The sequence below is a fragment of the Enterobacter cloacae complex sp. 677-3DZ2D5B genome (assembly GCF_004136695.1).
GTDB classification, from domain to species: domain Bacteria; phylum Pseudomonadota; class Gammaproteobacteria; order Enterobacterales; family Enterobacteriaceae; genus Enterobacter; species Enterobacter hormaechei_C.
This window is the reverse complement of record NZ_QFLS01000012.1, coordinates 1-57,671: the sequence shown is the minus strand read 5'-3', so window position 1 is coordinate 57,671 and position 57,671 is coordinate 1. Positions and strand designations below refer to the sequence as shown.

Below are 57,671 nucleotides of genomic sequence, written 5' to 3'. Positions count from 1 at the left end.
GGCCCAGGTGAGCCTGGCTATCTCACCGGATACGCGAGTGGGCGACTTAGGTTTGGGCCAGCAGCAGCTGGTGGAGATCGCCAAGGCGCTGAACAAGCAGGTACGCCTGCTGATCCTCGACGAGCCAACCGCCTCGCTCACCGAACAGGAAACCGCCGTTCTGCTCAATATCATCCGCGACCTGCAAAACCACGGTATCGCCTGCATCTATATTTCGCACAAGCTCAATGAGGTGAAAGCTATTTCCGACACCATCTGCGTCATCCGCGACGGGCAGCACATTGGCACGCGTGAAGCAGAAGGCATGAGCGAAGATGACATCATCACCATGATGGTGGGTCGCGAACTCACCGCACTGTATCCCAACGAACCACACACCATAGGCGAAGAACTCCTGCGCGTGGAAAACCTGACGGCGTGGCATCCCGTTAACCGCCACATCAAGCGCGTGGATAACCTCTCCTTCTCACTGCACCGCGGCGAAATTCTCGGTATTGCGGGTTTAGTGGGTGCCGGAAGAACCGAGGCCGTGCAGTGTCTGTTTGGCGTCTGGCCGGGGCGCTGGGAAGGCAAAATTTATATCGACGGTCAGCCGGTAAAAATCGACAACTGCCAGCAGGCCATTGCCAAAGGCATTGCTATGGTGCCCGAAGACCGCAAAAAAGACGGCATCGTGCCGGTCATGGCGGTGGGAAAAAATATCACGCTGGCGGCGCTCAGCCAGTTTTCCGGCGCGCTGAGCAGCCTGGATGATGCCGCAGAACAGCAGTGTATTCTTCAGTCACTTGCCAGGCTCAAGGTGAAAACCTCCTCGCCGGAACTGGCGATAGGTCGCCTGAGCGGCGGCAACCAGCAGAAAGCGATTCTGGCGCGCTGCCTGTTGCTTAATCCGCGCATTTTAATTCTGGACGAACCCACGCGCGGGATCGATATCGGCGCGAAGTATGAAATCTACAAGCTGATCAACCAGCTTGTGCAGCAAGGGATTGCCGTCATTGTTATCTCGTCCGAATTGCCTGAAGTGCTGGGGCTGAGCGACCGCGTGCTGGTCATGCATGAAGGGAAACTCAAAGCCAACCTGAACAACCAGAACCTGACGCAAGAGCAGGTGATGGAAGCTGCCTTAAGGAGCGAACGCCATGTCGAAAAGCAACCCGTCTGATATCAAAGTCGCTGTTCCGACGCCCGGTGCGTTCGCAGGACTTAAATCGCTGAATCTGCAAGTTTTTGTAATGATTGCCGCCATTATCGTGATCATGTTGTTCTTTACCTGGATGACCGATGGCTCCTATTTGAGCGCACGTAACGTTTCTAACCTGCTGCGTCAGACCGCCATCACCGGGATCCTGGCGGTGGGGATGGTCTTTGTGATTATCTCAGCGGAAATTGACCTGTCAGTAGGGTCGATGATGGGTCTGCTCGGCGGCGTGGCGGCAATTTTTGACGTCTGGCTCGGCTGGCCGCTGCCGCTGACGATTGCGGTCACGCTGGTACTGGGTCTGCTGCTGGGGGCGTGGAATGGCTGGTGGGTGGCCTACCGTAAGGTCCCGTCGTTTATCGTCACCTTAGCGGGGATGCTGGCCTTCCGCGGCATTCTGATTGGGATCACCAACGGCACTACCGTCTCCCCGACCAGCGCCTCGATGTCCCAGATTGGCCAAAGCTACCTCTCTGATGGCGTCGGTTTTACGATCGGCGTGGTTGGGCTGATGGCGTTTGTCGCGTGGCAATGGCGAGGACGCATGCGTCGCCAGGCGCTGGGGCTGGCCTCGCCTGCTTCAACCTCGGTTGTCGGCCGTCAGGCGCTTACTGCGGTGATTGTACTGGGCGCCATCTGGCTGTTAAACGATTATCGCGGCGTCCCAACGCCCGTTTTGCTGCTGGCGCTGTTGCTGTTAGGTGGGATGTTTATGGCCACGCGTACCGCATTCGGTCGCCGTATTTATGCCATCGGTGGCAATCTCGAAGCCGCGCGTTTGTCCGGCATTAACGTAGAACGCACCAAACTCGCCGTCTTTGCCATCAACGGCCTGATGGTGGCCATAGCGGGGCTGATCCTCAGCTCACGTTTGGGGGCGGGCTCCCCCTCTGCCGGTAATATTGCCGAGCTGGACGCCATCGCCGCCTGCGTGATTGGCGGGACCAGCCTCGCCGGGGGCATTGGCAGCGTGGCGGGGGCGGTGATGGGCGCATTTATTATGGCTTCGCTGGATAACGGGATGAGTATGATGGACGTGCCGACGTTTTGGCAGTATATCGTCAAGGGTGCCATTCTTTTGCTGGCAGTCTGGATGGACTCTGCCACCAAGCGGCGCGCCTGATAACAGTATCGTGACTAATTTGGGAAATAAGCCATGTTTGAAAAGCGTCACCGCATTACGTTGTTATTCAATGCCAACAAAGCCTATGACCGGCAGGTGGTTGAAGGGGTTGGCGAATATTTGCAGGCGTCGCAATCCGAATGGGATATTTTCATCGAAGAAGATTTTCGTACCCGTCTGGAGAACATCAAAGACTGGCTGGGCGACGGGGTCATCGCTGACTTTGACGACCCCGTGATTGAACAGTTGCTGAGTGGCGTTGACGTGCCTATCGTGGGCGTTGGCGGCTCTTATCATACACCGGAACATTATCCTCCCGTTCACTACATCGCCACGGATAACCATGCTCTGGTCGAGACCGCCTTCCTCCATTTAAAGGAGAAAGGCGTCCATCGTTTTGCGTTTTACGGATTGCCTGCCACGAGCGGAAAGCGCTGGGCGATGGAGCGTGAGTATGCCTTCTGCCAGCTGGTTGCCCAGGAGAAGTATCGCGGCGTCGTTTATCAGGGGCTGGAAACCGCGCCAGAAAACTGGCAGCACGCACAAAATCGTCTGGCTGACTGGCTGCAAACGCTGCCGCCCCAGACAGGGATTATCGCCGTGACGGACGCCCGCGCCCGCCACGTATTACAGGTGTGCGAACATTTGCATATTCCGGTGCCTGAAAAGCTGTGCGTGATTGGTATTGATAACGAAGAGCTTACGCGCTATCTGTCGCGCGTGGCGCTCTCATCCGTGGCTCAGGGTACCCGTCAGATGGGCTATCAGGCCGCAAAGCTGCTGCACAGACTGTTAGACAACGAATCCCTGCCGCTCCAGCGTCTGCTGGTTCCTCCCGTTCGCGTGGTCGAACGTCGCTCAACTGACTACCGCTCATTAAACGATCCGGCCGTGATTCAGGCGATGCACTACATTCGCAATCATGCCTGCAAAGGGATTAAGGTCGATCAGGTGCTCGATTCGGTCGGCATATCACGTTCGAATCTGGAGAAGCGGTTTAAAGAGGAAGTGGGTGAGACGATCCACGCCGTGATCCATGCGGAAAAGCTGGAGAAAGCGCGCAGTCTGCTGATCTCCACCTCGCTGTCGATCAACGAGATTTCACAGATGTGTGGCTATCCGTCGCTTCAGTATTTCTATTCGGTGTTCAGGAAAGAGTATGACACCACGCCGAAGGAGTACCGGGAACGGTACAGTGAAGTCCTGCTCTAGAAAAAAGAACGCCTTCCAGTGGAAGGCGTTTTTCATTACATATGTGCGGCAATCAGACGCTGGTTATCCTGGTACATGGAGAACAGGTAATTGTTATAACGCTGTCCCTGAGTGGAATAACCTTTCAGCTTATGGATCATCGCCGTGGCCGTCACTTCCTGATCCGCCTTACGCAGCTGAGCGCGTGACTTACGGAACGAGGAATAGGCCGGGTGGGTGTTCAGGTTCACCACGTAGGCATTCACGGAATCTTTCACCGATTCAAACTGTGAATAGCCCTTCACCTTGCCGGGCGCGTTAGTACAACGACCTTTTACGCATTTCATGCCAAACAGATTGTTGTTGTTGCGCGCCAGCTTCGAGGTGCCCCAACCGCTTTCGGCGGCGGCCATTGTCGCGACCATACTGCCTGGAATGATGTCCACACGTTCTAACAGTGAGTTCCAAGGCACGCGACGAGTGTTCCCGCTCCACTTCACTTTATAGCGTTTGGCGATATCTTTCAGGCGAGTGCGCTCAGACGGCGACCAGCGGCTGTCGTACTGTTTGGAGATCAGCCAGTTACGATCCGCAGTAATCGCGGCATTTTGGCTTTTAATGTAAGGCATTACCGTCCGGAGAAACGCTTTTTTCCTTGGTGTCCCGGAAGGGTATTTTCGCAAATCAGGAAGTGAACTACTCTTTGCACTATTGCGAGAATACTCTTGTTTACTGCTAACCTTACTGCTTGTCGTCTTTATTACGTGGGCTTTCTTACTCGTTGTATCCGTGTGCGTCTTTGCAAGCACCTCACCTGAAAATGCCATGGTGAGTAACATGAGTATCGCGGCCCCATATCGTCGAATGGGAGTCGATATCATTAGGTCTCCTGGTCGGATATAAACATTCCAACACCTTATTTTCTTCAAAAATTTGAGAGCGGAATCTCAAATCGTACCAAAAATAGTCTTCAAGAGCACGTCTATAAATAGTCCAATTCCGAAACTATGTCATCCGGAACATGCTCATTAAAGCATCAACGCTGGAAAAATGTGCGCGATATCGCAGATAACTGCCTAATTTTGCGCGGGATCACTCATCCCTTCGCGTCCTCCTGGCAGAAAGCCGTAGAGGAGGAGTTTTTCCCCTGAGCCGAATGGCACACTGGTCAAAAATGCCGCGACAGGAAAATGGAATGAAACGCACTGCATTAGCTGTTCTGATGTTACCCGCATTCGCGCATGCCGACTGGTCATCGCCGGGATTTAACGCGTTTAGCGCTGAAGGTACCGGCGTCTTTACCAGCCAGGCAACGCTTGCGAAGGGTACCCGCCCGCTGACGTTGAGTCTTGACAACGCGTGCTGGCAGCCGACAGGTGCCATTAAGCTCAACGAGATGCTGTCGCTCAAACCGTGCGAAGGCACCCCACCGCAGTGGCGGTTATTCCGTGACGGCGTTTATCAGATGCGTATTGATACGCGCTCGGGAACGCCGACGCTGATGTTGACGGTGCAAAGTGCGACGCCACAGCCTGTCGCAAACGTCACCCGCCAGTGCCCGAAGTGGGACGGCAAACCGCTGACGATCGACGTCGTTAACACCTTCCCGGAAGGCACGGTGGTGCGTGATTTTTACAGTAAACAGACCGCGACCGTTCAAAATGGCAAAGTGACTCTTCAGCCAGCCGCCAACAGCAATGGCCTGCTGCTGCTTGAGCGCGCCGAGACGGACAAACCCGCGCCGTTCAGCTGGCAAAACGCCACCGTCTATTTCGTGCTGACCGATCGCTTCGTGAATGGCGACCCCACCAACGACAACAGCTATGGCCGTCATAAAGACGGTATGCAGGAGATTGGTACTTTCCACGGCGGCGATCTGAAAGGGCTTACCAGCAAACTGGATTACCTTCAGCAGCTGGGCGTGAATGCGCTCTGGATAAGCTCGCCGCTGGAGCAGATCCACGGCTGGGTGGGCGGCGGCACCAAAGGGGATTTCCCCCACTACGCCTATCACGGCTATTACACTCAGGACTGGACGAAACTCGACGCCAACATGGGCAGCGAAGAGGATTTACGCCAGCTTGTCGACGACGCGCACAGGCGCGGTATCCGCGTCCTGTTTGACATTGTCATGAACCACGCGGGTTATGCGACGCTTGCAGATATGCAGGAGTATCAGTTTGGCGCGCTCTATTTGCAGGGCGATGAGCTGAAAAAAACCCTCGGCGAGCGCTGGACTGACTGGAAGCCAGGAGCGGGGCAAAGCTGGCACAGCTTCAACGATTACATCAACTTCAGTGACAAAGCCGCATGGGAAAAATGGTGGGGTAAAAAATGGATCCGTACCGATATCGGTGATTACGACAACCCGGGCTTTGACGATCTGACCATGTCGCTGGCCTTCCTGCCTGATCTGAAAACGGAATCTAAGATCCCGTCAGGTTTGCCGAACTTTTATCAACACAAGCCCGACACCAACGCGAAAGTGATGACGAATTTCACGCCGCGAGATTACCTGACTCACTGGCTTAGCCAGTGGGTACGTGACTACGGCATCGACGGTTTCCGGGTCGATACCGCTAAGCACGTTGAGCCTGAAGCCTGGCTGCAACTGAAAAACCAGGCCAGCCAGGCGCTGGCCGCGTGGAAAGCCGCCAACCCGGACAAAAAACTCGACGATGCGCCATTCTGGATGACCGGTGAATCCTGGGGCCACGGCGTGATGCAGAGCGATTATTACCGCCACGGCTTCGATGCGATGATCAATTTTGACTATCAGGAGCAGGCGGCAAAAGCGGTGGACTGCCTGGCCGATATGGATTTGACCTGGCAGCAAATGGCAGAAAAGCTGCAAAGTTTTAATGTGCTGAGCTATCTCTCCTCCCATGATACGCGTCTGTTCCGTGAAGGAGGCCAGCGCGCCGCTGAGTTACTGCTGCTGGCACCGGGAAGCGTGCAGATCTATTACGGCGATGAATCAGAGCGTCCTTTCGGCCCGACGGGCTCCGATCCGCTACAGGGAACCCGTTCGGATATGAACTGGCAGGACGTCACGGGTAAACAGGCGTTAACTGTCGCCCACTGGCAGCTTCTGGGGCAGTTCCGCGCCCGTCATCCGGCGGTGGGTGAAGGCAAGCAAACAACGCTGTCGATGAAAGAAGGCTACGGCTTTGTGCGCGAGCACAAGGGCGATAAGGTGATGGTGGTGTGGGCGGGTAATCAATAGACCCCCTCACCCCAGGCCTCTCCCCAAAGGGGAGAGGCCTGGGGTGAGGGGCATTCACCAGAACAATTCACCACACAAATACAAACCCGCCACATAAAACAACAAATCCGACCACATCCGCCGATTTGCACCAACACGGTGCTGGCGTTATGGTTACTGCCTTTCATATTAAGCTCGACAGATCACCTGCTATGACGTTTTCACTTTTCGGCGACAAATTTACCCGCCATTCAGGCATTACCCGCCTGATGGAGGACCTCAACGACGGGCTGCGCACCCCAGGCGCTATCATGCTTGGCGGCGGAAACCCGGCTCAAATTCCGGAGATGAACACCTACTTCCAGACGCTGCTGGCAGAGATGCTGGAAAACGGTAAAGCAACCGATGCGCTATGTAATTACGACGGCCCTCAGGGTAAAACAGAACTACTGACGCTTCTGGCGGCAATGCTGCGGGAAGCGCTGGGTTGGGATATCGAACCACAGAATATTGCACTGACAAACGGCAGTCAGAGCGCGTTTTTCTACTTATTCAATCTGTTCGCCGGACGCCGCGCCGACGGCACCACGAAAAAAGTGCTGTTCCCGCTGGCACCGGAGTATATTGGCTATGCCGATGCCGGCCTCGAAGAAGACCTGTTTGTTTCCGCACGTCCGAATATCGAGTTGCTGCCAGAGGGCCAGTTCAAATATCACGTCGATTTTGAACATCTGCATATCGGTGAAGAGACGGGCATGATCTGCGTATCTCGTCCCACCAACCCGACGGGGAACGTGATCACCGACGACGAGCTGATGAAGCTGGATGCGCTGGCGAATCAGCACGGCATCCCGCTGGTGATCGATAACGCCTATGGCGTACCGTTCCCGGGGATCATCTTCAGCGAAGCGCGTCCGCTATGGAACCCGAATATCATCCTCTGCATGAGCCTCTCCAAGCTGGGCCTGCCGGGCAGCCGTTGCGGCATTATCATTGCTAACGAGAAAATCATCACCGCCATTACCAACATGAACGGCATTATCAGCCTTTCGCCTGGCGGCATCGGCCCGGCGATGATGTGCGAGATGATCAGGCGTAACGACCTGCTGCGCCTGTCGAATGAGGTGATTAAGCCGTTTTACTCTCAGCGCGTTCAGGAAACTATAGCCATCCTTCGCCGCTACTTACCGGAAGAACGCTGCCTGATCCATAAACCGGAAGGGGCAATTTTCCTGTGGCTGTGGTTTAAGGATCTGCCCATTACGACAGAGCTGCTTTATCAGCGTCTGAAAAAACGTGGCGTACTGATGGTGCCAGGGGATTACTTCTTCCCGGGGCTGGATAAGCCGTGGCCGCACACGCACCAGTGCATGCGTATGAACTACGTCCCGGACCCGGAAAAAATCGAAGCGGGTGTGAAAATTCTCGCCGAAGAGATTGAGAACGCCTGGCGCGAGGCCGGTTAATAAAACCTCAGGCCAGATTACGCAGCCGTTCCGCGCGTAATCTGGCGGGGTCTATGCAGCGCAGCGCGTGGGTGGGACAGGCTTCGACGCAGGCGGGACCGCTCTCGCGATGCGCGCACAAATCACATTTCAGCGCCTGAACGCGATCTTCCACGACCCGAACCTGCATTGCCCCGAACGGGCACGCCACCATACAGCTTTTGCAGCCGATACAGCGCGATTGCTTAACGAGCCAGGCTCCCGCAGCGTGGTGAATGGCCCCCGTCGGGCAGACATTCGCGCAGGGCGCATCTTCACACTGGTGGCAGCCCACCGCCGTAGTGAAGGTTCCCCCCTTAACCACGCGGATCCGTGACGTAAACGCTACTGGCGTGGCGCTGCTTTGATGCGACATCATGCACGCTACCTCACAGGTACGACACCCGATACATTTTTCAGGATCCGCCAGGATAAATTGGTTCATCAGTTACGCCTCGCGCACGTTAAACCCCAGTTCTTTCGAGATAGCTTCCGCCGTGTCACGCAGCGGTTTTAGCAAGTTTTTCTCACCCACCTGCTTCATGCGCGACGTCGACAGCGAAATGGAGATGGCATAGGGTACGCGCCCGTGAATATCAAAGACCGGCACGGCGATACATGACACACCCAGCTCGTTCTCTTCTTTATCCATCGCCATACTGTGATCGCGAATTTCCGCCAGCTCATCATACATCGCGCTCAGTTCGGTGATGGTGTTGCGGGTCAAAGGTTGGATCTGTTCCTGGTGGCTTTCCCAGTAGCTCGCCACGTAATCCTGATGACCAAACGCCATATAGATTTTGCCCATTGCAGAACAATAGAGCGGCATATGCTGGCCGATATATGCGCGCGTGCGCAGCATACCGGTTGTCGGCTCAAGCTTATAAATCAGGATCGCGTGATCATCTTCACGGCTGGAGAAGTTGACCGTTTCGCCGGTGGCAATGTTCAGCGCCTCGAGGTGCGGCGCCGCCACGTGAATAATATTGAGAGATGAAAGCGCCTTTTGCCCGACGGCGATAAATTTGGTGGTCAGACGATAGCTCCCTGCCGCCGGCGCTGGCGTCACGTACCCGCACGACTGCAACCCCTGCAATAACCGGTGCACGGTACTTTTATTCAGCCCCGCCAGTTCTGATAAATGCGCAAGCGGACACCCGTTCGGATAGTTACTGAGGATTTCAATCAGCATCAGGCCGCGAAACAAGCTCTGGCTACCTGCTGGCCTCTCTTTTTCTTGCGTCATTTCGCTCTCTTTTATGCTCATCAAATAGCTCCTGTTTATTGCGCCCTGATGGTAGCGCAAAGTGTGGTTTAGTTCACGATCTCAACAGAAAAAACACAACCATTTGATTTTAATCGATTTTGAAAAACGTGAATGTCGTTGATCTGACAAAATTTGATCGTTATATTTGAAATCAGATTTCGCATAGTGAAATTTAGTGATAAAAAAGCACTCGCACTTGCCCCTAAAAAAACAGGAGAACAGGGATGAAAGTGACCTTCCAAGAGTTGAAAGCGGCGTTCAATCGGGTTCTGCTCGATCGCGGTGTAAAAGCGGATACCGCTGACGCCTGCGCCGAGATGTTCGCCCGCACCACGGAGTCCGGCGTTTATTCACACGGCGTCAACCGCTTCCCGCGATTTATTCAGCAGCTTGACGCAGGCGACATCATCCCTGACGCCCAGCCGAAACGCGTAACGACATTAGGCGCCATCGAACAGTGGGATGCGCAGCGTTCCATCGGCAACCTGACGGCGAAGAAGATGATGGACCGTGCTACCGAGCTGGCGTCCGATCACGGGATCGGCCTGGTGGCGCTGCGTAACGCGAACCACTGGATGCGCGGCGGCAGCTACGGCTGGCAGGCGGCGGAGAAAGGCTATATCGGCATCTGCTGGACCAACTCTATTGCCGTGATGCCCGCGTGGGGATCAAAAGAATGCTGCATCGGCACAAACCCGCTGATCGTCGCTATCCCGTCGAATCCAATCACCATGGTCGATATGTCGATGTCGATGTTCTCCTACGGCATGCTGGAGGTGAATCGCCTGGCCGAACGCGAATTACCGGTCGACGGCGGCTTTGACGATGAAGGCAATCTGACCAGAGAGCCGGGCGTGATTGAGAAAAACCGTCGCATTCTGCCCATGGGCTACTGGAAAGGTTCTGGCTTATCGATTGTGCTCGACATGATCGCCACCCTGCTCTCTGACGGCGCGTCCGTTGCGGAAGTGACCCAGGACAATAGCGACGAATACGGCGTATCGCAGATCTTTATCGCCGTCGAAGTGGATCGCCTGATCGACGGTCCAACCCGCGATGCCAAACTACAGCGCATCATGGACTTCATCACCACCGCAGAACGCGCTGATGAAAATGTCGCCGTCCGTCTGCCTGGCCATGAATTTACTCGCCTGCTGGAAGAAAACCGCCGGGACGGCATCACCATCGACGACAGCGTGTGGGCGAAAATCCAGTCTCTGTAAGGAGTGGGTCATGATATTCGGACATATTGCACAGCCAAATCCATGTCGCCTGCCGCTGGCGATAGAAAAGGCGCTTAATTTTCTGCGTACCACGAATTTCACCACCCTGGCACCGGGCGTGATCGAAATTGAAGGCCGCAACATTTTTGCCCAGGTTCTCGACCTCACCACAAAGGAGCAGCACGAGAACCGCCCTGAAGTCCATCGCCGCTATCTGGATATCCAGTTTCTGGCCTGGGGTGAAGAAAAAATCGGTATTGCTATTGATACCGGGAATAACAAAATCAGCGAATCATTGCTGGAGCAACGGGATATTATTTTTTATCACGACAGTGAACACGAGTCGTTTATCGAAATGATACCTGGCAGTTACGCCATATTTTTCCCGCAGGATGTTCACCGTCCTGCCTGTATTAAAAACAAGGGATCCGCAATTCGTAAAATTGTGGTGAAAGTGGCCATCAGCGAATTAGATTAATTTTCTGATAAATACAGGAATGCGAAATGACCAACACCGGTTTTATTATTGGTGCGTACCCCTGCGCACCCTCGTTTCACCAGAAAGGGGAGCAGGAAGAATACACCTTCTGGCGGGAACTTTCCGACACGCCAAATATTCGCGGGCTGGAACAACCTTGCCTTGAAAATCTCCATCCGTTTGGTGATGAATGGCTGTTTCGTCATACGCCGGGCAACTGGCAGATCGTTGTCACAGCCGTTATGGAAACCATGCGCCGCCGCGGCAGCAACGGCGCGTTTGGCCTGGCGTCCGCGGACGAAGAACAGCGTAAAGCGTGCATTGAATATTACCGCCATCTGCATCAAAAGATTGATGCCGTTAACACCCGCTTTCCCGGGAAAGTGGTCGCTCTGGAAATGCAGGCCGCACCGCAGGCGGGTAATGAATCTGTCGAGCAAGCGACAGAAGCATTCTCCCGCTCGGTACGGGAAATCGCGAGCTGGGACTGGGGCTGCGATCTGGTGCTGGAACACTGTGATGCGATGAATGGCCCGGCGCCGCGTAAAGGGTTCTTGCCCTTAGAGCAGGTGCTGGAGGTAGTGAAAGAGACCGATATCAGCGTCTGTATCAACTGGGCACGTTCGGCTATTGAAGGTCGCAACACCGCCCTTCCGCTGGAACATGTTCAGGCGGCACTCGCTGCCGGGAAACTGGGGGCGCTGATGTTTTCGGGCACGACCCCTCACGGTGAGTATGGAGAATGGCAGGATCTGCACGCGCCGTTTTCTTCGTTCTGCGCCGACAGTCTCATGTCCATTGAACATGTAAAAGCGCTGTTTACTGCGGCGAGCGCCGCAACATTGAAATTCTCCGGTATTAAATTACTGGAAATAAATGCTAATGCTGACGTCAGCCATCGCATCGCTATTTTGCGCGACGGCATTAGCGCTATGAATAAAGCATCACAATAAAAATAAAGAATACATTTTCCGGTTACCTTCACTGAGATATTAACTATGAATATTTCTTCTAATGCTCTACACGCGGACATTCCGCGTCAACGCTGGCTAAGGATCATTCCCCCTATTCTTATCGCCTGCATTATTTCCTATATGGACCGCGTAAATATAGCTTTTGCGATGCCCGGCGGTATGGATGAAGAGCTGGGCATTTCCGCCACGATGGCGGGCCTGGCGGGGGGGATCTTTTTTATCGGCTATTTGTTCCTGCAAGTTCCCGGCGGCAAAATTGCCGTGCACGGCAGCGGTAAGAAGTTTATCGGCTGGTCGCTGGTTGCCTGGGCGGTGATCTCGGTTCTGACCGGGCTTGTGACCAACCAGTATCAGCTGCTGGTGCTGCGCTTCTTACTCGGTGTGGCGGAAGGCGGGATGCTGCCCGTTGTGCTCACGATGATCAGTAACTGGTTCCCGGATGCCGAGCGCGGCCGCGCCAACGCGATTGTGATCATGTTCGTGCCCATCGCCGGGATCATCACCGCCCCGCTGTCGGGCTGGATTATTACCGCTCTCGACTGGCGCTGGCTGTTCATTATTGAAGGTCTGATGTCCGTTGTTGTGCTGGTGCTGTGGGCGTTCACCGTCTACGACCGGCCGCAGGAAGCGCGCTGGATCTCTGAGGCCGAGAAAAACTACCTGGTACAAACGCTGGCGGCAGAGCAGCAGGCCATTGCGGGTAAAGAGGTGAAAAACGCCTCGCTCAGCGCGGTGCTGTCTGATAAAACCATGTGGCAGCTGATCGCCCTCAACTTCTTCTACCAGACCGGCATTTACGGTTACACCCTCTGGCTGCCCACCATTCTGAAAGAACTGACGCACACCAGCATCGGCCAGGTGGGAATGCTCGCCATTCTGCCTTACATCGGCGCCATTGCCGGCATGTTCCTGTTCTCTTCACTCTCTGACCGCACCGGCAAGCGCAAGCTGTTTGTCTCCCTGCCATTGATTGGCTTTGCGCTCTGCATGTTCCTCTCCGTGGCGCTGAAAGAGCACACCTGGCTGGCCTATACCGCGTTGGTGGGCTGTGGCTTCTTCCTGCAATCCGCAGCGGGCGTGTTCTGGACTATCCCGGCGCGTCTGTTCAGCGCTGAGATGGCGGGTGGCGCTCGCGGCGTGATCAATGCCCTGGGCAATCTCGGCGGGTTCTGCGGTCCTTATGCGGTAGGCGTACTGATCACCCTGTACAGCAAAGACGCAGGCGTTTACTGCCTGGCGGTTTCGCTGGCGCTGGCATCGCTGCTGGCCCTGCTGTTACCGGCGAAATGCGATGCCGGAGCAGAGCCTAATCCCACGGTGACTCCACATAAACGTGCGGCCTGATGCCCTCACCCTAGCCCTCTCCCACGGGGAGAGGGAGAAAACCGAACCGTAGGCCGGGTAAGCGAAGCACCCGGCAATTAAGCGAGAAGAAGATGAGTGAAAAAGAGCCCTTCTGGCTGGGTATCGATTGTGGCGGTACTTATCTGAAAGCCGGTTTATACAACAGTCAGGGCAAAGAAGTCTGTATTGAACGCCGCTCAGTGGCCACGCTCAGCCCACGCGCCGGCTACGCCGAGCGGGATATGCACCAGCTCTGGCAGCACTGCCACATAACGGTCGCCCTGCTGCTCAAAAATTCAGGCGCTGACGGCGGTCAGATCAAAGGCGTTGGCATTTCAGCCCAGGGGAAGGGGCTGTTTTTGCTCGATAAACAGGATCGCCCCCTGGGTAACGCCATACTCTCCTCCGATCGCCGTGCGCTGGAGATCGTGCAACGCTGGCAGCAGGACGGTATACCCGAAAAGCTCTATCCGCATACTCGCCAGACGCTGTGGACGGGGCATCCGGCCTCGCTCCTGCGCTGGGTTAAAGAGAACGAGCCGCAGCGGTATCAGCAAATTGGCAGCGTGATGATGGCGCACGATTACCTGCGCTGGTGTCTGACCGGGGTCAAAGGCTGCGAAGAGAGCAACATCTCGGAATCCAATCTCTACAACATGAATACCGGGCAGTACGATCCGCAGCTCACGCGCTGGCTCGGCATCAGCGACATTGACGGTGCCCTGCCGTCCATTATCGGTTCAGCAGAAATTTGCGGGGAAATCACCGCTCAGGCAGCCGCACTGACCGGTCTCACGGCGGGTACTCCCGTCGTTGGTGGACTGTTTGATGTGGTTTCCACCGCGATCTGCGCCGGGCTGCATGACGAACATACGCTGAATGCCGTAATGGGGACCTGGGCCGTGACCAGTGGGATTGCCCACGGCATCCGCGACAACGAGCCGTTCCCCTACGTCTATGGCCGCTACGTCCATCCGCAGCAGTTCATCGTTCATGAAGCCAGCCCCACGTCGTCCGGCAACCTGGAATGGCTGACGGCCCAATGGGGCGATATGTCATTTGATGAGATTAACCACGCCGTGGCCAGCCTGCCAAAAGCTGAAAGCGATGTGTTCTTCCTGCCTTTCCTCTACGGCAGCAACGCCGGGCTGGAGATGACCAGCGGCTTCTATGGCTTGCAGGCGCTGCATACCCGCGCGCACCTCCTCCAAGCGATTTATGAAGGGGTGGTATTCAGCCACATGACCCACCTCAACCGTATGCTCGAACGCTTTCCCCATGTGCAGGCCCTGCGCGTGACGGGCGGCCCCACCCATTCGGACGTGTGGATGCAGATGCTCGCGGACGTCAGCGGCCTGGCGATTGAACTCCCGCAGGTGGAAGAGACCGGCTGTTCCGGTGCGGCGCTGGCCGCGCTCGTCGGTACAGGTCTCTATCCTGATTTTTACGCCGCTCAGCGCGCCCTCAGGCATGACATCCGGATGATTGAACCTGACATGCGTGCCCATGCCGCCTACCAGCGCAAATATCACCGTTACCAGCTACTGATTTCAGCATTACAGGGCTATCACGCCCGCGTTAAGGAGTACGACCTATGAGCCGACCATTATTGCAGCTGGCGCTCGACCACACCTCGCTTCAGGCCGCGCAGCGCGATGTCGCGACGCTTTCCGAGCACGTCGACATCGTCGAAGCTGGCACCATTCTGTGCCTGACCGAAGGGCTAAACGCCGTTCGCGCCCTGCGTGCGCAGTGTCCGGATAAAATTATCGTGGCGGACTGGAAAGTCGCCGATGCCGGAGAAACGCTGGCTGAACAGGCGTTTGGCGCAGGCGCAAACTGGATGACCATCATCTGTGCCGCCCCGCTGGCCACCGTTGAACGTGGCCACGAGGTCGCACTGCGCGGCGGCGGCGAGATCCAGATGGAGCTGTTTGGCAACTGGACGCTGGACGACGCGCGCGCGTGGCACCGCATCGGGGTGAAGCAGGCGATATACCACCGCGGGCGCGACGCACAGGCCAGCGGCCAGCAGTGGGGCGAGGCGGATCTCAGCAAAATGAAGGCGCTGTCCGATATCGGGCTACAGCTTTCCATCACTGGCGGTATCACCCCCGCTGACCTGCCGCTGTTTAAGCAGATCAACGTCAAAGCCTTCATTGCCGGTCGCGCGCTGGCTGGCGCCGATAATCCGCCGCAGGTGGCACAGGCATTCCATTCGCAAATCCGCGACATCTGGGGAGAGTAACCATGCGTCAGCATCCGTTAGGCATTTACGAAAAAGCGCTGCCAAAAGATCTCTCCTGGCCGGAGCGCCTGGTTCTGGCAAAAAGCTGCGGCTTCGATTTTGTGGAGATGTCGGTGGATGAGACCGACGAGCGTTTATCGCGCCTTGAATGGAGTACCACGCAGCGCGCCTCTCTGGTGGAAGCGATGCTGGAGACCGGCGTGGCGATCCCGTCGATGTGCTTGTCTGCCCACCGTCGCTTCCCGTTTGGCAGCCGCGAAGAAATCGTGCGCGAACGTGCCCGCGAGATCATGACCAAAGCCATCCGGCTGGCCCGTGATTTGGGTATTCGCACCATCCAGCTTGCGGGTTATGACGTGTACTACGAGGAGCATGACGAGGGCACGCAACAGCGCTTTGCCGAAGGGCTGGCGTGGGCCGTGGAGCAGGCTGCCGCCGCACAGGTAATGCTGGCGGTAGAGATCATGGACACCGCGTTTATGAACTCCATCAGCAAGTGGAAAAAGTGGGACGACATGCTCGCCTCGCCGTGGTTCAGCGTTTACCCGGACGTCGGCAACCTGAGCGCGTGGGGCAACGACGTCACCGCCGAGCTGACGCTGGGCATTGACCGCATCGCCGCTATCCACCTGAAAGATACCCGGCCCGTAACCGAAAAAAGCCCCGGCCAGTTCCGCGACGTGCCGTTTGGCGAGGGCTGCGTCGATTTCGTTGGCGTGTTTAACACGCTGAATCAACTTAACTATCGCGGCGCATTTCTGATTGAAATGTGGACCGAGAAAGCCAAAGAGCCGGTACTGGAGATCATCCAGGCGCGCCGCTGGATTGAAGCCCGAATGCAGGAAGGAGGCATGACATGTTAGAACAACTCAAAGCCGAGGTGCTGGCGGCAAATCTCGCCCTGCCCGCCCACCAGCTGGTGACGTTCACCTGGGGCAACGTCAGCGCTGTTGACCGTGACAGCGGCATGATGGTGATCAAACCATCCGGCGTGGAGTACGACGTGATGACCGCAGAAGATATGGTGGTGGTAAATATCGCCACGGGTAAAGTGGTCGAGGGGAGTAAAAAACCCTCCTCCGACGCCCCGACCCATCTCTCGCTGTATCGTCGTTACCCGGAAATTGGCGGCATTGTGCATACCCATTCCCGCCACGCCACCATCTGGTCGCAGGCGGGGCAGGATTTACCAGCGTGGGGCACAACGCACGCGGACTATTTCTACGGTGCGATCCCCTGCACGCGGCTGATGACCCCGGCTGAAATCGCGGGTGAATATGAATACCAGACGGGGGAAGTCATTATCAAAACCTTCGAGGAGCGCGACATAAGCCCGATGCAGGTCCCGGCGGTGCTGGTTCATTCTCACGGCCCGTTTGCCTGGGGCAAAGACGCTGCCGATGCGGTACACAATGCCGTGGTGCTGGAAGAGTGCGCCTATATGGGGCTTTTCTCACGCCAGCTTGCACCACAGCTTCCGGTTATGCAGCAGGAATTGCTGGATAAGCATTACCTGCGCAAGCATGGCGCAAATGCCTATTACGGCCAGTGATCATCCAGAATTAATATGCTCTTTACAGTACCGCCGTTTCCAGACGGCGGGCGTTAACCCGGTATGTTTCGAGAATATTTGCCGGAAATAACCCACGTCATTAAAACCGCACCGGGCGGCCACTTCAGTTAATGAGGCCGCATCGTTCAGCAGCAGTTTTTCAGCGGCCCTGACGCGCTGGCGGTGAATTGCCTCCGTCAGGGTTAAATGAAACGTCCGGCGAAATACTCGCCCCAGATAATCGGCGTTGCAGTGCAGCTCTTTCGCCAGCTGTGAAGTGGACAGGGGCAAATGAAAGTGCGTGCGGATAAGCTGCTTGGCCTTCCACGCCATTGCTGCGCCCGCATCATCCGCTTTATCTTCATATCCCGGCGAGAGCGATATCTGCTGCAAAATTAACAGCAAAATTATCTCCAGCGCCTGGCTACGCTGTAATTTTTCCTGCTCGCTTAAAAACTGACGGAATAACGCAATAACATATTGCGGATCCCGCACGCTACAGTGTTGCTCAATCGACAGCGGCGTCGCGCCTGGCAACACCGGCAAGCGTTCATCCACCTCAAAATGCAGCCAGTAAAATTTGAGATCGTCCGGAAAATCTTCCACGCCGACATGCCGTCGCTTCGGCCAAAGTAATAAACTCTCGCCAGCGTTTACCTCAAACAGCGTATTTTCCTCCTGGATCGTTAATGTCCCTTTTTCGACAAAAATTATCTCCCACGAAGATAATTTTCGTGCGGGATGACGGCCCACGCCCCGGGAGATAAATAACCCGCCATTTTGAACCCTGATCGGAAGTGCTATGGATAATTCAAGCATGGATATTCATTTTTCCGCTTTTATGGTGGCTAATATTGTCTTTATCCCTTGATTATTAATAAATATCAGCAGAACGGCTCGATCAAACTCACAGTTTTATCATCAGGTCGGAATTGTCACCTTTTTATACTTTTCCCTTCCCTTGTTGGTCTGCCCGTTGAATGCAGAATAAATGGGGTACCTTGCACAAATACGATAAAAAAATCGTTTATCGAGGAGTTACCCCATGACTTCCACACCGATTACAGACGCAGAAGTTGCAAAACAGGCAGCCGATGAACGGCTGTCAGTCCGCGAGAAAATTGGCTACGGCCTGGGCGACGCGGGCGGCACGGTAATTACCTGCCTGATCATGAACTTCCTGACCTTTTTCTATACCGATGTATTTGGCCTGACGCCCGCGCTGGTGGGCACGCTGTTTATTGCCCTTCGGGTATTTGACGCGATTTCCGATCCGGTGATGGGCGTGATTGCCGACCGCACGCAGAGCCGCTGGGGGCGTTTTCGTCCGTGGCAGCTGTGGGTCGCGCTTCCTATCGGGATCGTCGGCGTGCTGACCTTCACCGTCCCGGACGCCAGCATGGGCGTGAAAATCGCCTGGGCGTTCGGCACCTATCTGTTGCTTTCAGTGGGCTATACCGCCATCAACGTGCCGTATTGCGCGCTGATCAACACCATGACCACCCGCCACAACGAGGTTATATCCTGCCAGTCCTGGCGCTTCGTACTGTGCGGCGTGGCGGGCTTTCTGGTCTCCGTTGGCCTGCCGTGGCTGGTGTCAGAGCTGGGACAGGGCAATACCGCCCGGGGTTATCAGTTGGGCGTTGGCGTGCTGTGCGCCATCGCTGTGGTGATGTTCCTGTGCTGCTTCTTCTGGGTGCGCGAGCGCGTCCCGCTTGCGCTGATGGGTAAATTCACCCTGCGCGAGCACCTGGCTGGCCTGCGGAAAAACGATCAGCTGCTGCTGATGCTGGTGATGTCGTTTCTGCTGATCAACGTCTTCAACATTCGCGGCGGCGGATACATGTATTTCATCACCTACGTGCTTCAGGGCAGCACGGCGTACACCTCGCTGTTTTTCACCATGGTGACCTTTGCTGCCATTCTGGGCGCGGTGATCGTCAGCCCGCTGTCGCGGCGGATTGATACCGTCAAACTCTACTACTACACCAACCTGGTACTTGCTGCGCTTGCGGTGGGAATGTGGTTCCTGCCGGGTGGCCCGGCGCACCAGACGCTCTGGCTGATCGTGATTTTAAGTAACGGCGTGATCCTGGGCTTCACCCTGCCGCTGCACTTCTCACTGATGGCCTTTGCCGATGATTACGGCGAATGGAAAACCGGCGTGCGCTCCTCGGGGATGAACTTCGCCTTCAATCTGTTTTTCATCAAGCTCGCGTGGGCATCCAGCGCCGGGATCATCAGCCTGGTGTTTATTGCCGTGGCCTATCAGCCAGGCGCGGGTAACCAGACGCCCGCCTCATTGCAGGGCATCACCGCCATGGAGACGCTGCTCCCTGCCCTTTTCCACCTGCTGCTGGCGGTCGCTATCCGCTGGTGCAGGCTTAACAATCCCGTGATGTCGCGCATTGCCACCGATTTGCGCCAGCGTCATGTACAGTCCTGAGGAGAACGATATGACCATAATGGAAGCCGACCTGCATCAGCTGAAAATCAACGACCCGTTTCTTGGTCAGTACCAACGGCTGGTCCGCGATGTGGTGATCCCCTACCAGTGGGATGCGCTTAACGATCGCGTGGCAGAGGCCGAACCCAGCCACGCCATCGCCAACTTCCGCATCGCGGCCGGTCTGGAACAGGGGGAGTTCTACGGGATGGTCTTTCAGGACAGCGACGTGGCGAAATGGCTCGAAGCCGTGGCGTGGTCGCTGTGCCAGAAGCCGGATGCTGAACTGGAAAAAACCGCCGACGAGGTGATCGAGCTGGTCGCAGCGGCGCAGTGTGAAGATGGCTATCTCAATACCTATTTCACGGTGAAAGCACCGGCCGAGCGCTGGACCAATCTGGCCGAATGCCACGAACTGTACTGCGCCGGGCATATGATTGAAGCGGGTGTGGCGTATTTCCAGGGAACCGGAAAGCGCCGCCTGCTGGACGTGGTGTGCAGGCTGGCGGATCATATCGACAGCGTGTTTGGCCCGGGCGAAAACCAGCTGCACGGCTATCCGGGCCACCCGGAAATCGAGCTGGCGCTGATGCGGCTGTACGACGTCACGCAGGAGCCACGCTATCTCAATCTGGTGAAATACTTTATTGAGGAACGCGGCGCGCAGCCTCACTTCTACGATATCGAATACGAGAAGCGCGGCAGAACGTCATACTGGAACATCTATGGCCCGGCGTGGATGGTCAAGGACAAAGCCTACAGCCAGGCGCATCTGCCCCTTGCCGCACAACAAACGGCCATCGGCCACGCCGTGCGTTTTGTCTATCTGATGGCGGGCATGGCGCATCTGGCGCGCCTGAGCAACGACGAGGGGAAACGTCAGGATTGCCTGCGGCTGTGGAACAACATGGCACAGCGCCAGCTGTACATCACCGGCGGGATTGGCTCCCAAAGCAGCGGCGAGGCGTTCAGCAGCGATTACGATCTGCCCAACGATACGGTCTACGCCGAAAGCTGCGCCTCCATCGGCCTGATGATGTTTGCCCGCCGGATGCTGGAGATGGAGGCGGACGGCCACTACGCCGACGTGATGGAGCGCGCGCTGTACAACACGGTGCTGGGCGGCATGGCGCTGGACGGTAAGCATTTCTTTTATGTGAATCCGCTGGAAGTGCACCCGAAAACCCTGGCCTTTAACCATATCTATGACCACGTCAAACCGGTGCGCCAGCGCTGGTTCGGCTGCGCCTGTTGCCCGCCGAATATTGCGCGCGTGCTGACCTCGCTGGGGCACTACATTTATACCGTTCGCCCGGACGCGCTGTTGATCAACCTGTACGTGGGGAACGACGTCGCCATTCCGGTTGGGGATAACATCCTCCAGCTGCGGATTAGCGGGAACTATCCGTGGCATGAGCAGGTGAAAATCGAGATTACCTCACCAGTTCCGGTGACTCACACGCTGGCCCTGAGGCTGCCGGACTGGTGTGCGGAACCGGCTGTTTCGCTCAATGGTCAGGCCATTACAGGCGAGGTCTCCCGTGGATACTTATACCTCAACCGCAGCTGGCAGGAAGGCGACACGCTGACGCTGACGTTACCGATGCCGGTCCGCCGCGTGTACGGCAACCCGCAGGTGCGCCAGCAGGCGGGGAAAGTCGCATTGCAGCGTGGGCCGCTAATTTACTGCCTGGAAGAAGCCGATAACGGCGCAAATCTGCATAACCTTTCTTTGCGCCAGGACAGCGCGTTTCGGGTATTTGAAGGCAAAGGCATTTTCGCGCACAAGATGCTGATACAGGCAGAAGGGATCGGGTGTCAGGCGAAGGACACTGATGCCCTGTGGCAGTACGACCACTCACCGGTAGAACGTCAGCCCCGGACGCTGACCTTTATTCCGTGGTTCAGCTGGGCAAACCGGGGAGAAGGGGAAATGCGGATATGGGTGGATGAAAGCTGAATAACTGCGGCCTGTTGCCCTCACCCCAGCCCTCTCCCACGGGAGAGGGAGTAAAAAGTAGGCCGGGTAAGGCGAAGCCGCCACCCGGCTTTAACCCGGCTCAGGCCACCCCACTCGGGACGGCCTGAGCCCGGAGATTAAAACAACCCCAGCGGTTTATCGGAGTAGCTGACCAACAGACATTTCGTTTGCTGGTAGTGCTCCAGCATCATCTTATGGGTTTCACGCCCGATGCCCGACTGCTTGTAGCCGCCAAACGCCGCATGAGCCGGATAGGCGTGATAGCAGTTTGTCCATACGCGTCCGGCCTGAATGCCCCGGCCCATTTTATAGGCCAGATTACCGTTACGGCTCCAGACGCCCGCCCCCAGGCCATACTGCGTGTCGTTGGCGAGCTCCAGCGCCTCGTCCATGGTTTTAAACGTGGTGACGGCCAGCACCGGTCCAAAAATTTCCTCCTGGAAAACGCGCATGTTGTTCTTACCGAACAGGATGGTCGGCTCAAGGTAGTAGCCCTCCTGCAAATCGCCGCCCAGCACCTTACGACGACCGCCGGTCAACACATCGGCCCCCTCTTTTTTACCGATATCAATATAGTTGAGGATGGTTTCCAGCTGGCCATGCGATACCTGCGCCCCCATCTGGGTAACGTTATCCAGCGGATTACCGCTGCGAATCGACTCCACGCGCCGGATCGCCCGCTCCATAAAGCGCTCATAAATGGATTCCTGCACCAGCGCGCGGCTCGGACAGGTGCAGACTTCGCCCTGGTTAAACGCGAACAGCGCAAACCCTTCCAGCGCTTTGTCGAAGAAGGCGTCCTCTTCGTCCATCACGTCGGCAAAGAAGATGTTCGGCGATTTGCCGCCCAGCTCGAGCGTGACCGGAATGATGTTCTGGGTCGCGTACTGCATGATCTGCTGGCCCACTTCCGTTGAGCCGGTGAACGCCACTTTGGCGATACGTTTTGAGGTAGCCAGATATTCGCCGATCTCTCCCCCGGCCCCGTTGACCACGTTAATGACCCCCGGCGGCAACAGGTCGCCAATCACCTCCATCAGCAGCAGTACCGAAAGCGGCGTTAAGCGAGCGGGTTTCAGCACAACGCAGTTACCCGCCGCCAGCGCGGGCGCCATTTTCCAGCTAGCCATCAGCAGCGGGAAGTTCCACGGAATAATTTGCCCCACCACGCCGAGCGGCTCGTGGAAGTGATACGCCACGGTATCTTTGTCAACTTCACTTATTCCCCCCTCCTGGGCACGAATGCAGGACGCAAAATAGCGGAAATGGTCAATCGCCAGCGGCACGTCCGCCGCCATGGTTTCCCGGATCGGCTTGCCGTTGTCCCACGTTTCTGCGGTCGCCAGCAGCTCCAGATTCTGCTCTATCCGATCGGCGATTTTGAACAAAATGGCCGCTCTGTCCTGAACGGACGTTTGTCCCCACTTATCTTTCGCCTTATGCGCCGCATCCAGCGCTAAATCTATATCCCGCTTGCCCGAACTGGCAATTTCACACAGCGGCTGGCCGGTAACGGGCGTCAGGTTGGAATAGTATTCACCGTCGACGGGCGCCACCCAGTCGCCGCCGATAAAGTTGTCATAGCGGGGCTTCAGCTTAAGGGGAAAACCATACTCGCCTGGCTGGATACGCGATGAGGGAGGATTGTTTGTCATGACCGTCTCCTTGCAGTAGGTGTACAACAAGGGTAGTTCCGGCTGGTGGTTTTCTCGCCAGTCGGTAACGGGTTTACGAGCCGTATCACGGATTACCGTACTTTACGTTTCGTTTCTGCCGCCAGAGCCATACTTAATAGCTCAGGGGCTCATGAGGAACGATGCAATGCAGCTATTTATCGGCTTTGACGTGGGCGGAACCCACATCAAACACGGCGTGATTAACGAAAACGGCGAAGAACTGACATCCGATGAATATGATACGCCTGACGATGAAAGCACCTTCAAACAGAAGTGGAAAGCGGTGGTGGATAAGTACCGCCAGGAGCATGAGATCGTCGGCATCGGCGTGAGTTTTCCGGGCCACATCAATCACCATACCGGCGAAGCGGCCAAGGCCGGGGCGCTGGATTACCTTGACGGTGAAAACCTGTGCGAGCTTTTCGCACAGCTGACCGATCTCCCCGTAACAACCGAAAATGACGCCAACTGCGCGGCGCTGGGCGAACGCTGGCAGGGCGCCGGCAAGGACTATGAGCATTTTGTCTGCATCACCATCGGCACCGGCATCGGCGGCGGTATCGTCATGGAGGGCGATCTCTACCGTGGGTCGCACTACCGGGCGGGTGAGTTTGGCGTGCTGCCCGTTGGCAACAACGGCGAGCCGATGCACGAAGTGGCGTCAGCCAGCGGCCTGATGAAAGCCTGCCGCCGCGCGCTGGCCGTGTCGGAAGATGAGATGCCTGACGGTGAGGAGCTGTTTAAACGCATGGACAGCGACGTGCATCTGCGTGAGGCCATAGAAGAGTGGGCGCATTTCCTCTCGCGCGGCATCTACAGCGTGATCTCCATGTTTGATCCGCAGGCGGTGCTGATTGGCGGCGGCATTAGCGAGCAGGAGAAAATCTATCTCCTGCTGGATAAATACCTACAGCGATTCGAGGAGTGGGAGGCGCTCCGGGTGCCCATCCTTCCCTGCGAGCTGGGTAACCAGGCGGGAAGGCTGGGCGCGGTCTGGCTGGCTAAGCAGAAGCAGGCGCGCAGCGCTTAACGCTTACAGAAATAACTGCGCGTCGCGTAGCACATGGTCATTGCCACGACGACGCGTAAACCCGATGCGGTTGAAATACTCCAGGATCTGAATCGCCAGTTTGCGTCCCACATTCAGCCGATCGCGGAAGTCTGCGGCGCAGGTTGATCCGCGCGCCTGATCCAGCTCCCGGATCAGGTTCGCAAACGCTACGATCCGATCGTTGCGGTAATAACGATCTTTCACGATCGCCACAATCATCCCCTGCTGTGCCGCATGGCGCAGTACCTGACGCATCAGCTGCTCATCGGTATTGGTTTCACGCGCCAGATCGCGCACCCACCACGGTTCATCGCCAAACAGCGCCGCCACTTTTTGCCAGACCGCGTCCTGCTCAGCGGTAAAACCGGCCTTGTGTTCCGGCAGGTGTAGCCAGCCGTGATGACTTGCAATAACGCCGCTTTCACGCATGTTTTCAATCAGCAACAGCACCAGCGCGTCGTCTTCCATGGGCAACGCCATGCGCCGCAGACGTTCACGGCCCGGGCCGGGCTCATCCTGATGCTGTTCATGGTAGGTCGCCAGCGTGCTCAGCACTTTGCGCTGCCAGCGCGCCGCCACCGGCGCGTTCAGCAGGCTGTTCCCGGCCTGAATAAAACCTGGCTCCTGCGTCAGAAGACGCAATCCTTCGCCGCTGAGCTGGCGCGCCCAGGCGAACGCCGCCAGATCCACCGCGCCACGCTCAAGGTGGATATCTAACGCAGACTTATCATCGCGGGTCTGGGCCAGCGCGGCCAGCCACTGTAAATACTCGGGCTTACGTTTGCCGCGACGGGGCGGATCCAGCATGACCACGCGCGCGCCCGCCAGCGTTTCCCGCGCCGAAATATCGCGCAGAACCAGGCGGTCGTTATCCGCCAGCCAGAGCGGGGAGTCGAACACCAGTTCGGCGAGATCGTTTTCCAGCAGCGACACGCGTCCGGTGATGTGGCTGGCCGCGTGGTGGATATGCAGCGGCTGCCACTGGGTCAGCGGCGTATGGGTCTGGAGAGAAACGATAATCCGTTCAGAGGGCTCCGGCGGCGCGTCGGCCAGCAACCAGTCGCCGCGGTTAAGCTGGTCTTTTTCGGCATCACCGGCAATATTCAGCGCGATACGCTGCCCGGCGTGGGCCTGTTCCACCGGCTGGTTTTGCGCATGAAGCCCGCGCACGCGCATCGGTTTGTTCACGCCCGTGAGCCACAGGGTATCGCCCACGTTCACTTCCCCGCTCAGCGCGGTACCGGTCACCACCAGCCCAGCCCCTTTCACGGTAAACGCCCTGTCGATCGCCAGACGGAAGCGGTGATGGCTGGCCTGTTCACGAGACGGGATCTGCTGCAAATGGTTGCGAAGAGCATCGATACCGCGGCCTTCTGTCGCTACGGTGACAAACAGTGCGGCATCCTTAAAACCGTATTCACTCAGCGCCGCCAGCACCTCTTGACGCACCTCGTCGATACGCGCCTCATCCACACGGTCCGCTTTGGTGAGGGCGACGGTCAACTGCGGGTTTCCCGTCAGCTGGAGGATCGCCAGATGCTCGCGCGTTTGCGCCATCACCCCGTCATCGCACGCGACCACCAGCAGAGCGTGATCGATCCCGCCCACGCCCGCGAGCATATTGGAAAGAAACTTCTCGTGGCCGGGCACGTCGATAAAGCCCAGCACGCGACCGTCGGGCTGCGGCCAGTAGGCGTAACCCAGGTCAATGGTCATGCCGCGCTTTTTCTCTTCCGGCAGGCGATCGGCATTCACGCCCGTAATGGCCTGCAATAACGTGGTTTTGCCGTGGTCAACGTGACCGGCGGTGGCAATAATCATTTCAACATCATCTCCAGAAACCGCACTTCATCTTCCAGACAGCGTAAATCCAGCCACATGCGCCCGTCACCGATCCGGCCAATCACCGGCGTCGGTAATGCGCGCCAGCGCGCCGACAGCGCCTCAAGCTGGCTTCCGCGTCCGTCGCGCGGGGTGAACGTCAGCGCTTCGCTCGGTAACCTGTCCACCGGCAGCGAGCCGCTGCCAATTTGCGACAGGCAAGGCTCGATACGAACTTCAAACTCAGGGTAATGAGGAGCAACCTGCGGCAGTAGCGCTTCCGCCTGCGCGCGAACAGAGGCCGCGTCACGGCTCAGCAAACGCAACGTGGGCAGGCGGTCAGCCAGTTTCTCCGGGTGGAGATAGAGCCGCAGCGTGGCTTCCAGCGCGGCCAGCGTCATTTTATCGGCACGCAGGGCGCGCTTCAGCGGATGCTGCTGTAGCTGCGCAATCAGCTCGCGCCTGCCGACGATAATACCCGCCTGCGGCCCGCCCAGCAGTTTATCGCCAGAGAAACTGACCAGGCTTACGCCCGCGGCAACCATTTCCTGCACCATTGGCTCTTTTGGCAGACCATACTGGCGCATATCCACCAGCGACCCACTGCCAAGATCGGCAATCACCGGCACGTTTAGCTCGCGCCCGATGGCGGCCAGTTCAGCCTCTTCCACCGTTTTGGTAAAACCCTCAATGTGGTAATTGCTGGTATGCACTTTCATCAGCAGGGCGGTGTTTTCATTCACCGCCGCGCGATAATCTTTTGCATGGGTACGGTTGGTTGTGCCCACTTCATGCAGCGTGCAGCCCGCCTGGCGCATGACATCCGGAATACGAAACGCCCCGCCGATCTCCACCAGCTCGCCGCGAGAGACGACAACCTCTTTTCCGCTTGCGGTGGCCGCCAGCATTAACAGCACCGCCGCCGCGTTGTTATTCACAATGCAGGCATCTTCCGCGCCGGTGATCTGGCAGAGAAGATCCGCCAGTGCGCGATCGCGATGTCCGCGCCCGGCGCCGTCCAGATCGTACTCCAGCGTCACCGGCGAGCGCATGGCCCGGGTGACGGCCTCTATTGCCTCTTCTGCCTGCTGTGCCCGGCCCAGATTGGTATGCAAAACCGTGCCTGTCAGGTTAATAACCGGGCGCAACGCGCTTTGCGCGTGCTTGCTCAACCTCCTTTCAACTTCCTGCGCCCATGCCTCGCACCAGCCGGGTAGCGCGTTCTCAGCCTGAATATGGCGACGCGCATCGTCCTGAAGCTGGCGTAGCATGTCGACCGTTGCAGTATGGCCAAACTGCTCCAGCACCGCAGTGATGCGCGGGTCACGAAGCAGACGATCGGTAGCGGGGATCTGGCTGTAGAGGGAATGATGAGTAGTCATGAATGCGCCTGGCGAGTAAATATCTTCCCCCCTCCCGACGGGAGAGGGAGTTAACATGTGGGGGGATTGTACCGCCTCCCGCCAGGAAGTGTTATAACCCGCATCAAGCCTTTGGTGGTTCAGTCCGGGCGAAACTTTCGCGCTGGAAGAGCGTCTCCGCCAGTTTGACCAGCAGCGGACGATCCACGCACCAGCCCGGCGAGACGCGGCGGAAATTGAGGTAGCCGATGGCGCAGGCGATGGCGATCGTCGCCAGATTCAGGCTATCGCTCTGAATTTTCCCGTCGCGGATCAGCTGTTCGCACATATCCAGGCTGCGGCTGATTTTTTCGCGCTGGCGCAGCAGCTCATTTTCTGACTGCTGGGCGGCGGGCCTTGCCTGCTCGCGTACGGACGTTAATGCCGCATCCATAATGCCATCCGCCAGGGCTTCAATTTGCTTCATCGCCAGCGCTGCTTTTGGATCCGCCGGCAGCATGGCTGGCGCAACGCCAAGCAGCTCGATGTACTCCGCAATGATCGGGGAATCAAACCAGTAGTCGCCCTCGTCCGTTACCAGCGCCGGGACTTTCCCCAGCGGGTTGTACTGCGCAACGCCGTTCTCTGCGTTGTAGGGTTGTTCATTTACGAATTCAAATTCAATCCCTTTCTCCAGCAGGAGAATCGAAATCTTACGCACGAAAGGACTTGTATAACTGCCGATGAGTTTCATTGCTTATCCTTAATGCCCACAAAGAGGTCAGTATGGATCAAGCCGTGGTAAAAGGCAGGTGTGCGTATCGCATTCCTGTCGTGAGGGGATACGGGAGAAATCTGCATAAAAATATTTTGTGAATCAAATCACAATCTGAAAACAAACAGCCAACTTAACATTGTGATATTAATCACAAAAACCCGCCCATTTTGGCGTAATTCTGAACGATGTATTTTTTTTACACACTCATTATGTGATCGCGATCACTTCATTAATGTCCTCACCCCCTACATTCATGTGATTCAGATCACACAAAATTTCGCTGTCTGGACAGTTGAACGATTCAGTGCCAGATTTCACAGCATCAGAACAGGGCCCGGCTACCTCTGCCGCCGCACATTAACGATAAACCTCGGGCCACAAGCCTAAGCGTAAACATAAGAAGGGGTGTTTTATGTCATCCGATTTCAAGATCAAAGTGCAAAGCTTTGGTCGTTTCCTCAGCAACATGGTGATGCCTAATATCGGCGCGTTTATCGCGTGGGGTATTATCACCGCATTATTTATTCCGACAGGGTGGTTGCCTAACGAAACGCTGGCGAAACTTGTTGGCCCAATGATTACGTACCTGCTGCCGCTGCTCATCGGTTATACCGGTGGTCGTCTGGTGGGCGGTGACCGTGGTGGCGTCGTGGGTGCCATCACAACCATGGGGGTGATCGTCGGTGCGGATATGCCGATGTTCCTCGGTGCGATGATTGCCGGTCCTCTGGGCGGCTGGGCGATTAAGAAATTTGACGTCTGGGTTGATGGCAAGATCAAATCCGGCTTCGAAATGCTGGTGAACAACTTCTCCGCGGGCATCATCGGGATGATCCTCGCGATTCTGGCGTTCCTCGGCATTGGCCCGGCGGTTGAAGTGCTCTCCAAGCTGCTGGCTGCGGGCGTTAACTTCATGGTGGCGCATGACATGCTGCCGCTGGCGTCAATCTTCGTTGAACCGGCGAAAATCCTGTTCCTGAACAACGCCATCAACCATGGTATCTTCTCACCGCTGGGGATTCAGCAGTCACACGATCTCGGCAAGTCCATCTTCTTCCTGATTGAAGCGAACCCGGGTCCGGGTATGGGCGTTCTGCTGGCATACATGTTCTTTGGTCGCGGCAGCGCGAAACAGTCTGCTGGCGGCGCGGCGATCATTCACTTCCTGGGCGGTATTCACGAAATTTACTTCCCGTATGTACTGATGAACCCACGCCTGATCCTGGCCGTTATCCTCGGCGGTATGACCGGCGTGTTCACCCTGAGCGTACTGGGCGGCGGTCTGGTCTCTCCGGCTTCTCCAGGCTCTATCCTGGCGGTGCTGGCGATGACCCCGAAAGGCGCCTACTTCGCGAACATCGCGGCGATCTGTGCGGCCATGGCGGTCTCCTTCGTGGCCTCCGCTATCCTGCTGAAAACCAGCAAGGTGAAAGAAGACGACGATATCGAAGCGGCAACCCGTCGTATGCATGACATGAAAGCCGAATCCAAAGGCGCAACGCCGCTGGCGGCAGGCGATGTCTCTAACGACCTGAGCCACGTTCGTAAAATCATCGTTGCCTGCGATGCCGGTATGGGCTCCAGCGCAATGGGTGCGGGCGTGCTGCGTAAGAAAGTGCAGGATGCGGGTCTGACCAACATCTCCGTCACCAACAGCGCGATTAACAGCCTGCCGCCGGACGTTGACCTGGTGATCACGCACCGCGATCTGACCGAACGCGCTATGCGTCAGGTACCGCAGGCGCAGCACATTTCCCTGACCAACTTCCTCGACAGCGGCCTGTACACGAGCCTGACCGAACGTCTGGTGGCGGCGCAGCGCCATGAAGATAACGAAGTGAAAGTACGTACCAGCCTGCAAGACAGCTTCGACGAGAGCAACGCGCATCTGTTCAAACTGGGCGCAGAAAACATCTTCCTTGGCCGCACGGCGACCAATAAAGAAGAGGCCATTCGCTTCGCCGGTGAGCAGCTGGTGAAAGGTGGCTACGTTCAGCCGGAATACGTTGAGGCGATGCTGGAGCGTGAAAAGCTGACCCCAACCTACCTGGGTGAATCCATCGCGGTTCCACACGGTACGGTGGAAGCCAAAGACCGCGTGCTGAAAACCGGCGTGGTGTTCTGTCAGTATCCTGATGGCGTGCGCTTCGGTGAAGAAGAGGACGACATCGCCCGTCTGGTGATTGGTATCGCCGCTCGCAACAACGAGCATATCCAGGTGATTACCAGCCTGACCAACGCGCTGGATGACGAAACGGTTATTGAGCGTCTGGCCAACACCACCAGCGTTGAAGAAGTTCTGGCCCTGCTTAACAAATAACGGTACTCCTCCCTCTCCCCCCGGGGAGAGGGCTAGGGTGAGGGGAAAACGTTCCTCACCCCAGCCCTCTCGGGTAAAAACATTGATGAAGGTTAACACTATGAAAGCATTACATTTTGGCGCAGGTAATATTGGTCGTGGCTTTATCGGTAAACTGCTGGCAGACGCGGGCATTACCCTGACATTCGCCGATGTGAATCAGGTGGTTCTGGATGCCCTGAATGCCCGTCATAGCTATCAGGTTCACGTGGTGGGTGAAAACGAACAGGTTGAAACGGTCTCTGGCGTCAACGCGGTAAGCAGCATTGGCGACGATGTTATCGATCTTATTGCCAGCGTTGATCTGGTCACCACAGCCGTGGGTCCGGTGGTGCTTGAGCGTATCGCCCCGGCGGTCGCGAAAGGCCTGGCGAAGCGTAAAGCACAGGGCGTTGAAACGCCGCTGAACATCATCGCCTGTGAAAACATGGTGCGCGGCACCACGCAGCTGAAAGGCCACGTTCTTGCGGCCGTCGCCGACGAAGATAAAGCCTGGGTTGAAGCGCACGTAGGTTTTGTTGATTCCGCCGTGGATCGCATCGTTCCGCCGTCAGCATCCGCCACCAACGACCCGCTGGAAGTGACCGTGGAAACCTTCAGCGAGTGGATCGTTGATAAAACCCAGTTTAAGGGCGCGCTGCCGACCATTCCGGGAATGGAATTAACCGATAACCTGATGGCATTTGTCGAACGTAAACTCTTCACGCTGAACACCGGGCATGCTATAACCGCGTACCTCGGAAAATTGGCCGGTCATCAGACCATTCGTGACGCGATCCTCGATGAGAACATCCGTGCGGTGGTCAAAGGGGCAATGGAAGAGAGCGGCGCGGTGCTGATCAAACGCTACGGTTTTGATGCTGATAAACACGCAGCATACATCCAGAAAATCCTCGGTCGTTTTGAAAACCCGTATCTGAAAGATGACGTTGAGCGCGTGGGTCGTCAGCCGCTGCGTAAACTGAGCGCGGGCGATCGCCTGATTAAACCGCTGCTGGGCACGCTGGAATACGGCCTGCCGCACGCTAACCTGGTGAAGGGAATCGCTGCCGCAATGCACTACCGCAGCGAGCAGGACCCGCAGGCAATTGAGCTGGCTCAGCTGATTGATGACAAAGGCGCGCAAGCTGCGCTGGCGCAGATCTCCGGTCTGGATGCCAACAGTGACGTAGTTGCGGAGGCGGTCAGCGCATACAACGCAACCAAATGATGCAGAGTCCGGCGCAGGTGAGCCTGCGCCCGAATAACAGATTGTCAGATATGCAGGCAATAATGGAACAAACCCAGGCCTTTGAAAATCTTGTGCTTGAGCGTCTGAATGCTGGCAAAACCGTACGAAGTTTCCTGATTACCGCCGTCGAGCTGTTAACCGAGGCGGTAAACATTCTGGTGCTTCAGGTGTTTCGCAAAGACGACTACGCGGTAAAGTACGCTGTAGAACCGTTACTGGACGGAGACGGACCGCTGGGCGATTTATCGGTACGGCTGAAGCTGATTTACGGTCTCGGCGTGCTGAACCGTCAGGAGTATGAAGACGCCGAGCTGTTAATGGCGCTGCGCGAAGAGCTCAATCATGACGGCAATGAGTACACCTTTACCGATGATGAGATACTGGGGCCCTTCGGCGAACTGCACTGCGTATCCGCGCTCCCTCCCGCACCTCAGTTTGATAACAGCGACCCAGAGCTGTACGCGATGCAAAAGCTGCGTTATCAACAGGTTGTCCGCTCCACCATGGTGCTTTCCCTGACTGAGCTGATTTCTAAAATCAGCTTAAAAAAAGCGTTTCAGAAGTAAGCCCGCACACATTGGTGTATCCTTCCCTGTAAATTCCCCGTTTTCAGAGTTATTTGTCATGAAAGAAGTCGAAAAGAACGAAATTAAACGCCTGAGCGACCGTCTGGATATGATCCGCCATCAGATGGCCGGCCTCTCCCTTGTTGATTCCGCCGAGAAATATGCCGAGCTGGAAAAAGAGTCCGTGAAGCTGGAGGCGGAAATTGAACGCCTGCGCGAAGTGAAAGGCCAGAAGCTGAGTAAAGAAGCGCAGAAGCTGATGAACATGCCGCATCGCCGCGCGATCACCAAAAAAGAGCAGGCCGACATGGGCAAGCTGAAGAAAAGCGTCCGTGGCCTGGTGGTGGTGCACCCGATGACTGAGCTTGGTCGCGAAATGGGCCTGAAAGAGATGACGGGTTTTTGTAAGACCGCGTTCTGATCGTCCTCCCCTGCCGCTGCGGCAGGGGAAACTCAGTTGTAAATCAGGTTAAACGTGGCCATCGCATCCGCTTTTCCCGCCGTCACGTTCGCTTCCGTCTGAATGTAATGCGCATCAAACCAGAAGGTTTGCGTCTGGTTATCCCCTACTTGCCCAAGCGCTGACACCTGCGGGGTGTTCCACGGTACCACCTGCCCCTGAACCGAACCGGTATTGTCACCGTAAAGCAGTTCGATCCCGACACCGCTGGCGCTATCCTCCTGCTTCGTCAACGCCAGCGCCCGATCGTTGCCCGGCGTGGTATCGCCAAAGAAACCCATCTTCACCGCCGTGTTATTTTCGCAAGTCACCGGAATGCTGAAGCGTCCGCCCCCGGCGCGGGAGCCGATGCCGTGAAATTCACGCTGGCTCACGCTCCCCATGGGAACAAGAATGCTGCGAGAGCCCACTGAACAGCTGGTACGCCTGACGGTGAAGCTGGCGAGATGAATCTGTACTGGTGTCGCCACGTTGGTGGCGCTGGCTTGATTTTCTCCCGCCTGCAATATCAGCGATCCGACATTTTGCTCCTGGGAGTTGGCGTTATCGTCAGGCATGGGGCTGGTCGTCGGGATTTTGTAAAACACCACCCAGAACTGCAATTTATACGTTGGGGCGCTGGCAAAGGCAGGATTCTGTGAGGCATCACAGATACGCCGGGACTCGTTGCCGTCTACCGGGCTGGTGCCGTCAATATAGCGTACCGCATCGGCGCCGCAGTACTGCTGTTCCCGGAACCCCAGCGCGTAGCCGATGCCGTCGATCTGAGTTTTATAGACGTGACGTGACGCGCCGTCTTCCCCCACCACGGTGCCGACGGGGTTATCCATGTCGACAAAGCCGATACTACGCCAGGCTTCATTCCCGCCATCACAGCTGTAGAAATCCGCCCCGGTAGACTGTATCGGCGCAGATATCGGCGTCCAGTCAGACGTGCCGGGCGCATACCCAATGGCATAAGGCACCTGAACGACCCACTGATCGCGCGTGGTGCGGCAGGTTGAAGTCTGGGCATGGGCATGAAAACTCAGCATGCCAAAAAGCGAAAGAAGGCTCAGATAGAAAAACCAGTGAATAAAACGACGCATGATATTCCTCTAATGGCACTCTACGGGCAGCGTGGCGATACCGGGGGCCATATGAGCTTTCCCCAGTCTGAAAGGTGTCTGGCATTGCTGCTGCTCCCCGTTTTCATACCAGGTGATGCGCAGGGTGCCGCGCTCGGGTACTCCGCTCAGGTAGGCCTGACCGCCGTCAGCGACCATGCTTCGGTTTGCAGAATGGCGGTTCTGCTCCACCACTTCAGCCTGCGCGCCAAACGGCAACGGTTCACCGTGGTAGCGCAGGGAAAAAAGAACGCGATAACCAATGTGGGTTTTGTAATTGGCCAGCACCACCGCGCCGCTGGTGGGAATGAGCGTCAGACCGCTCTGCTCAACGTCGACGTTCTCACCCAGCGTCGCCGTATCAAGGCTGACGGTATTTTTGCGATACGCCGAGAGCGTTGGCATGACCGCATAGCCGCGGCTGTCGGTATGGATCCCGTTGTAACCCTCCGGCTCAACGTTCGCCGCACCGGGCACGCGCAGCAGGGCGACGGTATCGCCCAGCGGCTCGCTAAGCGTGACGCCATACTGCGTGGCGATAACGCCTCCGGCGAGTCCGAGGCTCGCGTTGCTACCGCTTCGGCTGTGGTCATAACCGAGGCTGACGTTGCCGTAGCCACCGTTGTATTGCAGCGCCAGGCTGGTACTGTCGGCTTGTCCCTCGCTGGCCTTACTCTGCTGAACGCTGTAATTAAGGTTGCGATTCGCCAGCGCGCTGCCGTTGAGAGACATCTGCTGCGTGGTCATTCCACGATTGTTGTGGTTGATGAAGTAACTGACCGAGCTGTCCGGTAACCAGTGGCCAAGCGGAACATTGACGTTAAACGACACGGTGCGATCGGGATGCTGCTCACGCGCTGAGTCGGTGTAATCATATCCCGCGCCCCAGGAAATGCCCCGCCAGCTGGTGTACCAGCCAATGTGGATGGTTTTATCCTGCCCGGACGTATGCCAGTAATCCTGCATCCATGCCGAGACGCTGAGGCTGCCGAACTGACCCAGCGTCTGTGAAAAGGTGACCTGCGAGCGGCTACGGCGATTATTGAGTTGCAGCTGTTGGCTGTCAGACTGATTCAGTTCACTAAATTCATAGTAATTGCGCGAGGCATAGCGATAACTCGCCAGGTTGAAGGCGGTGCCGGTAGCGCTGAAATCTTTCTGATACTGAATGCGCCACGCCTGCCCTATCGCGTTTTTGCCGTCGGGTAAATGGCTTTTTGCCAGCGTATCGTCAATGCCCAGCGAGCCAAATGCGCCAAACCCTCTGCCTATGCCAATTGCACCGGCCTGGTAGTTGCTCGCCGTACGAAAGCCGCCATACACCGTCATCCTGGAGAGCAGACCGTAGAAAAAAGCGCCTTCAACAAACTCAGGCGAACGCGCATCGCTGGAGCCGGAATGAAACCGTCCTGCATTGAGACTGTATTTCAGGCTGCCCTGGCGTCGCATAAACGGCACCGCAGAATAGGGTTGGGTAAAGACGCGCGTTGAGCCGTCACTTTCCGTGACCGTAACCTGTAGATCGCCGCTTTGTGCGCCGGGGAACAGATCGTTAATGATAAATGGCCCGGCGGCCACCCAGGTTTCATAGATCACATAGCCATTTTGCGAAACGGAGACTTTAGCGAAGCTGTGTGCAACGCCGCGGATGGTTGGTGCGAAGCCGCGCTGGCTGTCGGGTAACATGCTCTCGCTGGACGAGAGCTGAACCCCGCGAAACGCCACGCTATCGAAGACGTCGCCTGCGGTCCAGGCATCGCCGATCCGTAGCTGGCTGTTAAGACGGCGAATATCCCGGCTCAGCCAGCTACTTTGCGACTGAAAATGGTTGCCGCCCGCGTCGCTGTGGCTCCAGGCCGAAGTGTTGCGCAACCGCCACGCCCCCAGATTGATGCCGTTACGCAGGCTCAGATAGCTGGATGTCGTGACCCCGCTCTGATGACGGGCCTGACCGCCCGACAGACTGTAATCAGTAAATGCCGCCGGGATACCATCGTCCCACTGCGACTGCGGCACGTAGCCACGGCTGCGGTGTTTCATCGCCGCCTGCGGCAGGTTGAGAAAAAGGCGCTGTTGGTTGAAATCATAGGAGGTTCGCGCTGCCGGAATAAAATCCTCGAGGTGCGTGAACGTTTCTCCCTCCTGCAACCGGGAGAATGCAGGAATGGCCCCTACATTTACGCCAAGCGCTTCCAGCAGCGATACGCTAAAAACGGGTTGCAGGCTGCCTTTCTCATTGACGAAGGTGATCTCCTGATGCCGCTCCTCGCGTCCGTTAATCTCCAGCGTCACGAGCCAGGTGCCTGGCATCTGCCCGCCCTTTTCAGAGAAATAGTGCAGATCCGCCGTTTTCTGTTCAGTAGAGGAAAGCTCCAGCGCGGCGGGATCAAAGTAATCCTCGGCCATCCCCGCACGGCTGAAGCTAAGCAGCAACACTGAAAGCGGCGCGTAACGAAACAGGCGAAAAGGCATGATCTTAAAGAGGCTGGGTGTGGGTGGCGGTGATGGCACCAAAATCATTAATAGCCGACCAGCTTACGCCCCCGGAGGCGGACACAGACCATTCACGGGTTTCCCCTGGACCGATCATGCCCGGCTGCTCAATTTTATGCCCGCCAACGGTCAGCCGATAAAAAGAGACGTAGTATGGCGTCGGGTTAGCGGCCTTAAGCCCTTTTCCCGTCCGCGAAAACGTTATTTTCTGCCAGGCAGTTGCAGCGTCCCCTTTCAGATTGTCCGGGCGGTGGAAAATTTTAAATTTCGATTTAACGTTAACTTGTAATTCGTTGCTGCTCTCTTTTGGCTTTGGCGCAATCGCTTTAATATCGAGCCAGAATACAGATTCACGATCTGTGGGCAGCGGAGCGCCGGTATATTGAATACGCAGCGTGTTGGTCTGCTCCGGATCAAGTCTGAACAGAGGTGGCGTGACAATAAATGGCGCAGCGTTATTTTTACCCTGCCCATCCCCTTCAACCCACGACTGAATAAGATAGGGAACCGCACTTTCCATATTAGAAACAGAAAATGCCACCTCCTTGCTATGTTGTGGGTATACGATCCGTGTTCCCCCCATTACAACGCCAGCGGAAACTGACGCAGAACTAACCATTAATGCAATGAGCATAATATACGATAAACGTTTCATCATTATTATCTCTGGAGGTGGCTGACAGTGAAATCAGTTATAAACCATCAGGAAGTTAGAAACGGCGTTAACATCGCCGGCGTTGATTTCTGTGCCATCTTTGTCAAGTGCGGCATAGAAAGTTAATTCAGCATTGCCTTCATCATCCGGTGAGGTTGTTTCAGATACCGTACCCGGTTTAATCGCCGTGCTGCGATCGCTGTTATAAAGCTTCACGCCGACACCCGTCGCCATACCTTCACCTGGCGTAACCTGAAGCAGTGTGTCATTCACCGTATCTTTGGTTCCGTCAAACAGTACCGCAACCGATTCAACCGTCTCCGGGCAGTTTTCCACGTTGATTTTGAACTCGCGCGGCGTCGTTTCGTTGTGATCGTCAAAGTAGCTTTTTGCCCACGCCCCAAGGTCTACCGTTTTGTTTTTAGAGGCCGGAGTAATATCACAGGAAATAAGGGTAATCTTCCCGGTAAAATTGATCACCCCGCCCGTACTTTGCGAACCCGCACCGGTATCCAGAGAAGCATTAACGCCAGAATCACTGCTTGCCAGTATCGATTGAGAAGATAACAGCAGCCCCGCCGCGGCAATCGCCAGCGCCACATTTTTGATTTTCATTTGGAACACTTTCCCCTCTGTAAATTAAACAGATATAGACTTGTTGTACCAGGTACAATAACCGCTATAAGGATTTAAAAACGCCACCGAAAGGGTTTTAGCAGAATGGGTGACGCGACCTTATAGAATAAAGCAGGGTCCATCCCATGGTGATAATCCGTATATTTTCAGAAGGCCATACACAGATATCCTTCAACTGAGGAATGACTTCTGGCCGAAAATAACACTGAATACGTTGTGGTTAGTAATAAATTTAAAATCTTCTGTTACGTTGCTTCTGAATAAATAGTAAATCAAATGCCTTTTAACGTCTACGTATTGAAAAGTAATACGCCGCGCTTGTAAACATTCTGAAATTAACACTCAGCTAACAAATTTAACCCCTTTCCATTGCCCTAATAATTATTAATCTGCTTTTAATACCGCAACTAAATAACAAGAGAGTTAACTGATCATTGTTTGATCAATTTATTTCAGAATATTATTAGCCAAAAAATGTCACTTCAGCAAAAAATTCTTTCACTTTATCCTGAAAAATCACGGTTAAACAGGATATTTCCTTATCGATCAGCAATTGATCGTTTGTAATACACTGTTAAAATCTATATGTGAAATTTACCTTAATTAAAATTTTTTGCTACAGCTTCGATTTCGCATTTTTAACCAAAAAAATTTTTTATTTATAGGAAATATATCACTCTGATCACACATATACAGATTTTCAAAAACATAAACAAAACAAACAAACCTCATTTGATTCACGCAATATTATCACATACCCATTTTATTCAACCTCTTTTACGCGCCGTATCTGCTCAAAAGGCGAATGTAATGCCCTCCACCTGACTACCGCTCCCAACGCACGCGGTGAGTTGAACTTGCGGTTTTGGTCCTACCAATCATGCGCAAAGCTATCCATCGTTCACAGTTTCGATGCTCCACTTCACAAAAGCATTGCTGAATAGCAACACTTGGTTAACCATTTATTGCCATTAACCCTACATCACAATATTGGAAGGACCACTTTTACACTAAGTGTGACGCTGAGATGAGCAGAGACTCACCCGACGAACACCTGTGTGGTCCTCAGGAGACCTGCATGAGCCTCTGGCAACAAAACTACGATCCGGCCGGGAATATCTGGCTGTCGAGCCTGATCGCATCGCTACCGATCCTGTTCTTCTTCTTTGCGCTGATAAAGCTCAAGCTGAAGGGCTACCTTGCCGCAACGTACACCGTTGCCATCGCCCTGCTGGTGGCGCTGTTCTTCTATAAAATGCCGGTCGATCGCGCGCTGGCCTCCGTGGTGTATGGTTTCTTCTACGGCCTGTGGCCGATTGCGTGGATCATCATCGCCGCCGTCTTTGTCTACAAAATCTCGGTGAAAACCGGGCAGTTCGACATTATTCGCTCGTCGATTCTCTCTATTACACCGGACCAGCGTTTACAGATGCTGATTGTCGGTTTCTCCTTCGGGGCGTTCCTTGAAGGGGCGGCAGGATTCGGCGCGCCGGTGGCGATCACCGCCGCTCTGCTGGTCGGGCTGGGCTTTAATCCGCTGTATGCCGCTGGCCTGTGCCTGATTGTGAACACCGCCCCGGTGGCGTTTGGCGCGATGGGCATTCCGATTCTGGTGGCGGGCCAGGTGACCGGGCTGGACAGCTTCGAGATCGGCCAGATGGTGGGCCGCCAGCTGCCGTTCCTGACCATTATCGTGCTGTTCTGGATCATGGCGATTATGGACGGCTGGCGCGGCGTGAAGGAGACCTGGCCTGCGGTGATGGTAGCGGGCGGTTCGTTCGCCATTGCCCAGTATCTCAGCTCCAACTTCCTCGGCCCGGAACTGCCGGACATCATCTCTTCCCTGGTGTCGCTGGTCTGCCTGACGCTGTTCCTGAAACGCTGGCAGCCGGTACGTATCTTCCGCTTTGCTGACATGGGCGCATCGCACGTGGATCAGACGCTGGCGCGCACCGGCTATACCGCCGGACAGATTGTGCGCGCGTGGTCACCGTTCCTGTTCCTGACCGCCACCGTGACGCTGTGGAGCATTCCGCCGTTTAAAGCCCTGTTCGCCCCGGGCGGCGCGCTGTACGACATGGTGATTAATATCTCCGTGCCGTTCCTCGACAAAATGGTCGCCCGTATGCCGCCGGTGGTGCACGACGCCACGCCGTATGCGGCAGTGTTTAAGTTCGACTGGTTCTCAGCCACCGGTACGGCCATCCTGTTTGCCGCTATCCTTTCCGTTGTGTGGCTGCGCATGAAGCCTGCCGCCGCGGTACAGACCTTTGCGGCGACGATTAAAGAGCTGATGCTGCCGATTTACTCCATCGGCATGGTGCTGGCGTTCGCGTTTATTTCGAATTACTCCGGCCTGTCGTCGACGCTGGCGTTAGCGCTGGCGCATACCGGCCACGCGTTTACCTTCTTCTCGCCGTTCCTCGGCTGGCTGGGGGTGTTCCTGACCGGTTCAGATACGTCATCTAACGCCCTGTTTGCTGCCCTACAGGCCACGGCCGCGCAGCAGATTGGCGTCTCGGACGTGCTGCTGGTCGCCGCGAACACCACCGGCGGCGTGACCGGGAAGATGATCTCACCGCAGTCCATCGCCATTGCCTGTGCTGCGGTGGGGCTGGTAGGCAAAGAGTCGGATCTGTTCCGCTTTACCGTTAAACACAGCCTGATATTTACCTGCATGGTGGGCGTGATCACCACATTGCAGGCCTATGTCTTAACCTGGATGATTCCATGATAGTGATGCCCAGACGCCTGTCCGACGAGATTGCCACTCGCGTACGGGCGCTGATAGAAGAACAACAGCTGGAAGCGGGCATGAGATTGCCCGCCGAGCGTCAGCTTGCCGCTCAGCTTGGCGTGTCGCGCAACTCACTGCGCGAGGCGCTGGCGACGCTGGTCAGCGAAGGGGTGCTGCTGAGCCGTCGCGGTGGCGGCACCTTCGTGCGCTGGCAGCATGACGACTGGTCCGAACAAAACATCGTGCAGCCGCTGAAGACGCTGATGGAAAACGACCCGGACTACAGCTTCGACATCCTCGAAGCGCGTCACGCCATCGAAACCAGCACCGCGTGGCACGCGGCGATGCGGGCAACCGACGCCGACAAAGAGAAGCTCAAAGCCTGTTTTGAAGCCACGCAAAGCAGCGACCCGGACATCGCCTCCCAGGCGGACGTGCGGTTCCATCTGGCGATTGCCGAGGCCTCGCACAACGTGGTGCTGCTGCAAACCATGCGCGGGTTCTTCGACCTGCTGCAATCCTCCGTGAAGCAGAGTCGCCAGCGCATGTATCTGGTCCCGCCGGTATTTGCCCAGCTGACCGAACAGCACGAGGCGGTGCTCAACGCCATTCTGGCCGGTGATGCCGAGGCCGCGCGCAAGGCGATGATGGCGCATCTCGGCTTCGTGCATACCACCATTAAACGATTCGATGAAGATCAGGCCCGACAGGCGCGTATTACCCGTCTGCCTGGCGAGAGTGATATTTCCAGGGAGAACAAAGCATGATTATTTCCGCAGCCAGTGACTATCGCGCCGCGGCACAGCGCATTTTGCCGCCATTCCTGTTCCACTACATTGACGGCGGGGCGTACGCCGAATATACCCTGCGCCGCAACGTGGAGGACCTGTCGGAAGTGGCCCTGCGCCAGCGCGTGCTGAAAAATATGTCTGACCTGAGCCTTGAGACGAAGCTGTTTAACGAGACGCTCTCCATGCCGGTAGCGCTTGCGCCCGTCGGTTTATGTGGCATGTATGCCCGTCGCGGTGAAGTGCAGGCCGCCGCCGCCGCAGATGCCAAAGGCATTCCGTTTACCCTTTCCACCGTGTCCGTCTGCCCGATTGAAGAAGTCGCCCCGACCATCAAGCGCCCGATGTGGTTCCAGCTGTACGTCCTGCGCGATCGCGGTTTTATGCGCAACGCGCTGGAGCGCGCCAAAGCGGCGGGCTGCTCAACCCTGGTCTTTACCGTCGACATGCCGACCCCCGGCGCGCGCTACCGCGACGCCCACTCCGGCATGAGCGGCCCTAACGCGGCCCTGCGCCGTTACTGGCAGGCGGTGACGCACCCGCAGTGGGCGTGGGATGTCGGGTTGAACGGCCGTCCGCACGATCTGGGCAATATTTCGGCCTACCTGGGTAAACCGACCGGGCTGGAGGACTACATTGGCTGGCTGGCGAACAATTTCGATCCGTCGATCTCCTGGAAAGACCTGGAGTGGATCCGCGAATTCTGGGACGGCCCGATGGTGATCAAAGGGATCCTCGACCCGGAAGATGCCCGCGACGCGGTGCGTTTTGGCGCCGATGGGATCGTGGTCTCTAACCATGGTGGCCGCCAGCTTGATGGGGTGCTCTCCTCCGCCCGCGCCCTGCCGGCCATTGCCGATGCGGTGAAAGGCGATATTGCGATCCTGGCCGATAGCGGCATCCGTAACGGGCTGGACGTGGTGCGCATGATTGCGCTCGGCGCCGACAGCGTGCTGCTGGGCCGTGCTTACCTGTACGCGCTGGCCACCAGCGGCCAGGCGGGCGTGGCGAATCTGCTGAACCTGATCGAGAAAGAGATGAAAGTAGCGATGACCCTGACCGGGGCGAAGTCGATTAGCGAAATCAGCAAAGACTCTCTGGTGCAGGAGCTCAGTAAGCTGCCTGCGGCGCTGGCCCCTCTTTCCCAAGGAAACGCGGCCTGATCTTCCCCGGTTAGCCTCCCCTTCTTCCGCGCCCGACTTTCCCCTCGGGCGCTTTTTTTGTCGAAAATAACACCTGAGTAACATTCTTGATAAGAAAATTTGACACACCCCGCCCCTCCGCAATTGTATAGACAAGCAAATACAAGAACACAAAAACAACATCACATCGGAGGGGAACGTATGACGTATTCAGGTCGGGTGGATATTCAGCAGGTGATCGATGAAAGTCCTTTTTCAGGGTTTCACTGGCTTCTTATTGTGCTGGGCTTTCTGGTGCTGGCGATCGATGGGTTTGATACCGCAGCGATGGGTTACATTGCGCCTACGCTGTCGACGGAGTGGGGAATACATAAACAGGATCTGGGGCCGGTGCTGAGTGCGGCGCTGCTGGGGCTGTCGCTGGGAGCCCTGATTGCAGGTCCGGTATCGGACCGGATGGGACGCAAGCGCGTGCTGGTCTTTTCGTGTCTCTTCTTCGGCCTGGCGAGCCTGGGCACGGCCTGGGCGCAAAGTCTGAATACCCTGACGCTATGGCGATTTCTGACCGGTCTCGGGCTGGGCGCCGCGATGCCTAACGCCATCACGCTGATCTCAGAGTTTGCCCCCCAGCGCTGCCGCGCCATGGCAATTAACACCATGTACTGCGGCTTTCCGCTGGGTGCGGCGGGCGGCGGGGCGATCTCGTCCTGGCTTATCCCTCACCATGGCTGGCGAAGCGTGCTGCTGACCGGCGCGATTGCGCCGCTGATTTTAACGGTGCTGCTGGCGCTGCTGTTGCCGGAGTCGGTGAAGTTTCTGGTGCAGCGCGGGAAAGACGTCGCCCAGGTTCGCCGCATCGCCAGCCGGTTCGCCCGCAGCACGCTGGATAGCGTCACGGGCTTTTTCCTGACAGAGGAGAAAGTCGCGTCGAAAAAAGGCAGCGTGTCGCAGCTGTTTTCCATGCCCTGGCTGCCCGGCACCCTGATGCTGTGGGTCACCTACTTTATGGGACTGGTGATTTATTACGTCCTGCTGAGCTGGATGCCGACGCTGATGCAGGGGATGGGGTATGCGCTGGCGGAATCCGCCTGGCTCACCTCGCTGTTCACCTTCGGCGGCACCGCTGGCATTTTGCTCGCGGGCTGGATGATGGATCGCTGGGAAGCGCACAAGGTGGTCGCGTGTGGTTTCGTGCTGACGATGGGCCTGATTCTTTTACTCGGCATTGAGCATAACCATATCGCCCTGTTTGGCGGGTTAATTTTCCTGATGGGGATCGCGATGAACGGCGCGCAGTCGGGCATGCAGACCCTGGCCGCCACCTTTTACCCTACCGAGTGCCGCGCGACGGGTATCGCCTGGATGCAGGGGATCGGCCGCTTCGGCGGCGTGGCGGGCACCATGACCAGCGCCCAGCTTCTTTCCATGCAGTGGCAGGCAGACAGTATTTTAATGATCCTCAGCGTGCCTGCTCTCGTGGCCGCGGCGGCAACCGTCTACAAAATGCTGTATAGCCGCGCGCAGGAGCCGGGCGTCGCCTAGTCCCTCTCTTTTCTGCTATTCTGCCCCCGCAATTAAGGGGGCAGCATGCTTAACATCGTCTTATTCGAACCAGAAATTCCGCCGAACACCGGCAATATTATCCGCCTGTGCGCCAACACCGGTTTTCGTCTGCACATCATTGAGCCGATGGGCTTTACGTGGGACGACAAACGTCTGCGCCGCGCGGGGCTGGACTACCATGAGTTTACCGCCGTCGTTCGTCATCACGATTACGCCGCGTTTCTGGGATCCGAAAAACCACAGCGCATGTTCGCCCTGACCACCAAAGGCACGCCAGCGCACAGCGCCGTAAGCTATCAGGACGGGGATTATCTGATGTTTGGTCCGGAAACCCGCGGCCTGCCGGCCACCATTCTGGATGCCCTGCCAGCCGAGCAGAAAATTCGTATTCCGATGATGCCGGACAGCCGCAGCATGAACCTGTCGAATGCGGTGTCGGTGGTGGTGTATGAGGCGTGGCGCCAGCTGGGTTATCCCGGCGCGATACTGCGTAGCTAAAACAGTTCGGGTGGCTTGCGCCACCCGATTCATCGTGTTTAGCCTGCTACCGCGATACGTTTCATATCGGTCATGTAGCCACGCAGTTTCTGGCCCACTTTCTCGATTTCGTGGCTGCGAATCGCTTCGTTAACGTCACGCAGCTGCGCGTTATCAACCGCACCTTCCGCAATCGCCTGGCCCAGATCGCCCGCTTGCAGGGTGGTCATGAACTCTTTCAGCAGCGGTACGCAGGCGTAAGAGAACAGGTAGTTACCGTACTCGGCGGTATCGGAGATCACCACGTTCATCTCATACAGACGCTTACGGGCGATGGTGTTTGCGATCAGCGGCAGCTCGTGCAGCGATTCGTAGTACGCAGACTCTTCAATGATGCCGGAATCCACCATAGTTTCGAACGCCAGCTCAACGCCTGCTTTCACCATCGCAATCATCAGGACGCCTTTATCGAAGTACTCCTGCTCGGTGATCTTGCCGTCGTACTGTGGTGCGGTTTCGAACGCGGTTTTACCGGTCTCTTCACGCCAGGTCAGCAGTTTCTTATCGTCGTTCGCCCAGTCTGCCATCATGCCGGAGGAGAACTCGCCGGAGATGATGTCGTCCATATGTTTCTGGAACAGTGGCGCCATGATGGTTTTCAGCTGTTCAGAGAGTGCGAACGCGCGCAGTTTTGCCGGGTTGGACAGACGGTCCATCATCAGCGTAATGCCGCCCTGCTTCAGCGCTTCGGTGATGGTTTCCCAGCCGAACTGAATCAGTTTTTCCGCGTATGCCGGGTCGGTGCCTTCTTCCACCAGCTTGTCGAAGCACAGCAGAGAGCCAGCCTGGAGCATGCCGCACAGGATAGTCTGCTCGCCCATCAGGTCAGATTTCACTTCCGCAACGAAGGAAGATTCCAGTACGCCCGCACGATGGCCGCCGGTGGCCGCTGCCCAGGCTTTGGCAATCGCCATGCCTTCGCCTTTCGGATCGTTTTCCGGGTGAACGGCGATCAGCGTCGGTACGCCGAAGCCACGTTTGTACTCTTCACGCACTTCGGTGCCCGGGCACTTCGGTGCCACCATCACCACGGTGATGTCTTTACGGATCTGCTCGCCCACTTCAACGATGTTGAAGCCGTGGGAGTAACCCAGCGCGGCGCCGTCTTTCATCAGCGGCTGTACGGAACGCACAACGTCAGAGTGCTGCTTGTCCGGCGTCAGGTTCACCACCAGATCCGCCTGCGGGATCAGCTCTTCGTAGGTGCCCACTTTGAAGCCGTTTTCGGTCGCTTTACGCCATGAAGCGCGCTTCTCGGCAATCGCTTCTTTGCGCAGGGCGTAGGAGATATCCAGCCCGGAGTCACGCATGTTCAGGCCCTGGTTCAGACCCTGTGCGCCACAGCCGACAATGACCACTTTTTTACCCTGAAGGTAGCTCGCGCCATCAGCAAATTCATCGCGCGCCATGAAGCGGCATTTGCCCAGCTGCGCCAGCTGCTGGCGCAAGTTCAGTGTATTAAAGTAGTTAGCCATGGGTGATACCTCGTGATGTTGTGTTGTTTATTACTCTATGGATTTCACGTTTTAGGAAGGCGTCAAGTCTGCGAACCCCCAGGAGCTTACTCTAGTAAGTGACTGGGGTGAGTTGACGCAGACAACGCACCTACAACGTGAAAGACGACGAGTAATTTATTGTTCGGTTCGCCTTTCAGCGACAATGTACCCACATTACAACAGGAAATTTATTGCGGAAATTGATATATTCACAACGTCACATTGCAATTTATGCAATGTAAAAAGAGGGAGTGGAATCGGTGGATTTACGCGATCTGAAAATGTTCCTGCACCTGGCGGAAAGCCGTCACTTTGGCCGCAGCGCCCGGGCGATGCACGTCAGCCCCTCCACGCTGTCGCGCCAGATCCAGCGCCTTGAGGAAGACCTCGGCCAGCCGCTGTTCGTGCGCGATAACCGCACCGTCACCCTCACGGAAGCCGGCGAAGAGCTGCGCATCTTTGCCCAGCAAACCTTGTTGCAGTATCAGCAGCTGCGGCACACCATCGACCAGCAGGGGCCGTCGCTTTCCGGCGAGCTGCATATTTTCTGTTCCGTGACCGCTGCCTACAGCCATCTTCCCCCCATTCTTGACCGCTTCCGCGCGGAACATCCGTCGGTTGAAATTAAGCTCACCACCGGCGATGCCGCCGACGCGATGGAAAAAGTGGTAACGGGCGAAGCGGATCTGGCGATTGCCGGAAAACCTGAAACGCTGCCGGGGGCGGTGGCGTTCTCGATGCTGGAGAATCTGGCGGTAGTGCTGATTGCCCCGGCGCTGCCCTGCCCGGTGCGCAACCAGGTTTCGGTGGAGAAACCGGACTGGTCCACGGTGCCGTTTATCATGGCCGATCAGGGGCCGGTGCGCCGCCGCATTGAGCTGTGGTTCCGCCGCCAGAAGATCAGTAACCCGTCGATTTACGCCACGGTCGGCGGCCATGAGGCGATGGTGTCGATGGTGGCGCTTGGCTGCGGCGTGGCGCTGCTGCCGGAAGTGGTGCTGGAAAACAGCCCGGAACCGGTGCGCAACCGCGTGTTGATTCTGGAGCGCAGCGACGAGAAGACGCCGTTTGAGCTGGGCGTGTGCGCACAAAAAAAGCGGCTGCATGAGCCGCTTATTGATGCGTTCTGGACGATATTGCCGAACCACTAGCCAGCCAGAAAGAACCTGAAAGCCGGGTTATGGGTTTCGTCATGACATTCATAGCCCAGCTCGTTCAGGCGCGTTTCGAAATCCGGCTCGTGCTCGCCCAGTTCGAACGCCGCCAGCACGCGGCCATAGTCGGTGCCGTGGCTGCGGTAGTGGAACAGAGAGATGTTCCAGTGCGTGCCGAGCGTGTGCAGGAACTTGAGCAACGCGCCCGGTGATTCCGGGAACTCGAAGCTGAACAGGCGTTCCTGGAGCGGCTTGGAAGGACGGCCGCCGACCATGTAACGCACGTGCAGCTTCGCCATCTCATCGTCAGAGAGATCGACCACGCTGTAGCCGCCGTCGTGCAGCAGGCTGAGGATCTCTTTGCGCTCCTCCACGCCACGGCTCAGACGCACGCCGACAAAAATGCAGGCATCTTTGGCGTCGGCAAAGCGGTAGTTGAACTCCGTTACCGAACGGCCGCCCAGCAGCTGGCAGAACTTCAGGAAGCTGCCCTTCTCTTCCGGAATGGTCACCGCCAGCAGGGCTTCACGCTGCTCGCCCAGCTCACAGCGTTCGGACACGTAGCGCAGGCCGTGGAAGTTCACATTAGCGCCGGAAAGCACGTGCGCCAGACGTTCGCCGCGAATGTTGTGCTGGGCGATGTATTTCTTCATCCCCGCCAGCGCCAGCGCGCCGGACGGTTCCGCCACCGCACGCACATCCTCGAAGAGATCTTTCATCGCCGCGCAGATAGCGTCGCTATCAACCGTGACGATATCGTCGAGATACTCCTGGCACAGACGGAACGTTTCGTCGCCAATGCGCTTCACCGCCACGCCCTCGGCGAACAGCCCGACGCGCGGCAGATCCACAGGATGTCCGGCGTCCAGCGCCGCCTTCAGGCAGGCAGAGTCTTCCGCTTCAACCGCAATCACTTTGATCTGCGGCATCAGCTGTTTGATCAGCACCGCCACACCTGCGGCTAAGCCACCGCCGCCCACCGGGACGAAAACGCGGTCGAGATGGGCGTCCTGCTGCAACAGCTCCAGCGCCAGCGTACCCTGCCCGGCAATCACCATCGGGTGGTCGAACGGCGGCACCCAGGTGAAGCCCTGCTGCTGCGCCAGCTCAATCGCTTTGGCTTTGGCTTCGTCAAAGTTAGCGCCGTGAAGCAGCACTTCTCCGCCGAATCCGCGCACCGCGTCGACCTTGATATCGGCGGTAGCAACCGGCATCACGATCAGCGCCTTAAGCCCCAGACGGGCAGACGAGAACGCGACGCCCTGGGCGTGGTTGCCCGCCGACGCGGTAATCACGCCGCGCGCTTTTTGCTCGTCGGTCAGCCCGGCCATCATCGCGTAGGCTCCGCGCAGCTTGAAGCTGTGCACCGGCTGCCTGTCTTCACGCTTCACCAGAATGACGTTGTCGAGGCGCGAAGAGAGTTTTTCCATTTTTTGCAGGGGCGTGACCTGCACGGCTTCATAGACCGGCGCGCGTAGCACCGCTCTCAGGTATTCCGCCCCCTCAGGGGCGGCGGATAAGGGTTGTGACTCGGCCATCGTTAGCCCCCCAGTTTAGATTTATCGCGCACCGCGCCTTTATCTGCACTGGTTGCAAGGCTCGCGTAGGCGCGCAGGGCGAAGGAGACTTCGCGCTGGCGATCTTTCGGCGTCCAGGCTTTGTCGCCGCGGGCTTCCTGCGCTTCACGACGGGCCGCAATCTCCTGGTCGCTCAACTTCAGCTGAATGCCGCGGTTTGGAATGTCGATTTCAATCAGATCGCCATCTTCGATGATCGCGATATTGCCGCCGCTTGCCGCTTCCGGGGAGACGTGGCCGATGGAGAGACCAGACGTGCCGCCGGAGAAACGACCATCGGTGATCAGCGCGCAGGCTTTGCCGAGGCCCATCGATTTCAGGAAGGTGGTCGGGTAGAGCATCTCCTGCATGCCGGGACCGCCTTTCGGTCCTTCGTAGCGAATGACCACCACGTCGCCTTCTACCACTTTGCCACCGAGGATGGCGTCTACCGCTTCGTCCTGGCTTTCATACACTTTTGCCGGACCGGTGAATTTCAGGATGCTGTCGTCCACGCCAGCGGTTTTCACGATACAGCCATTTTCCGCAAAGTTACCGTACAGCACGGCCAGGCCGCCGTCTTTGCTATAGGCATGTTCCAGCGAGCGAATGCATCCTTCGGCGCGATCGTCATCAAGCGTGTCCCAACGGCAATCCTGCGAGAACGCCTGGGTGGTACGGATGCCCGCCGGACCGGCGCGATACATGTTTTTCACCGCGTCGTCTTTGGTCAGCATCACGTCGTACTGCTCCAGCGACTCCGGCAGCGTCAGGCCGAGCACGTTTTTCACGTCGCGGTTAAGCAGCCCGGCGCGATCCAGCTCGCCGAGAATACCAATCACGCCACCCGCACGGTGGACATCTTCCATGTGGTACTTCTGGGTACTCGGCGCGACTTTACACAGCTGCGGCACTTTGCGGGAGAGCTTGTCGATGTCGCTCATGGTGAAGTCGATTTCAGCTTCCTGCGCGGCGGCCAGCAGGTGCAGAACGGTGTTGGTGGAACCGCCCATGGCGATATCCAGCGTCATGGCATTTTCGAACGCCGCTTTACTGGCGATGTTGCGCGGCAGCGCGCTGGCATCGTCCTGCTCGTAGTAGCGTTTGGTCAGCTCAACGATGCGCTTGCCCGCGTTAAGGAACAGCTGCTTACGGTCGGCGTGGGTCGCCAGCAGCGAGCCGTTGCCCGGCTGAGACAGGCCCAGCGCTTCGGTCAGGCAGTTCATGGAGTTGGCGGTGAACATCCCGGAACAGGAGCCGCAGGTCGGGCACGCGGAGCGTTCCACCTGGTCGCTCTGCTCGTCAGAGACTTTCGGGTCCGCGCCCTGGATCATCGCATCGACCAGGTCGAGCTTGATGATTTTGTCGGAAAGCTTGGTTTTCCCCGCTTCCATCGGGCCGCCGGAAACGAAGATCACCGGAATGTTCAGACGCAGGGAGGCCATCAGCATCCCCGGGGTGATTTTGTCGCAGTTGGAGATACAGACCATCGCATCGGCGCAGTGGGCGTTAACCATATACTCCACCGAGTCGGCGATCAGCTCGCGCGACGGCAGCGAATAGAGCATCCCCCCGTGGCCCATTGCGATACCGTCATCCACCGCAATGGTGTTGAACTCTTTCGCCACGCCGCCGGAGGCTTCGATTTGCTCGGCAACCAGCTTACCGAGATCGCGCAGGTGCACGTGGCCCGGCACAAACTGGGTGAAGGAGTTCACCACGGCGATAATTGGCTTGCCGAAATCGGCGTCGGTCATTCCGGTGGCGCGCCACAGCGCGCGGGCACCGGCCATGTTACGGCCGTGGGTGGTGGTGGCTGAACGATACTTAGGCATGCTTTATTTACTCCCGTCTGACTATTTAATGGGACGGTGCGTGCCGTCCCAAATTTATATTTAGTGATTAACCTGATCCAACCAGCCGTATTTATCTTCTGTCTCGCCGGTGAAGAGGCCAAAGAACGCTTGCTGAATGCGTTTGGTCACCGGGCCACAGCGGCCTTCGCCCACCTGAATGCCATCGACGCTACGCACCGGCGTAATTTCAGCCGCGGTACCGGACATAAACACTTCGTCAGCCAGGTACAGGGATTCGCGGGACAGCACCTGCTCGCGCACTTCGATACCCAGATCTTTTGCCAGCTTGATGATGGCGTCACGGGTGATGCCTGGCAGCGCGGACGAGGTAAACGGCGGGGTGAACAGAATGCCGTCTTTTACTTCAAACAGGTTTTCGCCCGCACCTTCGGAGATGTAGCCATTCACATCCAGCGCGATACCTTCCTGGTAACCGTGACGGCGCGCTTCGCTGCCGACCAGCAGTGAGGACAGGTAGTTACCGCCCGCTTTAGCCGCAGTCGGGATAGTGTTTGGCGCCACGCGGTTCCAGGAAGAAACCATTGCGTCGATCCCCTGATCCAGTGCTTCCGCGCCCAGGTAGGCGCCCCACGGGAACGCAGCAATAATCACATCGGTGTTATAGCCAGCGGGCGGGTTGACGCCCATGCCGACATCACCCACGAAGACCAGCGGACGAATATAGGCGCTGGTCAGTTTGTTCTGGCGAATCACCTCGCGGCAGGCTTCCATCAACTCATCAACGCTTTGGGAGACCGGGAAACGATAAATTTTGGCTGAGTCATGCAGACGCTGCATGTGTTCACGGTGGCGGAACACCACTGGTCCTTTGTGAGAGTCGTAGCAACGGATCCCTTCAAACACGGAGGTGCCGTAGTGCAGCGCGTGGGACATCACGTGAACTTTCGCGTCTTCCCAGCGAACCATCTCACCATTGAACCAAATGTAATCAGCTTTTTTTGTCGTCATTTTTTCGTCCTGTCACGCTTAAGCGCGGATTTGTTGTGATGTGGTTGTGCTCTGGCAGATGGCAACATGGGCAACGTCTACCAGTTTTGATAACTGACTAAACAGTAAGTCGACCGGCCGCGGGCTGGCAACGGTTAATTCGATACTGATGTTCTGTGCGTCGGTAGCCGTTTCCATATTCATAGAGCAAATCTGAAAGCCACGGTGGCGAACCACGCGCAAAACGCGTTCTAATGTTTCCGGGTTGAAGCGAGCCTGCACGGCGACCTGATGTTGCATCATGATAATTTCTCCAGCATTTGTGAGTTACTGGCACCGGGCGGTACCAACGGCCAGACGTTCTCAAGCTCATCGATTGAGACATGAAGCAGGTATGGCCCTTCGCTTGACAGCATGGTGTCGAGTGCCGCTTCAACCTGGTCTTTACGGGTGATGTGCTGGCCAGGAATGCCGAAGGCGCTGGCCAGGGTGAGGAAATCGGGGTTATCGGTCAGGGTGGTTTCACTGTAACGTTCCTGGAAGAACAGCTGTTGCCACTGGCGAACCATCCCTAAACGCTGGTTATCGAGCAACACGATCTTCAACGGTAACTGCTTGCGCTTCACGGTGCCGAGCTCCTGAACGTTCATCATGAAGGAGCCGTCACCGGAGATACAGATAACGGTATCGTTCGGGCGGGCAACCTGTGCACCAACGGCGGCTGGCAGACCGAAGCCCATCGTCCCTAACCCGCTGGACGTGATGAAGTTTTCCGGACGGGTGTAGGTCATGTGCTGGGCAGACCACATCTGATGCTGGCCGACATCGGTCGTCACCACGCTGTCGGCGGGCTTACGGTCGGACAACTGCTTCAACAGCAGCGGCGCGTAGATGGCCTCGCCGGGGTGGTCGTAACGCCAGGCGTGTTCAGCGCGCATATCGGCGGTGTGCTGACGCCATGGGTTAATATCCAGCGGCTGCTCCAGGGCCGGTAACAGCGCGTTAAGATCGCCCTGCAACGCGACATGCGCCTGACGCAGTTTGTTCATCTCCGCCGGGTCGATGTCCATATGGATCACTTTGGCGTTTGGCGCGAAGGTGTTCAGCTTGCCGGTGACGCGGTCGTCAAAACGCGCGCCGACGGCGATGAGCAGGTCACACTCCTGCACCGCCAGGTTTGCCGCTTTGGTACCATGCATCCCCAGCATGCCCAGATAGTAGGGGTAATCAGCATCTACCGCACCCAACCCTTTCAGCGTGCAGGTGGCAGGCATTTGCGTTGCCGCGATAAATTCGCGCAGGGCAGGAACCGCCTGCGCCATACCTACGCCACCACCAACGTACAGCATCGGTTGTTTGGCCTGCACCATCATCTGACGCGCCTCTTCCACCTCTGCATGCGGGAATGCATCATCGCTTTTCACGGTAGAGAAATGCGGTTCCAGATCGCCGAGTGCAACCTGGATATCTTTCGGGATATCAACCAGAACCGGGCCAGGACGGCCAGAGCTGGCAACCTCGAACGCTTCGGCCATCACCCGCGGCAGCTCTTCAAGAGACTGAACGAGGAAGCTGTGTTTGGTGCAGGCCAGCGATAAACCGAGCACATCCACTTCCTGGAAGGCATCGGTGCCGATGAACGGAGAGGCAACCTGTCCGGTGATGGCAACAACGGGAACAGAATCCAGCAGTGCATCAGCAAGACCGGTGATCAGGTTCGTTGCGCCCGGACCTGAGGTCGCCATACAGACACCGGTTTTACCGGTGGCACGGGCATAACCGATGGCGGCCATCGCTGCGCCCTGCTCGTGTCGGCACAACAGGTGCTCCACGCCGCCGTCATACAGTGCATCGTAAATCGGCATAATTGCGCCACCCGGATAACCGAATACTGTCTCGACTCCCTGCGCGCGCAACGCATGTACTACCCACTGTGCCCCATTCATAGTTAGTTCCCCGTCATAAATCGGGAGAAACAGAATTTTGTGCTACTTGTCATTCTCTGCTCCTCATTTACGTTTTTTAGTCATAAAAAAACCCCCGGACCTTTCGGTGCGGGGGTCTTAGTTCGTTAAGGCTTGATTTCTAAGCCTTTCCTCGTCCAAGTGCAGCCCCGCACGGTGGGATAATAATCACCACCACGCTAATCACGACCAGGCTAATCACTCGTAGAAGGGCTGTCATTTTCAGTTCTTTTTGCATCTAGTTCGAAGGAATACCTAAAGAGTTACCACAGATATTTCATCTGACACAAGATTTTTTTATGACCTATTTCTGTAGCAGGCGAACTATTTCTTTCAAAATCGTTGTTTTATATAGGGAAAAAATAGAAATGAAGATTTTTCATTTTTTTTGTCCTGTTTCATCAGGCAAGGCGCGCATGATTCCTTTTCTGCGAGGCCGATTCCACCGACATGTAATGATTACATTTAGGCGCTAAAAGGCTGGAACGAGCACCGTAATTCAGTGAATTAGCGCTAAACAGGAAAAAATGATGCTGGCATAGTCACCGCCAAGGAGGGCTTATGTCACTGTCAGTTGTTTATACACGCGCGGCCATCGGCGTGAAGGCACCGCTTATTTCTGTAGAGGTTCATTTAAGTAATGGACTGCCCGGACTGACGCTGGTCGGCTTACCAGAAACGACCGTTAAAGAGGCGAGGGATCGCGTGCGCAGCGCAATTATTAATAGCGGTTATGCTTTTCCGGCGAAGAAGATCACCATCAACCTTGCGCCCGCCGATTTGCCAAAGGAGGGAGGGCGATATGATTTACCTATTGCTATAGCGCTTCTCGCGGCTTCTGAACAGCTCAATACGCCAGGGCTAAGCTCGTGCGAGTTCGTGGGTGAATTAGCGCTTACAGGCGCGTTAAGAGGCGTTCCCGGAGCAATCTCGGGTGCGCTTGAAGCCATACGCGCGGGAAGACAAATCATTGTGGCCAATGAAAATGCCTCTGAAGTAAGCCTTATCGCCGAAAAGGGATGTCTTGTCGCGGGACATTTGCAGGAGGTTTGCGCCTGGCTGGAAGGCCGACACGAGCTTGCCGAGCCGCAGGAGAATGACGAGGTGGCGCCAGATTCGCCCGAGGATCTCAGCGATATTATGGGTCAGGAACAGGGTAAACGAGCGTTAGAGATAACGGCCGCGGGTGGGCATAACCTGTTACTGATAGGTCCGCCAGGCACGGGGAAAACGATGCTGGCGAGCAGATTGAACGGCCTGTTGCCACCCCTCAATAATCACGAAGCGCTGGAAAGCGCCGCGATATTTAGCCTGGTCAGTTCTACGTCGCTGCATAAACAGTGGCGCCGCCGTCCTTTCCGCTCTCCACACCACAGTGCGTCTCTTACCGCGATGGTGGGCGGGGGTTCGATCCCCGGTCCGGGTGAAATCTCACTGGCGCACAACGGCATTCTCTTCCTGGATGAATTGCCAGAGTTTGAACGCCGAGTGCTGGATGCATTGCGGGAGCCGATTGAATCCGGCGAAATCCATCTGTCTCGTACACGGGCCAAAATAAGCTACCCTGCGCAGTTTCAGCTGGTCGCCGCGATGAACCCTAGCCCTACGGGTCATTATCAGGGCAATCATAACCGCTGTACGCCGGAGCAGACGCTGCGCTATCTGAGTAAGCTGTCCGGCCCCTTCCTCGACCGTTTTGATTTATCTCTCGAGATCCCCCTGCCCCCGCCCGGTCTGCTGAGGCAAACCGGTATCAAAGGCGAAAGCTCAGCAGCTGTGCGTGAACGGGTTATTGCGGCGCAGGCGCGGCAGTATGCTCGTCAGAACAGGCTGAATGCCCGGCTGGATAACAGCGGGATCCGACAGTTTTGTTCTCTCAACGCTGAAGATGCAGGCTGGCTGGAAGAGACACTGACGCGGTTTGGGCTATCCATTCGCGCGTGGCAGCGTTTGTTGAAAGTTGCGCGCACGGTCGCCGACGTGGAGGGCTGCCCCGGAATAGAGAGGCGGCATTTGCAGGAGGCATTAAGTTACCGTGCGATCGATCGGCTGCTGTTGCATCTGCAAAAAATGCTGGCGTAAAAAAAAGGGGCCGTAGCCCCTTCTCTTCTTAATCGTCAGACTCGGTGTAGTCTTCTGCACCTTCCATCTGCGGCTTGCCGCCAGACAGCGTATGGAAACGCTTAGGACGCTTAATGCGAGCCATATACTTGATCCATACACGTTCTGCATCAGATTGCGGCTCACGCTCACCACGGCAAACAGAGACAAACTGTTTTTCATCTTCGGTTGCCGGTTCACGTTTACCCAGATCCAGCTCGTTAAAGGCATAACCATGGCGCTCAAGAAGTTGAGCTTCTTTGATAGTGAAATCGCCGTGACGAGAGAACCCGCGCGGATAATGTTTATTGTCGAAAAAACGATTAGTCGTCGTAAAGCTTTCCGCCATCCTACACGCTCCTAATTCTTTGGCCGAGCTATTTATGGCGCGGAGTATTAGTTACGCTTGACAGAGTGTAAAACAAAACATTTAAATCATAACGACAAATAATTTTGCGGAGAAAGATGTGGATACGGAATTGCTAAAAACTTTCCTCGAAGTGAGCAGAACGCGACACTTTGGGCGAGCAGCTGAAGCCCTCTACCTGACGCAGTCAGCAGTCAGTTTTCGTATTCGACAGCTGGAAAATCAACTGGGTGTGAACCTTTTTACCCGCCATCGCAACAATATTCGTTTAACCCCGGCCGGTGAAAAGCTATTGCCTTATGCAGAAACCCTGATGAATACCTGGCAGGCAGCGCGGAAGGAGGTTGCGCACACCTCCCGGCATAATGAATTCTCGATCGGTGCCAGCGCTTCACTATGGGAATGCATGCTCAGCCAGTGGCTTATGCGGCTATATCGCTCACACAACCATCTGCAATTTGAGGCGAGGATTGCGCAACGCCAGTCGCTGGTTAAGCAACTCCACGAGCGGCAGCTTGATCTCCTGATCACCACAGAAGCGCCCAAGATGGACGAATTTAGCAGCCAGATTGTTGGACAGTTTAGCCTGGCGCTCTATGCATCCGAGCCTGCAATGATGAAGGCCGACCTGAATTATTTACGCCTGGAATGGGGGCCTGATTTTCAGCAGCACGAGACGGGGTTAATTGCCAGCGATGATATCCCGCAACTCACGACAAGCTCTGCGGAGATCGCATGCCAGCATCTTCCCGCATTGAAAGGCTGTACATGGTTACCTGTTCGCTGGGCGGATAATAAACCCGCACTCCATGTTGTCACCGATTCGACAACTCTCTCCAGGCCGCTGTATGCCATTTGGCTGCAAAACAGCGATAAGCAGTCGCAGATAAAAGATCTGTTAAAAACCAGCATACTGGATTAACGCAAAAGCCTGCGGAAACGCAGGCTGCTTATTCTTCAGGAAGGTGTTGAGCTGTTTTGCAGGCAAAAAAAAATCCTTTGCCGAAGCAAAGGATTCTATATGGCAGGGGCGGAGAGACTCGAACTCGCGACACCCGGTTTTGGAGACCGGTGCTCTACCAACTGAGCTACGCCCCTAAAGTTTTTGCCATTAAGCCTGCCGAAAGGGCAGGCTTAATGTCTTAATAAGTGGCGGAACGGACGGGACTCGAACCCGCGACCCCCTGCGTGACAGGCAGGTATTCTAACCGACTGAACTACCGCTCCACCGAATACTTCTGTAACCACCGGATTAATGCACCGGCTTACTACTTAATTTGATGCCTGGCAGTTCCCTACTCTCACATGGGGAGACCCCACACTACCATCGGCGCTACGGCGTTTCACTTCTGAGTTCGGCATGGGGTCAGGTGGGACCACCGCGCTAAAGCCGCCAGGCAAATTCTTGTGCTCTGTCCTGTGTCTTTCGCACTGATACTGCGTTGGCTGCTCTCGTAAAGTCAGTCACATACCTCAGTATGCTCCTTCCTTTCCTTCGTTTGCCGCCTTGTCTCAGCGCAAAATCCTTCGGACTCTGAATCTAAGCTGAAAATTTCGTCTCTTCGCCAAAACACCTT

49 protein-coding genes, 2 tRNA genes and 1 rRNA gene (1 of these 52 running past the window's edge) are annotated in these 57,671 nt (G+C 56.6%); 28 read left to right on the top strand and 24 right to left on the bottom strand.

The genetic code is table 11. The features are described from left to right. The 3 genes in view from DD597_RS19155 to xylR are tightly spaced (at most 33 nt apart) and all read left to right on the top strand, a layout consistent with a single transcriptional unit that may run on beyond the window. Window positions 1–1,162 carry the 3' portion of a xylose ABC transporter ATP-binding protein gene (locus tag DD597_RS19155; protein ID WP_015572746.1) on the top strand. It extends 380 nt beyond the left edge of the window, so only the last 1,162 of its 1,542 coding nucleotides appear in the window; its start codon lies beyond the left edge, outside the window; it ends in the stop codon at window positions 1,160–1,162. Beyond that, on the top strand, window positions 1,140–2,321 hold the full coding sequence (xylH, locus tag DD597_RS19150) for a xylose ABC transporter permease XylH (RefSeq protein ID WP_003860151.1): 1,182 nt from the start codon (window positions 1,140–1,142) through the stop codon (window positions 2,319–2,321). Before DD597_RS19155 ends, xylH begins: the two co-directional genes overlap by 23 nt. A gap of 33 nt (window positions 2,322–2,354) precedes the next feature. Then, entirely contained in the window at window positions 2,355–3,533 is a 1,179-nt protein-coding gene (gene xylR / locus DD597_RS19145; protein ID WP_003860152.1) for a D-xylose utilization transcriptional activator XylR, read from the top strand. A gap of 35 nt (window positions 3,534–3,568) precedes the next feature. Here the strand turns inward: xylR and DD597_RS19140 are convergent, their stop codons facing one another. Next, complete coding sequence (locus tag DD597_RS19140) at window positions 3,569–4,393, bottom strand: protein bax (protein ID WP_022652025.1); 825 nt, start codon at window positions 4,391–4,393, stop codon at window positions 3,569–3,571. Window positions 4,394–4,707: 314 nt separating this feature from the next. Here DD597_RS19140 and DD597_RS19135 point away from each other — a divergent pair, with 314 nt between their 5' ends. Continuing rightward, window positions 4,708–6,738: an alpha-amylase gene (locus DD597_RS19135; protein ID WP_129256512.1), complete on the top strand. Its 2,031-nt coding sequence runs from the start codon at window positions 4,708–4,710 to the stop codon at window positions 6,736–6,738. Window positions 6,739–6,929: 191 nt separating this feature from the next. Further along, window positions 6,930–8,183: a valine--pyruvate transaminase gene (gene avtA / locus DD597_RS19130; RefSeq protein WP_015572749.1), complete on the top strand. Its 1,254-nt coding sequence runs from the start codon at window positions 6,930–6,932 to the stop codon at window positions 8,181–8,183. 7 nt (window positions 8,184–8,190) lie between these two features. On the opposite strand, the gene DD597_RS19125 is transcribed toward avtA, so the two are convergent. Next, the gene (locus DD597_RS19125) at window positions 8,191–8,646 is read right to left on the bottom strand and encodes a 4Fe-4S dicluster domain-containing protein (RefSeq protein WP_023315013.1); all 456 of its coding nucleotides are present in this window, start codon (window positions 8,644–8,646) and stop codon (window positions 8,191–8,193) included. 3 nt (window positions 8,647–8,649) lie between these two features. Beyond that, window positions 8,650–9,468: an IclR family transcriptional regulator YiaJ gene (gene yiaJ / locus DD597_RS19120; RefSeq protein WP_015572751.1), complete on the bottom strand. Its 819-nt coding sequence runs from the start codon at window positions 9,466–9,468 to the stop codon at window positions 8,650–8,652. Window positions 9,469–9,692: 224 nt separating this feature from the next. Here yiaJ and yiaK point away from each other — a divergent pair, with 224 nt between their 5' ends. The 8 genes from yiaK (at window position 9,693) to araD (ending at window position 17,287) form a co-directional block, all read left to right on the top strand. After that, on the top strand, window positions 9,693–10,691 hold the full coding sequence (yiaK, locus tag DD597_RS19115; RefSeq protein WP_063159192.1) for a 3-dehydro-L-gulonate 2-dehydrogenase: 999 nt from the start codon (window positions 9,693–9,695) through the stop codon (window positions 10,689–10,691). A 10-nt stretch (window positions 10,692–10,701) separates the two neighbouring features. Beyond that, window positions 10,702–11,169: a YhcH/YjgK/YiaL family protein gene (locus tag DD597_RS19110; protein WP_022652029.1), complete on the top strand. Its 468-nt coding sequence runs from the start codon at window positions 10,702–10,704 to the stop codon at window positions 11,167–11,169. Window positions 11,170–11,195: 26 nt separating this feature from the next. Continuing rightward, window positions 11,196–12,122 (top strand): DUF4862 family protein, encoded by a 927-nt coding sequence (locus DD597_RS19105; protein ID WP_022652030.1) that lies wholly within the window; start codon window positions 11,196–11,198, stop codon window positions 12,120–12,122. Window positions 12,123–12,167: 45 nt separating this feature from the next. Then, window positions 12,168–13,487 carry an MFS transporter gene (locus DD597_RS19100; RefSeq protein ID WP_126501435.1) on the top strand — a complete coding sequence of 440 codons (1,320 nt, stop codon included), beginning with the start codon at window positions 12,168–12,170 and terminating at the stop codon, window positions 13,485–13,487. Between the two features lie 92 nt (window positions 13,488–13,579). Continuing rightward, window positions 13,580–15,085, top strand: coding sequence for an FGGY-family carbohydrate kinase (locus DD597_RS19095; RefSeq protein ID WP_129256511.1), 1,506 nt, complete (start codon window positions 13,580–13,582; stop codon window positions 15,083–15,085). After that, window positions 15,082–15,735 (top strand): 3-keto-L-gulonate-6-phosphate decarboxylase UlaD, encoded by a 654-nt coding sequence (gene ulaD / locus DD597_RS19090; protein ID WP_022652033.1) that lies wholly within the window; start codon window positions 15,082–15,084, stop codon window positions 15,733–15,735. The genes DD597_RS19095 and ulaD overlap by 4 nt, the downstream gene beginning before the upstream one ends. A gap of 2 nt (window positions 15,736–15,737) precedes the next feature. Then, window positions 15,738–16,598 (top strand): L-ribulose-5-phosphate 3-epimerase, encoded by an 861-nt coding sequence (locus DD597_RS19085; protein ID WP_022652034.1) that lies wholly within the window; start codon window positions 15,738–15,740, stop codon window positions 16,596–16,598. Beyond that, window positions 16,592–17,287 (top strand): L-ribulose-5-phosphate 4-epimerase, encoded by a 696-nt coding sequence (araD, locus tag DD597_RS19080; RefSeq protein WP_061856421.1) that lies wholly within the window; start codon window positions 16,592–16,594, stop codon window positions 17,285–17,287. The genes DD597_RS19085 and araD overlap by 7 nt, the downstream gene beginning before the upstream one ends. Here araD and DD597_RS19075 read toward each other — a convergent pair whose 3' ends face one another. Next, window positions 17,288–18,106 carry a helix-turn-helix domain-containing protein gene (locus DD597_RS19075; RefSeq protein ID WP_022652035.1) on the bottom strand — a complete coding sequence of 273 codons (819 nt, stop codon included), beginning with the start codon at window positions 18,104–18,106 and terminating at the stop codon, window positions 17,288–17,290. 226 nt (window positions 18,107–18,332) lie between these two features. Here DD597_RS19075 and DD597_RS19070 point away from each other — a divergent pair, with 226 nt between their 5' ends. Both DD597_RS19070 and DD597_RS19065 read left to right on the top strand, forming a co-directional pair. Beyond that, the gene (locus DD597_RS19070) at window positions 18,333–19,733 is read left to right on the top strand and encodes an MFS transporter (protein WP_045331993.1); all 1,401 of its coding nucleotides are present in this window, start codon (window positions 18,333–18,335) and stop codon (window positions 19,731–19,733) included. Window positions 19,734–19,743: 10 nt separating this feature from the next. Then, window positions 19,744–21,693, top strand: a complete 1,950-nt coding sequence (locus DD597_RS19065) for a glycoside hydrolase family 127 protein (RefSeq protein ID WP_129256510.1) — start codon at window positions 19,744–19,746, stop codon at window positions 21,691–21,693. Between the two features lie 137 nt (window positions 21,694–21,830). On the opposite strand, the gene aldB is transcribed toward DD597_RS19065, so the two are convergent. Next, window positions 21,831–23,369, bottom strand: coding sequence for an aldehyde dehydrogenase AldB (aldB, locus tag DD597_RS19060; RefSeq protein ID WP_058659606.1), 1,539 nt, complete (start codon window positions 23,367–23,369; stop codon window positions 21,831–21,833). 166 nt (window positions 23,370–23,535) lie between these two features. Between aldB and DD597_RS19055 the strand changes: the two genes are divergently transcribed. Beyond that, complete coding sequence (locus tag DD597_RS19055) at window positions 23,536–24,420, top strand: ROK family protein (RefSeq protein ID WP_003860164.1); 885 nt, start codon at window positions 23,536–23,538, stop codon at window positions 24,418–24,420. A gap of 3 nt (window positions 24,421–24,423) precedes the next feature. On the opposite strand, the gene selB is transcribed toward DD597_RS19055, so the two are convergent. From selB to DD597_RS19040, 3 genes are all read right to left on the bottom strand, one after another. Next, window positions 24,424–26,262, bottom strand: a complete 1,839-nt coding sequence (selB, locus tag DD597_RS19050; RefSeq protein ID WP_129256509.1) for a selenocysteine-specific translation elongation factor — start codon at window positions 26,260–26,262, stop codon at window positions 24,424–24,426. Then, on the bottom strand, window positions 26,259–27,644 hold the full coding sequence (gene selA / locus DD597_RS19045) for an L-seryl-tRNA(Sec) selenium transferase (protein WP_022652040.1): 1,386 nt from the start codon (window positions 27,642–27,644) through the stop codon (window positions 26,259–26,261). Before selA ends, selB begins: the two co-directional genes overlap by 4 nt. A gap of 103 nt (window positions 27,645–27,747) precedes the next feature. Continuing rightward, entirely contained in the window at window positions 27,748–28,356 is a 609-nt protein-coding gene (locus tag DD597_RS19040) for a glutathione S-transferase (RefSeq protein WP_015572763.1), read from the bottom strand. A 436-nt stretch (window positions 28,357–28,792) separates the two neighbouring features. On the opposite strand from DD597_RS19040, the gene DD597_RS19035 reads away from it, so the two are divergent. From DD597_RS19035 to DD597_RS19020, 4 genes are all read left to right on the top strand, one after another. After that, the gene (locus DD597_RS19035; protein WP_023315019.1) at window positions 28,793–30,700 is read left to right on the top strand and encodes a PTS mannitol transporter subunit IICBA; all 1,908 of its coding nucleotides are present in this window, start codon (window positions 28,793–28,795) and stop codon (window positions 30,698–30,700) included. A 100-nt stretch (window positions 30,701–30,800) separates the two neighbouring features. Next, window positions 30,801–31,949, top strand: coding sequence for a mannitol-1-phosphate 5-dehydrogenase (mtlD, locus tag DD597_RS19030; RefSeq protein ID WP_017382581.1), 1,149 nt, complete (start codon window positions 30,801–30,803; stop codon window positions 31,947–31,949). After that, on the top strand, window positions 31,946–32,536 hold the full coding sequence (gene mtlR, locus DD597_RS19025; RefSeq protein WP_129256508.1) for a mannitol operon repressor MtlR: 591 nt from the start codon (window positions 31,946–31,948) through the stop codon (window positions 32,534–32,536). The genes mtlD and mtlR overlap by 4 nt, the downstream gene beginning before the upstream one ends. 58 nt (window positions 32,537–32,594) lie before the next feature. Next, window positions 32,595–32,957: a YibL family ribosome-associated protein gene (locus DD597_RS19020; protein WP_022652042.1), complete on the top strand. Its 363-nt coding sequence runs from the start codon at window positions 32,595–32,597 to the stop codon at window positions 32,955–32,957. A gap of 32 nt (window positions 32,958–32,989) precedes the next feature. On the opposite strand, the gene DD597_RS19015 is transcribed toward DD597_RS19020, so the two are convergent. The 4 genes from DD597_RS19015 to DD597_RS19000 are packed head-to-tail and all read right to left on the bottom strand — an operon-like array spanning window position 32,990 to window position 37,865. Then, the gene (locus DD597_RS19015; protein WP_048241657.1) at window positions 32,990–34,084 is read right to left on the bottom strand and encodes a fimbrial protein; all 1,095 of its coding nucleotides are present in this window, start codon (window positions 34,082–34,084) and stop codon (window positions 32,990–32,992) included. A gap of 9 nt (window positions 34,085–34,093) precedes the next feature. Further along, window positions 34,094–36,574 carry a fimbria/pilus outer membrane usher protein gene (locus tag DD597_RS19010; protein ID WP_063864510.1) on the bottom strand — a complete coding sequence of 827 codons (2,481 nt, stop codon included), beginning with the start codon at window positions 36,572–36,574 and terminating at the stop codon, window positions 34,094–34,096. Window positions 36,575–36,578: 4 nt separating this feature from the next. Next, window positions 36,579–37,253, bottom strand: a complete 675-nt coding sequence (locus DD597_RS19005) for a molecular chaperone (RefSeq protein ID WP_129256507.1) — start codon at window positions 37,251–37,253, stop codon at window positions 36,579–36,581. Between the two features lie 30 nt (window positions 37,254–37,283). Further along, window positions 37,284–37,865 (bottom strand): fimbrial protein, encoded by a 582-nt coding sequence (locus tag DD597_RS19000; RefSeq protein WP_032627973.1) that lies wholly within the window; start codon window positions 37,863–37,865, stop codon window positions 37,284–37,286. A gap of 1,099 nt (window positions 37,866–38,964) precedes the next feature. Here DD597_RS19000 and lldP point away from each other — a divergent pair. The 5 genes from lldP (at window position 38,965) to trmL (ending at window position 44,614) form a co-directional block, all read left to right on the top strand. Beyond that, a complete protein-coding gene (lldP, locus tag DD597_RS18995) occupies window positions 38,965–40,620 on the top strand; it encodes an L-lactate permease (protein WP_003860175.1) in 1,656 nt (551 codons plus the stop codon). Then, entirely contained in the window at window positions 40,617–41,390 is a 774-nt protein-coding gene (gene lldR, locus DD597_RS18990; protein ID WP_006808630.1) for a transcriptional regulator LldR, read from the top strand. The genes lldP and lldR overlap by 4 nt, the downstream gene beginning before the upstream one ends. Continuing rightward, entirely contained in the window at window positions 41,387–42,574 is a 1,188-nt protein-coding gene (lldD, locus tag DD597_RS18985) for a quinone-dependent L-lactate dehydrogenase (protein ID WP_006808631.1), read from the top strand. Before lldR ends, lldD begins: the two co-directional genes overlap by 4 nt. Window positions 42,575–42,754: 180 nt before the next feature. Beyond that, a complete protein-coding gene (locus tag DD597_RS18980; RefSeq protein WP_023315025.1) occupies window positions 42,755–44,095 on the top strand; it encodes an aromatic acid/H+ symport family MFS transporter in 1,341 nt (446 codons plus the stop codon). A gap of 45 nt (window positions 44,096–44,140) precedes the next feature. Next, window positions 44,141–44,614, top strand: a complete 474-nt coding sequence (gene trmL / locus DD597_RS18975) for a tRNA (uridine(34)/cytosine(34)/5-carboxymethylaminomethyluridine(34)-2'-O)-methyltransferase TrmL (RefSeq protein WP_003860178.1) — start codon at window positions 44,141–44,143, stop codon at window positions 44,612–44,614. 38 nt (window positions 44,615–44,652) lie between these two features. On the opposite strand, the gene ilvC is transcribed toward trmL, so the two are convergent. Then, on the bottom strand, window positions 44,653–46,128 hold the full coding sequence (ilvC, locus tag DD597_RS18970) for a ketol-acid reductoisomerase (RefSeq protein WP_006808634.1): 1,476 nt from the start codon (window positions 46,126–46,128) through the stop codon (window positions 44,653–44,655). Window positions 46,129–46,409: 281 nt separating this feature from the next. Here ilvC and ilvY point away from each other — a divergent pair, with 281 nt between their 5' ends. Next, a complete protein-coding gene (ilvY, locus tag DD597_RS18965; protein ID WP_129256506.1) occupies window positions 46,410–47,300 on the top strand; it encodes an HTH-type transcriptional activator IlvY in 891 nt (296 codons plus the stop codon). Here the strand turns inward: ilvY and ilvA are convergent. The 7 genes from ilvA to ilvL all read right to left on the bottom strand — a co-directional run bounded on the left by ilvA (window position 47,297) and on the right by ilvL (window position 53,847). Further along, window positions 47,297–48,841 carry a threonine ammonia-lyase, biosynthetic gene (ilvA, locus tag DD597_RS18960; RefSeq protein ID WP_032660750.1) on the bottom strand — a complete coding sequence of 515 codons (1,545 nt, stop codon included), beginning with the start codon at window positions 48,839–48,841 and terminating at the stop codon, window positions 47,297–47,299. The two genes, ilvY and ilvA, sit on opposite strands and share 4 nt — an antisense overlap. A 2-nt stretch (window positions 48,842–48,843) precedes the next feature. Beyond that, the gene (ilvD, locus tag DD597_RS18955) at window positions 48,844–50,694 is read right to left on the bottom strand and encodes a dihydroxy-acid dehydratase (RefSeq protein WP_008501574.1); all 1,851 of its coding nucleotides are present in this window, start codon (window positions 50,692–50,694) and stop codon (window positions 48,844–48,846) included. A 60-nt stretch (window positions 50,695–50,754) separates the two neighbouring features. Next, on the bottom strand, window positions 50,755–51,684 hold the full coding sequence (gene ilvE, locus DD597_RS18950; protein WP_003860182.1) for a branched-chain-amino-acid transaminase: 930 nt from the start codon (window positions 51,682–51,684) through the stop codon (window positions 50,755–50,757). Between the two features lie 18 nt (window positions 51,685–51,702). Then, window positions 51,703–51,966 (bottom strand): acetolactate synthase 2 small subunit, encoded by a 264-nt coding sequence (gene ilvM / locus DD597_RS18945; protein ID WP_003860184.1) that lies wholly within the window; start codon window positions 51,964–51,966, stop codon window positions 51,703–51,705. After that, entirely contained in the window at window positions 51,963–53,609 is a 1,647-nt protein-coding gene (gene ilvG, locus DD597_RS18940) for an acetolactate synthase 2 catalytic subunit (RefSeq protein WP_032660756.1), read from the bottom strand. The genes ilvM and ilvG overlap by 4 nt, the downstream gene beginning before the upstream one ends. 2 nt (window positions 53,610–53,611) lie before the next feature. Then, on the bottom strand, window positions 53,612–53,662 hold the full coding sequence (gene ilvX, locus DD597_RS25055; protein ID WP_192930497.1) for a peptide IlvX: 51 nt from the start codon (window positions 53,660–53,662) through the stop codon (window positions 53,612–53,614). 86 nt (window positions 53,663–53,748) lie between these two features. Continuing rightward, entirely contained in the window at window positions 53,749–53,847 is a 99-nt protein-coding gene (gene ilvL / locus DD597_RS18935) for an ilv operon leader peptide (RefSeq protein WP_001311244.1), read from the bottom strand. A 341-nt stretch (window positions 53,848–54,188) separates the two neighbouring features. Here ilvL and DD597_RS18930 point away from each other — a divergent pair, with 341 nt between their 5' ends. Then, on the top strand, window positions 54,189–55,709 hold the full coding sequence (locus DD597_RS18930; protein WP_045895495.1) for a YifB family Mg chelatase-like AAA ATPase: 1,521 nt from the start codon (window positions 54,189–54,191) through the stop codon (window positions 55,707–55,709). 28 nt (window positions 55,710–55,737) lie between these two features. On the opposite strand, the gene DD597_RS18925 is transcribed toward DD597_RS18930, so the two are convergent. Further along, a complete protein-coding gene (locus tag DD597_RS18925; RefSeq protein WP_006808641.1) occupies window positions 55,738–56,076 on the bottom strand; it encodes a DUF413 domain-containing protein in 339 nt (112 codons plus the stop codon). A 118-nt stretch (window positions 56,077–56,194) separates the two neighbouring features. On the opposite strand from DD597_RS18925, the gene hdfR reads away from it, so the two are divergent. Further along, window positions 56,195–57,016: an HTH-type transcriptional regulator HdfR gene (gene hdfR, locus DD597_RS18920; protein WP_003860190.1), complete on the top strand. Its 822-nt coding sequence runs from the start codon at window positions 56,195–56,197 to the stop codon at window positions 57,014–57,016. Between the two features lie 100 nt (window positions 57,017–57,116). On the opposite strand, the gene DD597_RS18915 is transcribed toward hdfR, so the two are convergent. The 3 genes from DD597_RS18915 to rrf form a co-directional block, all read right to left on the bottom strand. After that, window positions 57,117–57,192 (bottom strand) — tRNA-Trp (locus DD597_RS18915). A 52-nt stretch (window positions 57,193–57,244) separates the two neighbouring features. Beyond that, window positions 57,245–57,321, bottom strand: a tRNA-Asp gene (locus tag DD597_RS18910). Window positions 57,322–57,376: 55 nt separating this feature from the next. Beyond that, a 5S ribosomal RNA gene (gene rrf, locus DD597_RS18905) occupies window positions 57,377–57,492 on the bottom strand. Between the last annotated feature and the right edge of the window lie 179 nt (window positions 57,493–57,671).

What these genes read in the sequence shown, in the direction of transcription:
- DD597_RS19140 (WP_022652025.1), bottom strand. Translation starts at nt 4,393, where the DNA reads ATGATATCGACTCCCATTCGACGATATGGGGCCGCGATACTCATGTTA.
- DD597_RS19005 (WP_129256507.1), bottom strand. Translation starts at nt 37,253, where the DNA reads ATGATGAAACGTTTATCGTATATTATGCTCATTGCATTAATGGTTAGT.
- DD597_RS19095 (WP_129256511.1), top strand. Translation starts at nt 13,580, where the DNA reads ATGAGTGAAAAAGAGCCCTTCTGGCTGGGTATCGATTGTGGCGGTACT.
- ilvC (WP_006808634.1), bottom strand. Translation starts at nt 46,128, where the DNA reads ATGGCTAACTACTTTAATACACTGAACTTGCGCCAGCAGCTGGCGCAG.
- DD597_RS19105 (WP_022652030.1), top strand. Translation starts at nt 11,196, where the DNA reads ATGACCAACACCGGTTTTATTATTGGTGCGTACCCCTGCGCACCCTCG.
- aldB (WP_058659606.1), bottom strand. Translation starts at nt 23,369, where the DNA reads ATGACAAACAATCCTCCCTCATCGCGTATCCAGCCAGGCGAGTATGGT.
- ulaD (WP_022652033.1), top strand. Translation starts at nt 15,082, where the DNA reads ATGAGCCGACCATTATTGCAGCTGGCGCTCGACCACACCTCGCTTCAG.
- mtlD (WP_017382581.1), top strand. Translation starts at nt 30,801, where the DNA reads ATGAAAGCATTACATTTTGGCGCAGGTAATATTGGTCGTGGCTTTATC.
- yiaK (WP_063159192.1), top strand. Translation starts at nt 9,693, where the DNA reads ATGAAAGTGACCTTCCAAGAGTTGAAAGCGGCGTTCAATCGGGTTCTG.
- DD597_RS18980 (WP_023315025.1), top strand. Translation starts at nt 42,755, where the DNA reads ATGACGTATTCAGGTCGGGTGGATATTCAGCAGGTGATCGATGAAAGT.
- ilvE (WP_003860182.1), bottom strand. Translation starts at nt 51,684, where the DNA reads ATGACGACAAAAAAAGCTGATTACATTTGGTTCAATGGTGAGATGGTT.
- trmL (WP_003860178.1), top strand. Translation starts at nt 44,141, where the DNA reads ATGCTTAACATCGTCTTATTCGAACCAGAAATTCCGCCGAACACCGGC.
- DD597_RS19055 (WP_003860164.1), top strand. Translation starts at nt 23,536, where the DNA reads ATGCAGCTATTTATCGGCTTTGACGTGGGCGGAACCCACATCAAACAC.
- yiaJ (WP_015572751.1), bottom strand. Translation starts at nt 9,468, where the DNA reads ATGAGCATAAAAGAGAGCGAAATGACGCAAGAAAAAGAGAGGCCAGCA.
- mtlR (WP_129256508.1), top strand. Translation starts at nt 31,946, where the DNA reads ATGATGCAGAGTCCGGCGCAGGTGAGCCTGCGCCCGAATAACAGATTG.
- xylH (WP_003860151.1), top strand. Translation starts at nt 1,140, where the DNA reads ATGTCGAAAAGCAACCCGTCTGATATCAAAGTCGCTGTTCCGACGCCC.
- ilvG (WP_032660756.1), bottom strand. Translation starts at nt 53,609, where the DNA reads ATGAATGGGGCACAGTGGGTAGTACATGCGTTGCGCGCGCAGGGAGTC.
- DD597_RS19100 (WP_126501435.1), top strand. Translation starts at nt 12,168, where the DNA reads ATGAATATTTCTTCTAATGCTCTACACGCGGACATTCCGCGTCAACGC.
- DD597_RS19035 (WP_023315019.1), top strand. Translation starts at nt 28,793, where the DNA reads ATGTCATCCGATTTCAAGATCAAAGTGCAAAGCTTTGGTCGTTTCCTC.
- lldP (WP_003860175.1), top strand. Translation starts at nt 38,965, where the DNA reads ATGAGCCTCTGGCAACAAAACTACGATCCGGCCGGGAATATCTGGCTG.
- ilvL (WP_001311244.1), bottom strand. Translation starts at nt 53,847, where the DNA reads ATGACAGCCCTTCTACGAGTGATTAGCCTGGTCGTGATTAGCGTGGTG.
- DD597_RS19085 (WP_022652034.1), top strand. Translation starts at nt 15,738, where the DNA reads ATGCGTCAGCATCCGTTAGGCATTTACGAAAAAGCGCTGCCAAAAGAT.
- DD597_RS19020 (WP_022652042.1), top strand. Translation starts at nt 32,595, where the DNA reads ATGAAAGAAGTCGAAAAGAACGAAATTAAACGCCTGAGCGACCGTCTG.
- DD597_RS18930 (WP_045895495.1), top strand. Translation starts at nt 54,189, where the DNA reads ATGTCACTGTCAGTTGTTTATACACGCGCGGCCATCGGCGTGAAGGCA.
- DD597_RS19135 (WP_129256512.1), top strand. Translation starts at nt 4,708, where the DNA reads ATGAAACGCACTGCATTAGCTGTTCTGATGTTACCCGCATTCGCGCAT.
- DD597_RS19070 (WP_045331993.1), top strand. Translation starts at nt 18,333, where the DNA reads ATGACTTCCACACCGATTACAGACGCAGAAGTTGCAAAACAGGCAGCC.
- DD597_RS19000 (WP_032627973.1), bottom strand. Translation starts at nt 37,865, where the DNA reads ATGAAAATCAAAAATGTGGCGCTGGCGATTGCCGCGGCGGGGCTGCTG.
- ilvD (WP_008501574.1), bottom strand. Translation starts at nt 50,694, where the DNA reads ATGCCTAAGTATCGTTCAGCCACCACCACCCACGGCCGTAACATGGCC.
- avtA (WP_015572749.1), top strand. Translation starts at nt 6,930, where the DNA reads ATGACGTTTTCACTTTTCGGCGACAAATTTACCCGCCATTCAGGCATT.
- DD597_RS19065 (WP_129256510.1), top strand. Translation starts at nt 19,744, where the DNA reads ATGACCATAATGGAAGCCGACCTGCATCAGCTGAAAATCAACGACCCG.
- selB (WP_129256509.1), bottom strand. Translation starts at nt 26,262, where the DNA reads ATGATTATTGCCACCGCCGGTCACGTTGACCACGGCAAAACCACGTTA.
- DD597_RS19010 (WP_063864510.1), bottom strand. Translation starts at nt 36,574, where the DNA reads ATGCCTTTTCGCCTGTTTCGTTACGCGCCGCTTTCAGTGTTGCTGCTT.
- DD597_RS19125 (WP_023315013.1), bottom strand. Translation starts at nt 8,646, where the DNA reads ATGAACCAATTTATCCTGGCGGATCCTGAAAAATGTATCGGGTGTCGT.
- DD597_RS18925 (WP_006808641.1), bottom strand. Translation starts at nt 56,076, where the DNA reads ATGGCGGAAAGCTTTACGACGACTAATCGTTTTTTCGACAATAAACAT.
- DD597_RS19075 (WP_022652035.1), bottom strand. Translation starts at nt 18,106, where the DNA reads ATGCTTGAATTATCCATAGCACTTCCGATCAGGGTTCAAAATGGCGGG.
- DD597_RS19040 (WP_015572763.1), bottom strand. Translation starts at nt 28,356, where the DNA reads ATGAAACTCATCGGCAGTTATACAAGTCCTTTCGTGCGTAAGATTTCG.
- ilvA (WP_032660750.1), bottom strand. Translation starts at nt 48,841, where the DNA reads ATGGCCGAGTCACAACCCTTATCCGCCGCCCCTGAGGGGGCGGAATAC.
- xylR (WP_003860152.1), top strand. Translation starts at nt 2,355, where the DNA reads ATGTTTGAAAAGCGTCACCGCATTACGTTGTTATTCAATGCCAACAAA.
- araD (WP_061856421.1), top strand. Translation starts at nt 16,592, where the DNA reads ATGTTAGAACAACTCAAAGCCGAGGTGCTGGCGGCAAATCTCGCCCTG.
- lldD (WP_006808631.1), top strand. Translation starts at nt 41,387, where the DNA reads ATGATTATTTCCGCAGCCAGTGACTATCGCGCCGCGGCACAGCGCATT.
- lldR (WP_006808630.1), top strand. Translation starts at nt 40,617, where the DNA reads ATGATAGTGATGCCCAGACGCCTGTCCGACGAGATTGCCACTCGCGTA.
- DD597_RS19110 (WP_022652029.1), top strand. Translation starts at nt 10,702, where the DNA reads ATGATATTCGGACATATTGCACAGCCAAATCCATGTCGCCTGCCGCTG.
- ilvM (WP_003860184.1), bottom strand. Translation starts at nt 51,966, where the DNA reads ATGATGCAACATCAGGTCGCCGTGCAGGCTCGCTTCAACCCGGAAACA.
- selA (WP_022652040.1), bottom strand. Translation starts at nt 27,644, where the DNA reads ATGACTACTCATCATTCCCTCTACAGCCAGATCCCCGCTACCGATCGT.
- DD597_RS19015 (WP_048241657.1), bottom strand. Translation starts at nt 34,084, where the DNA reads ATGCGTCGTTTTATTCACTGGTTTTTCTATCTGAGCCTTCTTTCGCTT.